General features: G+C 60.0%; 56 protein-coding genes (2 of these 56 cut by a window edge). 24 read left to right on the top strand and 32 right to left on the bottom strand.

Annotated features, from left to right (window positions below; genetic code table 11):
- The 6 genes from MGEO_RS10310 to MGEO_RS10285 form a co-directional block, all read right to left on the bottom strand.
- Positions 1–472 carry the start of a nucleotide-binding protein gene (locus MGEO_RS10310; protein WP_085636789.1) on the bottom strand. 668 nt of this gene lie to the left of the window's left edge, so only the first 472 of its 1,140 coding nucleotides appear in the window; it begins with the start codon at positions 470–472; its stop codon lies beyond the left edge, outside the window.
- A 134-nt stretch (positions 473–606) separates the two neighbouring features.
- Positions 607–2,715: an NAD-dependent epimerase/dehydratase family protein gene (locus tag MGEO_RS10305; protein ID WP_085636786.1), complete on the bottom strand. Its 2,109-nt coding sequence runs from the start codon at positions 2,713–2,715 to the stop codon at positions 607–609.
- A 12-nt stretch (positions 2,716–2,727) separates the two neighbouring features.
- Entirely contained in the window at positions 2,728–3,696 is a 969-nt protein-coding gene (locus tag MGEO_RS10300) for a glycosyltransferase (RefSeq protein WP_085636784.1), read from the bottom strand.
- Entirely contained in the window at positions 3,696–4,949 is a 1,254-nt protein-coding gene (locus MGEO_RS10295) for a glycosyltransferase family 4 protein (RefSeq protein ID WP_085636781.1), read from the bottom strand. The genes MGEO_RS10300 and MGEO_RS10295 overlap by 1 nt, the downstream gene beginning before the upstream one ends.
- A complete protein-coding gene (locus tag MGEO_RS10290; RefSeq protein WP_085636778.1) occupies positions 4,946–5,881 on the bottom strand; it encodes an NAD-dependent epimerase/dehydratase family protein in 936 nt (311 codons plus the stop codon). The genes MGEO_RS10295 and MGEO_RS10290 overlap by 4 nt, the downstream gene beginning before the upstream one ends.
- The gene (locus MGEO_RS10285; RefSeq protein WP_085636826.1) at positions 5,869–7,011 is read right to left on the bottom strand and encodes a Gfo/Idh/MocA family protein; all 1,143 of its coding nucleotides are present in this window, start codon (positions 7,009–7,011) and stop codon (positions 5,869–5,871) included. The genes MGEO_RS10290 and MGEO_RS10285 overlap by 13 nt, the downstream gene beginning before the upstream one ends.
- A 248-nt stretch (positions 7,012–7,259) precedes the next feature.
- Here MGEO_RS10285 and MGEO_RS10280 point away from each other — a divergent pair, with 248 nt between their 5' ends.
- Positions 7,260–8,042 (top strand): WecB/TagA/CpsF family glycosyltransferase, encoded by a 783-nt coding sequence (locus MGEO_RS10280; protein WP_085636774.1) that lies wholly within the window; start codon positions 7,260–7,262, stop codon positions 8,040–8,042.
- A gap of 7 nt (positions 8,043–8,049) precedes the next feature.
- On the opposite strand, the gene MGEO_RS10275 is transcribed toward MGEO_RS10280, so the two are convergent.
- The 3 genes from MGEO_RS10275 to MGEO_RS10265 all read right to left on the bottom strand — a co-directional run bounded on the left by MGEO_RS10275 (position 8,050) and on the right by MGEO_RS10265 (position 11,614).
- The gene (locus tag MGEO_RS10275; protein WP_085636771.1) at positions 8,050–8,688 is read right to left on the bottom strand and encodes an ATP-binding cassette domain-containing protein; all 639 of its coding nucleotides are present in this window, start codon (positions 8,686–8,688) and stop codon (positions 8,050–8,052) included.
- The gene (locus tag MGEO_RS10270) at positions 8,681–10,324 is read right to left on the bottom strand and encodes an ABC transporter permease (protein ID WP_085636823.1); all 1,644 of its coding nucleotides are present in this window, start codon (positions 10,322–10,324) and stop codon (positions 8,681–8,683) included. The genes MGEO_RS10275 and MGEO_RS10270 overlap by 8 nt, the downstream gene beginning before the upstream one ends.
- Before the next feature lie 84 nt (positions 10,325–10,408).
- Positions 10,409–11,614: an ABC transporter substrate-binding protein gene (locus MGEO_RS10265; protein WP_085636769.1), complete on the bottom strand. Its 1,206-nt coding sequence runs from the start codon at positions 11,612–11,614 to the stop codon at positions 10,409–10,411.
- Between the two features lie 164 nt (positions 11,615–11,778).
- Here MGEO_RS10265 and MGEO_RS10260 point away from each other — a divergent pair, with 164 nt between their 5' ends.
- The 7 genes from MGEO_RS10260 to MGEO_RS10230 all read left to right on the top strand — a co-directional run bounded on the left by MGEO_RS10260 (position 11,779) and on the right by MGEO_RS10230 (position 18,423).
- Positions 11,779–12,384 (top strand): CDP-alcohol phosphatidyltransferase family protein, encoded by a 606-nt coding sequence (locus MGEO_RS10260; protein ID WP_085636767.1) that lies wholly within the window; start codon positions 11,779–11,781, stop codon positions 12,382–12,384.
- Positions 12,385–12,544: 160 nt separating this feature from the next.
- Entirely contained in the window at positions 12,545–14,062 is a 1,518-nt protein-coding gene (gene gpmI, locus MGEO_RS10255) for a 2,3-bisphosphoglycerate-independent phosphoglycerate mutase (protein WP_085636765.1), read from the top strand.
- Positions 14,059–15,189: a murein hydrolase activator EnvC family protein gene (locus MGEO_RS10250; RefSeq protein ID WP_085636763.1), complete on the top strand. Its 1,131-nt coding sequence runs from the start codon at positions 14,059–14,061 to the stop codon at positions 15,187–15,189. The genes gpmI and MGEO_RS10250 overlap by 4 nt, the downstream gene beginning before the upstream one ends.
- Positions 15,186–16,526, top strand: a complete 1,341-nt coding sequence (locus MGEO_RS10245) for a S41 family peptidase (protein ID WP_085636761.1) — start codon at positions 15,186–15,188, stop codon at positions 16,524–16,526. Before MGEO_RS10250 ends, MGEO_RS10245 begins: the two co-directional genes overlap by 4 nt.
- A gap of 51 nt (positions 16,527–16,577) precedes the next feature.
- A complete protein-coding gene (locus tag MGEO_RS10240; protein WP_085636759.1) occupies positions 16,578–17,060 on the top strand; it encodes an RNA pyrophosphohydrolase in 483 nt (160 codons plus the stop codon).
- A gap of 65 nt (positions 17,061–17,125) precedes the next feature.
- Entirely contained in the window at positions 17,126–17,539 is a 414-nt protein-coding gene (locus tag MGEO_RS10235; RefSeq protein WP_143746262.1) for a hypothetical protein, read from the top strand.
- Positions 17,540–17,610: 71 nt separating this feature from the next.
- Positions 17,611–18,423 carry an MBL fold metallo-hydrolase gene (locus MGEO_RS10230; protein WP_233139806.1) on the top strand — a complete coding sequence of 271 codons (813 nt, stop codon included), beginning with the start codon at positions 17,611–17,613 and terminating at the stop codon, positions 18,421–18,423.
- A gap of 12 nt (positions 18,424–18,435) precedes the next feature.
- On the opposite strand, the gene MGEO_RS10225 is transcribed toward MGEO_RS10230, so the two are convergent.
- From MGEO_RS10225 to MGEO_RS10175, 11 genes are all read right to left on the bottom strand, one after another.
- On the bottom strand, positions 18,436–19,212 hold the full coding sequence (locus MGEO_RS10225; RefSeq protein WP_085636753.1) for a transglutaminase-like domain-containing protein: 777 nt from the start codon (positions 19,210–19,212) through the stop codon (positions 18,436–18,438).
- Between the two features lie 110 nt (positions 19,213–19,322).
- A complete protein-coding gene (locus MGEO_RS10220) occupies positions 19,323–20,099 on the bottom strand; it encodes an NAD(P)H-dependent oxidoreductase (protein WP_085636751.1) in 777 nt (258 codons plus the stop codon).
- 56 nt (positions 20,100–20,155) lie between these two features.
- Positions 20,156–21,499, bottom strand: coding sequence for a lytic murein transglycosylase (locus tag MGEO_RS10215; protein WP_085636749.1), 1,344 nt, complete (start codon positions 21,497–21,499; stop codon positions 20,156–20,158).
- 318 nt (positions 21,500–21,817) lie between these two features.
- On the bottom strand, positions 21,818–22,828 hold the full coding sequence (locus MGEO_RS10210; protein WP_085636747.1) for a histone deacetylase family protein: 1,011 nt from the start codon (positions 22,826–22,828) through the stop codon (positions 21,818–21,820).
- Positions 22,812–23,306 carry a GNAT family N-acetyltransferase gene (locus MGEO_RS10205; protein WP_085636745.1) on the bottom strand — a complete coding sequence of 165 codons (495 nt, stop codon included), beginning with the start codon at positions 23,304–23,306 and terminating at the stop codon, positions 22,812–22,814. The genes MGEO_RS10210 and MGEO_RS10205 overlap by 17 nt, the downstream gene beginning before the upstream one ends.
- A 3-nt stretch (positions 23,307–23,309) precedes the next feature.
- Positions 23,310–24,236 carry a BKACE family enzyme gene (locus MGEO_RS10200; RefSeq protein WP_085636743.1) on the bottom strand — a complete coding sequence of 309 codons (927 nt, stop codon included), beginning with the start codon at positions 24,234–24,236 and terminating at the stop codon, positions 23,310–23,312.
- Between the two features lie 12 nt (positions 24,237–24,248).
- A complete protein-coding gene (locus tag MGEO_RS10195) occupies positions 24,249–25,601 on the bottom strand; it encodes an aminotransferase family protein (protein WP_085636741.1) in 1,353 nt (450 codons plus the stop codon).
- Positions 25,598–26,368: an amino acid ABC transporter ATP-binding protein gene (locus MGEO_RS10190; RefSeq protein WP_085636739.1), complete on the bottom strand. Its 771-nt coding sequence runs from the start codon at positions 26,366–26,368 to the stop codon at positions 25,598–25,600. Before MGEO_RS10190 ends, MGEO_RS10195 begins: the two co-directional genes overlap by 4 nt.
- A gap of 16 nt (positions 26,369–26,384) precedes the next feature.
- Complete coding sequence (locus tag MGEO_RS10185) at positions 26,385–27,041, bottom strand: amino acid ABC transporter permease (protein ID WP_085636738.1); 657 nt, start codon at positions 27,039–27,041, stop codon at positions 26,385–26,387.
- A 17-nt stretch (positions 27,042–27,058) separates the two neighbouring features.
- Complete coding sequence (locus MGEO_RS10180; RefSeq protein WP_085636736.1) at positions 27,059–27,706, bottom strand: amino acid ABC transporter permease; 648 nt, start codon at positions 27,704–27,706, stop codon at positions 27,059–27,061.
- A gap of 130 nt (positions 27,707–27,836) precedes the next feature.
- On the bottom strand, positions 27,837–28,616 hold the full coding sequence (locus MGEO_RS10175) for a transporter substrate-binding domain-containing protein (RefSeq protein ID WP_106299146.1): 780 nt from the start codon (positions 28,614–28,616) through the stop codon (positions 27,837–27,839).
- A 136-nt stretch (positions 28,617–28,752) separates the two neighbouring features.
- Between MGEO_RS10175 and MGEO_RS10170 the strand changes: the two genes are divergently transcribed.
- Positions 28,753–29,715, top strand: a complete 963-nt coding sequence (locus MGEO_RS10170; RefSeq protein ID WP_085636734.1) for a LysR family transcriptional regulator — start codon at positions 28,753–28,755, stop codon at positions 29,713–29,715.
- A gap of 241 nt (positions 29,716–29,956) precedes the next feature.
- Here MGEO_RS10170 and rnr read toward each other — a convergent pair whose 3' ends face one another.
- The 3 genes from rnr to dapE are packed head-to-tail and all read right to left on the bottom strand — an operon-like array spanning position 29,957 to position 33,867.
- A complete protein-coding gene (rnr, locus tag MGEO_RS10165) occupies positions 29,957–32,245 on the bottom strand; it encodes a ribonuclease R (RefSeq protein WP_085636732.1) in 2,289 nt (762 codons plus the stop codon).
- A 48-nt stretch (positions 32,246–32,293) separates the two neighbouring features.
- Entirely contained in the window at positions 32,294–32,722 is a 429-nt protein-coding gene (locus tag MGEO_RS10160; RefSeq protein WP_085636730.1) for a GNAT family N-acetyltransferase, read from the bottom strand.
- A complete protein-coding gene (dapE, locus tag MGEO_RS10155; RefSeq protein ID WP_085636728.1) occupies positions 32,719–33,867 on the bottom strand; it encodes a succinyl-diaminopimelate desuccinylase in 1,149 nt (382 codons plus the stop codon). The genes MGEO_RS10160 and dapE overlap by 4 nt, the downstream gene beginning before the upstream one ends.
- Positions 33,868–34,075: 208 nt before the next feature.
- Between dapE and MGEO_RS10150 the strand changes: the two genes are divergently transcribed.
- Positions 34,076–35,710, top strand: coding sequence for a Hint domain-containing protein (locus MGEO_RS10150; RefSeq protein WP_408607495.1), 1,635 nt, complete (start codon positions 34,076–34,078; stop codon positions 35,708–35,710).
- Positions 35,707–36,786, top strand: coding sequence for a Hint domain-containing protein (locus MGEO_RS10145; protein WP_085636726.1), 1,080 nt, complete (start codon positions 35,707–35,709; stop codon positions 36,784–36,786). Before MGEO_RS10150 ends, MGEO_RS10145 begins: the two co-directional genes overlap by 4 nt.
- Here the strand turns inward: MGEO_RS10145 and MGEO_RS10140 are convergent.
- On the bottom strand, positions 36,783–37,130 hold the full coding sequence (locus MGEO_RS10140) for a hypothetical protein (protein ID WP_085636724.1): 348 nt from the start codon (positions 37,128–37,130) through the stop codon (positions 36,783–36,785). The genes MGEO_RS10145 and MGEO_RS10140 overlap by 4 nt on opposite strands.
- Positions 37,131–37,244: 114 nt before the next feature.
- Here MGEO_RS10140 and MGEO_RS10135 point away from each other — a divergent pair, with 114 nt between their 5' ends.
- Complete coding sequence (locus MGEO_RS10135; RefSeq protein ID WP_085636722.1) at positions 37,245–37,640, top strand: rhodanese-like domain-containing protein; 396 nt, start codon at positions 37,245–37,247, stop codon at positions 37,638–37,640.
- Between the two features lie 27 nt (positions 37,641–37,667).
- On the opposite strand, the gene dapD is transcribed toward MGEO_RS10135, so the two are convergent.
- On the bottom strand, positions 37,668–38,495 hold the full coding sequence (gene dapD / locus MGEO_RS10130) for a 2,3,4,5-tetrahydropyridine-2,6-dicarboxylate N-succinyltransferase (protein WP_085636720.1): 828 nt from the start codon (positions 38,493–38,495) through the stop codon (positions 37,668–37,670).
- A 363-nt stretch (positions 38,496–38,858) separates the two neighbouring features.
- On the opposite strand from dapD, the gene MGEO_RS10125 reads away from it, so the two are divergent.
- Positions 38,859–39,767: a hypothetical protein gene (locus MGEO_RS10125; RefSeq protein ID WP_211297939.1), complete on the top strand. Its 909-nt coding sequence runs from the start codon at positions 38,859–38,861 to the stop codon at positions 39,765–39,767.
- 13 nt (positions 39,768–39,780) lie between these two features.
- Here the strand turns inward: MGEO_RS10125 and MGEO_RS10120 are convergent, their stop codons facing one another.
- Positions 39,781–40,704, bottom strand: a complete 924-nt coding sequence (locus MGEO_RS10120) for a threonine/serine dehydratase (RefSeq protein ID WP_085636717.1) — start codon at positions 40,702–40,704, stop codon at positions 39,781–39,783.
- Between the two features lie 72 nt (positions 40,705–40,776).
- Between MGEO_RS10120 and MGEO_RS10115 the strand changes: the two genes are divergently transcribed.
- From MGEO_RS10115 to MGEO_RS10100, 4 genes are all read left to right on the top strand, one after another.
- Entirely contained in the window at positions 40,777–41,619 is an 843-nt protein-coding gene (locus tag MGEO_RS10115; protein WP_085636715.1) for an LOG family protein, read from the top strand.
- A 185-nt stretch (positions 41,620–41,804) separates the two neighbouring features.
- Complete coding sequence (locus tag MGEO_RS10110) at positions 41,805–42,827, top strand: aspartate-semialdehyde dehydrogenase (protein WP_085636713.1); 1,023 nt, start codon at positions 41,805–41,807, stop codon at positions 42,825–42,827.
- A gap of 220 nt (positions 42,828–43,047) precedes the next feature.
- Complete coding sequence (locus MGEO_RS10105) at positions 43,048–43,812, top strand: alpha/beta fold hydrolase (protein ID WP_085636711.1); 765 nt, start codon at positions 43,048–43,050, stop codon at positions 43,810–43,812.
- A 211-nt stretch (positions 43,813–44,023) separates the two neighbouring features.
- Positions 44,024–44,350 (top strand): hypothetical protein, encoded by a 327-nt coding sequence (locus MGEO_RS10100; protein ID WP_085636709.1) that lies wholly within the window; start codon positions 44,024–44,026, stop codon positions 44,348–44,350.
- Here MGEO_RS10100 and MGEO_RS10095 read toward each other — a convergent pair whose 3' ends face one another.
- Positions 44,351–45,001, bottom strand: coding sequence for a carbonic anhydrase (locus MGEO_RS10095; protein ID WP_085636708.1), 651 nt, complete (start codon positions 44,999–45,001; stop codon positions 44,351–44,353). It lies immediately after the preceding gene.
- A 146-nt stretch (positions 45,002–45,147) separates the two neighbouring features.
- On the opposite strand from MGEO_RS10095, the gene MGEO_RS10090 reads away from it, so the two are divergent.
- The 4 genes from MGEO_RS10090 to MGEO_RS10075 are packed head-to-tail and all read left to right on the top strand — an operon-like array spanning position 45,148 to position 49,110.
- Complete coding sequence (locus MGEO_RS10090; protein WP_085636706.1) at positions 45,148–45,531, top strand: hypothetical protein; 384 nt, start codon at positions 45,148–45,150, stop codon at positions 45,529–45,531.
- Positions 45,532–45,591: 60 nt separating this feature from the next.
- Positions 45,592–46,977 (top strand): leucyl aminopeptidase family protein, encoded by a 1,386-nt coding sequence (locus tag MGEO_RS10085; RefSeq protein ID WP_085636704.1) that lies wholly within the window; start codon positions 45,592–45,594, stop codon positions 46,975–46,977.
- The gene (locus MGEO_RS10080) at positions 46,974–47,828 is read left to right on the top strand and encodes a C40 family peptidase (protein WP_085636702.1); all 855 of its coding nucleotides are present in this window, start codon (positions 46,974–46,976) and stop codon (positions 47,826–47,828) included. The genes MGEO_RS10085 and MGEO_RS10080 overlap by 4 nt, the downstream gene beginning before the upstream one ends.
- A gap of 37 nt (positions 47,829–47,865) precedes the next feature.
- Positions 47,866–49,110, top strand: a complete 1,245-nt coding sequence (locus MGEO_RS10075) for an MFS transporter (protein ID WP_085636700.1) — start codon at positions 47,866–47,868, stop codon at positions 49,108–49,110.
- Positions 49,111–49,168: 58 nt separating this feature from the next.
- Here MGEO_RS10075 and MGEO_RS10070 read toward each other — a convergent pair whose 3' ends face one another.
- The 4 genes from MGEO_RS10070 to MGEO_RS10055 are packed head-to-tail and all read right to left on the bottom strand — an operon-like array spanning position 49,169 to position 52,335.
- A complete protein-coding gene (locus MGEO_RS10070; protein ID WP_085636814.1) occupies positions 49,169–50,086 on the bottom strand; it encodes an ornithine cyclodeaminase family protein in 918 nt (305 codons plus the stop codon).
- A 21-nt stretch (positions 50,087–50,107) separates the two neighbouring features.
- On the bottom strand, positions 50,108–50,569 hold the full coding sequence (locus MGEO_RS10065; RefSeq protein ID WP_085636698.1) for a YaiI/YqxD family protein: 462 nt from the start codon (positions 50,567–50,569) through the stop codon (positions 50,108–50,110).
- The gene (gene fghA / locus MGEO_RS10060) at positions 50,566–51,396 is read right to left on the bottom strand and encodes an S-formylglutathione hydrolase (protein WP_085636696.1); all 831 of its coding nucleotides are present in this window, start codon (positions 51,394–51,396) and stop codon (positions 50,566–50,568) included. The genes MGEO_RS10065 and fghA overlap by 4 nt, the downstream gene beginning before the upstream one ends.
- A gap of 12 nt (positions 51,397–51,408) precedes the next feature.
- Positions 51,409–52,335 (bottom strand): AEC family transporter, encoded by a 927-nt coding sequence (locus MGEO_RS10055; protein WP_085636694.1) that lies wholly within the window; start codon positions 52,333–52,335, stop codon positions 51,409–51,411.
- Between the two features lie 129 nt (positions 52,336–52,464).
- Here MGEO_RS10055 and MGEO_RS10050 point away from each other — a divergent pair, with 129 nt between their 5' ends.
- The 3 genes from MGEO_RS10050 to MGEO_RS10040 all read left to right on the top strand — a co-directional run bounded on the left by MGEO_RS10050 (position 52,465) and on the right by MGEO_RS10040 (position 55,716).
- Positions 52,465–52,647 (top strand): hypothetical protein, encoded by a 183-nt coding sequence (locus MGEO_RS10050; protein ID WP_085636692.1) that lies wholly within the window; start codon positions 52,465–52,467, stop codon positions 52,645–52,647.
- 61 nt (positions 52,648–52,708) lie between these two features.
- Positions 52,709–54,553 (top strand): DNA mismatch repair endonuclease MutL, encoded by a 1,845-nt coding sequence (gene mutL / locus MGEO_RS10045; protein WP_085636690.1) that lies wholly within the window; start codon positions 52,709–52,711, stop codon positions 54,551–54,553.
- Entirely contained in the window at positions 54,550–55,716 is a 1,167-nt protein-coding gene (locus tag MGEO_RS10040; RefSeq protein WP_085636688.1) for a DNA recombination protein RmuC, read from the top strand. The genes mutL and MGEO_RS10040 overlap by 4 nt, the downstream gene beginning before the upstream one ends.
- 150 nt (positions 55,717–55,866) lie before the next feature.
- On the opposite strand, the gene MGEO_RS10035 is transcribed toward MGEO_RS10040, so the two are convergent.
- Positions 55,867–55,882 carry the final stretch of a class II glutamine amidotransferase gene (locus MGEO_RS10035; RefSeq protein ID WP_085636686.1) on the bottom strand. Its footprint extends 773 nt past the window's final position, so the window shows 16 of its 789 coding nt (coding positions 774–789); its start codon lies beyond the right edge, outside the window; its stop codon occupies positions 55,867–55,869.

The following is a 55,882-nucleotide window of genomic DNA, read 5'->3' as shown; positions in this document are numbered from 1 at the left end:
GTTGGGCGAGCCGTTTTGCATCCAGTTCAAAACGATCCAGTTCGTGCCAGACTGATTCCGGGTCAAAAACTGGCTCCGGCGCGACATGCGGCTTGGGAGCCGTTGCGAGAACAAGCGGAGTTTTGGGTTCAGTTGTCTTGGCAGCCTGACGTTTCGCTTCTTGCCTTACCTCGCGCGCGCGTTCGGCTTCGAGTTCCGCCTCACGCTGCTTTCGGCTTTCCAGTTCGGCGGCCAGCTTGCGTTCGGATTCGAGTCGTTCAGCCCGCTCTGCATCTTTCTTGCGCGCAACTTCCTGCAGCCGTTCGGCTTCCAATTCGGCCTGGCGTTGGAGCAGCGCTTCTTTTTCCGCAAGTAGCGCTTCGAGTTCCGCGACACGCGAATCCGGTGCATTCACCGCAACAGGCTGTGCCTGTTCGGCAGCCGTATTCGCTCCGCGCCGTTTCCGGCGCTGGAATTTTGGCTGCTCGGTCATGTCAGAGCCTCATTGCTCGGCATAAGTGTGTCCGGTTTTGGCCTGCGCGGGCAGGGTCATTCCCCTCGGTTTTGTCAGGTCATTCTGTCAAGAATACGTCCTATTTGAGGGGATTGTTGATCAAATGACGGCGATCAGAAGCCAAACAGATTGGCTTTTCCAATAGCCTCCTCGATGAATTTGGCTTTGTCTGTCTCCGGTTTCCACCCAAGTTCCTGCTTTGGCTTCGTGTTGACGAACGGGGACAGGTGCGCCCGGCTTTTCCAGTCGGCCAGAGAGGGCCGTGTTAACCCACGACGGCGCAGTGCATATACTTTGAGAACATGTTTTACCGCATCCGCCGCCCAGAACAGCGTCAGATTTCCGGTGCTCACCCGAATGCGCGCCGCCAGCGATTTATGGATTGCGTCGAAATAACCTTGGCCAGAGAGCATGGGTTCTCCGATCAGATTGTAGCTCTGACCCACGGCATCGGGATGTTCGCCCATCAGGATCAATCCGTCAGCCACATCGTCGATCAATACGAAGGGCAGGATATTCAGACCGTTGCCCCAAATCCGAACAGCGCCAGCACCGTGCCAGCGTCCAATGCCCCAGTGCTGAAGTGGACCACCGTGGCCTACCACGATCCCCGGTCGCGCAATGACCAGAGGCAGCCCGTCCCTTCGATGCATCTCCATCAGCCGTTTTTCACATTCCGCCTTGGACCGGGCATACATATTTCGGTCGCTCATATCGTCGGGGAAGGGAACGTCTTCGGTGATCTTTTGCAACGGCGATGACATGTCATAGCTGGCGATTGTGCCGGTATAGACCAGCCGTTTGACCCCGGCTTCCTGACACGCCTCGGCAATCCGCACAGCTACACCTACGTCGTGCTCCAGTGCTTCCTCCCATGTGCCTTCCAACGAGCGGGCAAGGTTGTAAACCACGTCGATGCCCTGCATCGCTTCGACCAGCGCAGCCTTGTCGTAGAGTGAAACGCCAACGGTTTCGACCTCGTCAGGCAGGTCCGGAAACGGACCGAACCGACCCCGGCTCAGAACGCGAACGTCTTGTCCTTTTGCGACCAACGCGCGGGTCAGCGCCCGTCCAATGAAACCTGTTCCGCCGATCACCATGGCCGTCGGTTTCGGGTCGCGGGTCTTCTTCTTGGGCTCCGCAGGTTTGAGCAAGGCGGACGGGATATGTTCCAATGCCTGATCCAATGCGGTCATCACCGTCACAGCACTTGCGCCGGAAAACCTGTCGTCCGGCGTTTTCCCACTCCGAAGCGCATCATAGATCGCCGCGTTCATTCCCTGAAAGCTCAGCGCGTAGGGCGATTTGCGGTTCAGCGAAGCGACCTGCGTTAACGTGTTGCCAACGCCTTCGCACAGGTGCTGCCAACTGAGGTCAAGCTGCTTCCGCAACGGATTCAAGACGAGATCCGACGCATTTTCCCGTTCCACCACCAGAGTGTCGGCCGCAAAATCCAGTCGTGCCCGCCCGGATGACCCCCGCAGCGTCAAGGATCGATCGTCGATCGTCTCGACCATTGAAATGGTCAGCGACACATCCACGCCCCCAGCCTGTGCCATGATGCGCCAAGCCTGATGGCGTGTGTCTTCCCCCGGCAGATCAACCGGTTTGGAGAGATGCACGGACTGGATGTCAGGAGCACCGAACAAATCGACGATGAATCCCATCAGGTGAGGTCCAAGTTCCAGCAGAAGGTTCTTCGGCTCCCGCAGCAACCAGATCCCGAATGGACCGGACCGCAGAGGCGCGAGCGGCAGACACCAATGGACCTCGGCCACAGACACCCGGCCCAACTCGCCTTTCGTAAGCATCGCCTTGAGCCGCTCGTAGGAGGGAAGCCCCATGAAGTTGTGCCCGGGATGAAAGCGGACTCCGTTTTCCCGGGCGACCGCTTCGATTTCTGAAGTTTCTTCCGCCGACGTCGCAACCGGCTTTTCGACAAGCACGTGTAACCCGCCTTTCAGGCACTGGATTGCCAGCGTGTGATGCAGGTGTGGCGGCGTCAGAATGTGAACGGCATCGCAAACCCGAGCCTCAATCAGGTCGGATACGTCCGCAAACACTTGCACACCCAACCCGTCTGCCAGCGACCTTGCTGCCGCTGAAGATGGGTCGCATACGGCTGTGATCTCGACACCGTCGGTCGCGCGGAGCGCGTCTGCATGCCAACTTGCGATATACCCGGCCCCGATAAGGCCCACGCGGATCTTGGAAGACGCCATTCGTCTCACCCCTTACTTGTATTCGATAATGCGCATCTGCGCGTGGCTCAGACGCCGCCAGTGAAAGCGGATCATGCCAATGAGATTTGGAAACTTGGACAGCGTCAGGAAGATGGAATGTCGCCGGGCCTCATCCGCGGGCAATCCGATCCCCTGCAAGCCCCGCATCGTTTTGAAGAAAGACAGGGCATATACCCCGAGAACCAGCACTGGCACGGCAGGCGACGAGACCGCTCCGAAAACCGCGATGAACGGCAAGAGTAAGCCGTAGATCCAACCTCTGCGACGTTCCCGTACGAAGTATTCCGGGTGCATGTGACCCACCTGCGCAAATCCATGTCCGGTGCGTTCAGCGCGTTTCCACCATTGTTCAAACCTCAGATGACCGCCGTCATGGAGGCACATGTCCCGTTCGATCCTGATCAGCCTCCACCCTGCCTTGCGCAGCCTTGTACAGAATTCGTCATCCTCGGCAGCGATCACCGTCGGATCAAAGCCATCAACCGCTTGGAACGCTAAAACACGGACCATCATGTTGCCGCCACAGGCGTCGATCTCACCCGCCGGTCGCTTCCATTCGACGTCCGACATCTGATTGAAGACGGTTATGTTCCGATTCAGTTCAGCCTGAAGTCCGGTCAAAAGCCCAAGTTCGGAGTTCTCCCGAAGCCGGGCCTCGCCGGCATCCAGCCAACCGGCAGCCATGATACAGTCACCATCAAGGAACTGTACGAACTCGGGCGGTTCCGGTGCTTCCATCAATGCCGCGAACCCCACGTTTCGTGCGCGTGCGGCGGTGAAAGGAACCGACATGTCAAGTGCGACCACGGTCGCTCCTACGGACTCGGCATGGGCGACGCTGTTATCCGTCGATCCGCTGTCGACATAAACAACCCGTCGCGCCTGAGGCATGACAGAGGCAAGGGATTTGACCAGACGGTCCCCTTCATTCCGGCCTATCAGAACAACATCGACACTCATCAACTTAACCCTTCACTGGGGCGAAGGCCGGGTTTCGGCCCATCATTCGCGTACGAACAGATCAGCTCGGACAGCCAGCGCGCTTCCTGTGCAGCATCGTACTCTGCCACAACCCTGGCCCGCCCGGACGTCCCATAGCGTACTCGCAAGGCGCCGTCGGACAGCAACGCGTCAAGCGCTTCGGCAAAGGCAGTGACGTCACCGGGCGGGACCAGTCTTCCGGAAACGCCGTCTTCAACCAGTTCCGGTATCCCGGCGATCCTTGTTGTCAGGACCGGAACCTGTGCCGCCATGGCCTCCATCAGAACAACGGGCACGCCCTCGGCAAAACTCGGCAGGACGAATACATCTGTCCGGGACAGTTCCGCGGCCACCTCGGTTTGTGATCTGTATCCCAGGAAGTGCACACGGTCCTGCAAACCGCGCCTGACGACTTCCGCTTCGAGTGTGGCCCGGTCCGGGCCATCGCCGACAAGGCGCAGCGTCAAATCGGGATGCTTTCCGGAAAGCTGCGACACGGCCTCAATCAGAACAGGAACACCTTTCACGTCCGCGAGGCGACCTACAAACAAAGCTGTGGAACCGGAGCGATTGGAGTCCGGTGCATAGCGCGAAGGATCGACGCCGCAATGTACGAGATGAAGCTTGCTCCAGTGTTGCTGATCAGCGAAACACATCAATTGTGAACGACAGAAATGGCTGATGCAGGCCACAAAGGATGCCCGTGCGGCCTTCTCATCGATCCGCCAATGATGGGGTTCGAAGAAGATATCAGGTCCGTGAATCGTAAAGCTCCAACGGATATCTGACAGGGCTCCAACCAGCATCGCGACCGTGCATGAAGCTTTAGCGATGTGGTTGTGCAGATGCGTGACCTCTTCATCGGCAAGCTTCGAGGCAAGAACTCCGGCTTCGATGAAATAGATGAGATTATAGAGTCTGCCCTTCACACCTTTCGGCGCAGTCTGCCAAGCCAGCGCCAAAGCAGAGAGATACCGTCCAGGCGACTTCATCCAACGTATGTGCGCCTTAATTGTCGTGACCGGGTTACGCACAGCATCAAGCACCTTGAAAGTCCGTTTGTGCTCTTCACGCTGTTCCGGTCCGACAAGATGCTCCGAGCCGGTTGTGCGGATTGAGCAGGTCAGTACCTCGTGCCCCAGCGCCCGCAGGTTTGCCACCTCACGCTGAATGAATGTATCGCTGGCGCGCGGATACTCTCCCGTCAGATATGCAATTTTTTGCAGGGTCATGCGAACTCTCCCCAGTCGGGTGCGGGGTCGGGGAGTTGATCTTCGCCAAATGGCGCGCGCAGCCGGAACTGCATGGGCAACAACCGCTGACGCAGTACCGCCTCACGAAGGAGTCCCGGGAGGTTGCCGGAAACAGGTCGTAACAAACGGGCCAGACCAAATGGGATTTGCCACGGCACAGGAACGACCGCTTTGGGCCAGCCCGCTTTTTGCAACGCGCCTATAACCTGGCCTCGGGTTGGAAGCGTGGGATCGACAAGCGTGAAGGTGCCATTCACGCGATGGAGTGTTGCCAGAACCAACGCTTTTGCACAGCGTTCTACGTGACAAAGCGGCAGAGGGTCGTTGTTTCCGATGCGCAGAAGAACGGGGCCAAGCCCAATACCAAGATGCCCGTTCCACAGGTGTTCTTCGTCATAGACGATCCCGGGCCTCAGGATGGAAAGGCTCTTGAAGCGTGCGGCCCGGGCCAATGATTCCTGCCTGACTTTTGCTCCGGAATAGGAGTCGCGCGACATTGACGGATGTTCAAGCGGACAGTCATCGGTCAACTCACCACCTATGGGAATCTGGCGGGTGTCGTACACGGCCAAGGAACTTGCCAGAGTCAGATGCCCGACCCCTGCCTGCTGCATCGCTTCAATAACGTGTTCGGTTCCGCCGATGGTCAGACGCTTGTGATCGGTCGGATCGCCAGACATCGCGGCAGCCAGATGAATGACCGCATCGCAGTTCTGCATCGCTTCGCTGAGATCTGAAATGGCGGTCCGTTGGGTCAGGTCCGTAAACACGTAAGATATGCCCGCCTGTTCGGGCCCGGGACGCCTCTGAACCGCGACGACCTCAAGATCCGCGTTCAGAGCGGCCTTTACGGTCGCCTGACCGATGAAACCGGACGCGCCCGTGATCAGGATTCGTCTCACATCGCCCATGGCATCGGTTCCATGGGATTGCAGCGGGTTGTCATCGCCTGAGCACCTGTGGTCTCACCGGCGTTCTGCATGGCCAGTGTTACTTCGGTCATGTGCAGCGCGAAGTCGTTGGACAGGCGTGAGGGTCGACCGGCATTTATCGCATCCAGCATTTCTTCCGGCCCAAGCATGAAGTTCATCGCCGCAGCCCCCCAGCGTTTGACCTTGGGGTGTGTCGGCTGAGAAAGCTTCACAGTCTTTGGGAATGGGGATTCCATCAACCGGCGGCGTATCGTCATCCGCTTGGCAAATGTCACCTTTGCACTGTTGTCCCATGCCGCCTTACAGGAAAGGACTCCGTCATCGCCGATGATCCGAATCTGATGATCGTGGGGGGCTACGATTGAGCAGGTCAGACGTGTCATCGGCCCGTTTTCAAAGAACAGCGTTGCAACTGACAGGTCCGGCGCAAAGGGGCCGGTCCCTTCTTTGTCGGGGATGGTCTCAGCCGACGCGGCGACGACCGTGCGGACCGAGCCGAACCATGAGATCAGCCAACCCAGATAGTAGCCCGCATGTTCCAGTGTGCACCCGACGCGGAACTCATCTTCATAGGGCCACGGCGCACCGGATTCCGAGATCCATTTCTTATACGCCGCTTGTGGTACAAATCCGTCATCCAGCTCTGCATAGATCGCGCGAGCAGGACCGGCGATGCCATTGCGGAGCGCGTGTCCCAGCGTTTGCGCGGCTTCTCCCAGAACACTGCACGGTGCTGAGGCGAGCATAAGCCCGGCCTTTTCCGCCTGCCGATGCAGCTGTTTCGCTTCGTCCACTGTCATCGCCAGCGGCTTTTCCGAATAGGTGTGGCACCCCGCAGCGAGGCAGGCCGAGTTGATCTCAAAATGCGCTGATGGATTGGTCAGGTTCAGAACCACCCCATTGCGGGGGTGCTGATCCAACAACTCTTCCAGTGATCCGACCGCCGTCAGAGACCAGTGATCGCAGAATTTCTTCAACCGCGCAGGATCGCGGTCGTACACGCCCGCAACCGTCAGTCCATCCATTGCCTGCAGTGACCGCATGTACAGGTCGGCCACAAAGCCACATCCGATGATCGACACAACACCTGTCACGCTGCGACCTCCCATGGGGCGCAGTCGCAGGACGGGCTGCGTGCTATTGGGTTCGATCTCTGGCTCACGGGTCTGCTCTTTGGCCTGCACTGGTAACGCGCTCGTTAAAGCACTCAATAATGGTCATAATTCGACAAATCTGGTTTTTCTCGCGGCAATGCAGCGTATTCTTTATATCATGTCTTGATTTTGCAGCGCTTCCGCCCCGATTTGGCCCAATGAGTTCAGTAACCCGTACCACAAAGATCGAACAGGAGGCGTGTATGCGCTTTTGGGGGCAGGCATTCGATGTACCCGTCAACGTGCCCGATTGGGCCACACTGACCCGCGAACTGACCCGCCGGTTCCAAGAAGGCGAAGGTTTTTCGCTCGCCACCATCAATCTTGACCATCTGGTCAAACTGCGTGCCGACGCCCGGTTCCGGGATGCCTACGCGGAACAGGATATCGTTGTGGCTGACGGTAATCCAATTGTCTGGCTTTCGCATATGGCGGGCCGTCCGGTAGAGTTGATCCCGGGTTCGGATGCCATTCTCCCGATCACCAAGATCGCTGCGGCCCAGTCGAAGACATTGGCGCTCGTCGGAAGCACCGATGCGGCTCTGGCAGGTGCCAAATCATATCTCGAGCACGAAATCCCCGGCGCGCGGGTGGTGACGACGATCTCTCCTCCGATGGGTTTCGATCCAACCGGGACGTCCGCGGACAAGGTTCTTGCTGAACTTGAGGATAGCGGTGCCGATGTCGCGTTTCTTGCGCTTGGAGCTCCCAAGCAGGAACTGTTCGCGGCCTACGGGCGGCGGAAACTGCCGGAAGTCGGCTTTGTCTCGATCGGCGCGGGACTCGATTTCTTCACCGGAACGCAAATCCGGGCGCCAAAATGGGTGCGCGCCATCGCTATGGAATGGCTCTGGCGGGCGACATTGCAGCCAGCGCGTATGGTTCCTCGCTATGCCAAATGCGCAATGATCCTGCCTGCCGAGATGGGGCACGCCTTGATCCTGCGAACTGGCGGCGGACCGAAAGCGCAAAAGACGGTCGTCTGATTTCCCATCAATCAAGCCGGTGAACGCGCCCCCCCGCCGCATCTGCGTCAGCGGTGTCATGGGTCACGAGCAGCACAGGCAAGCCCTTCGCACGAGCCTGTTCAAATACAAGCGTGCGGATCTGATCGCGGCGCTCTGTATCCAGTCGCGAAAATGGTTCGTCGAGCAACAACGCCTTTGGTGCCGACAGCAGCATACGCATCAATGCCACCCGCGCTTTCTGGCCGCCGGACAGTGTGTCTGGGTCGCGGTCGGCAAATCCTGCGAGGCCGATATCCTCGAGTGCCGATTCGATCCGGCGCATACGTTCCGGGCGCCCCTTGACTGACGCGTGCAGCCCGAAGGCAAGGTTCTGCCCAACCGACAGATGCGGAAAGAGCAATTCATCCTGAAACAGAATCCCGACATGCCGCGCCTCGGGCGGCAGGTCGGTTATGTCGGCACCGTTCAACACGACACGCCCCTGCGCCGAAAAGGTCGTATCCAGTGTCCCGATGACATATGACAGCAGGGTGCTTTTCCCGGACCCGCTCGGGCCCATCACTGTCAGCACCTCACCCGGTGCAACATTATCCGAGATCTCGACCAGGACATGCCCGTCGCGGCGGATGATGACGTTCTCGAGTGTCAGTCCGGGTTCAGGCATGGCGCAGCCCCCTGCGATTGCGCCAGACAATGGCAGGTAAAAGAAGCGCCAGAGCAAAAGGCAGAAGCGCCAGCGCTGTCTGGCTCAGCGCATACACCGAAATCACGCGACGATCACCCCCGGATGCCAGAGCGACGGCTTCGGTCGTGAGAGTCTGCACCCGTCCGGCCCCTGCAAGGAGCGTCGGTAAGAACTGTCCGATGGACACGGCAAAACCTACGGCAGAGGCAATCAGGATAGGGCGCAGCAGCATGGGCAGACGAACGCGCCAAAGAACTCCGTCACATCCCGCTCCAAGTGCTCGCGCAACGTGACCATAGCGAGCATCCCAGTTGCGGAACGGGTCTGCCAGAGACAGGAACACATAAGGAAGCACAAAGATGACATGCACCACGATCACTGCAATCCGGTTTCCGTCGATACCGGTAAAGATCGCCAGTGTCTGAAGCCCGGTCAGAAATGCGATCTGCGGTACGATCAGGGGCACATAAAGCAGCCAGAGAGCCTTTGTGCTTGGTCTCAATCCGTGCCGCTCTTCCGCTTCAAGGCAGGCAAGGGTCAGGACAAGCGCAACCATGGTTGCCGCGCACGCAATGACAAGTGTCTCCGTCACTATTGGCCACAGGTTCATCATATGGCGCATCCATGTTTTGGTGGAAAACGCAGCGGGGAGAAGGTCGGGGAAGCTCCAGAACCCGGCAAAGGACCAGACAGAAAGTCCGAGCAGACCAAAGAAAATGGCACCAGCGCTCAGTGCGGCCGCGCCAAGCGACACTCCCCGAAAAAGGCCCGTCGCGCCGCCCCGGCCACCGGAAATCACCCAGTTTCGCCCCAGGCCCGCCATCAGCCGTTCCGCGAGACGCCACAGGATCAGTGTTCCAATCACCAGACCCAACTGCCAGACGGCAGCCGCCGACGCCAGGAACCGCATGTTCAGATCCGGGTCGTTCATCCATTTCAGAATCTGAACCGCGAGCGTCGGCGGCGTCGTCGGTCCAAGGATCAGCGACACATCCACCACCGTCATCGAAAACGCGAGAACAGCAAAAACCGGTAGTCGGATCTGCGCGTAGACTCTGGGGAACACGGTCTTGATCCAAGCCGTTACCGGCGCATACCCCAGCGCGAGCGCGGTATCCCGGGCTTGCGCAGTGCGGATTTGATTGAGCGCTGCCAGCGTCATCAAGAGAAGGAAAGGCACTTCTTTGACGACGAGACCGGCAATAAGCGAAAGACCAAAAGGATCCTGCAGGATCAGAATGTCGGGCGGCCTCTCCCAGCCGGTCAGCCAGGGAGAGGTGGCCCGCGATATCCACCCGGACGGTGCGATCAGGAACGCAAGCCCGAAGGCGGCGGCGGCGTGCGGGATCGAAAGAAGTGGAGAGAGCATCCGCTCGATAATCTGAAAAGCCCGCGTGCCACTCCAAGAGGCGCAGATCAACACAACCACCAACAGCGACAGCACGGTTGCAGCGACTCCGGTAGTCACGCTCAGGACAGACGCGCGGAAGACACCGGGCCATTCAAAGAGCATGCGAAATGCAGCGAGACCGAAATTGTCGCCACCCAGCGCAGGCAGGTATCCGAATGCCGGTGCCAGAGTGCCCAAAACGCCGGCAACCACAGGCCCAACCATGACAGCAAGTGTCAGAACCGGCGCCCAGGGAAGCAGTTTGGCACGCCGCGTTGCCGGGTCACAGCTGGTGGACACGCCGTGCGCCTATTGCGCGACGCCGTAACGCTCTGCCCAGTCCTCTTCCAGGCGGACCATCCAGCTTGGATGTGGTTCTGGCAGGGTGGCACCGAGTTCCGAGGGCGGAAGTGTCGCGACGCCCATCTCGAGCGCCTCGAACTTCGCGCGTTCGTCGTCCGATAGTTTGGCAATGTCCAGAACGGTGCCCAGTCCCCAGACCTCCGGATCCTGCATCATGGCCTGCGCCTCTGGCGACATCATGAAGTTCGCCACAACCATAGCGCCTGCCTTTGCACTGGCGTTGTAAGGGATCGCGACAAAACTTGCGTTTCCGATACTGCCGGCATCCATCACGTAGCTGCGAACGCTGTTCTGAAGTTGGCCGTTGGCGATCGCGTTGCTGGCTTCATTGGGATTGAAGCTTATCGCCAGGTCAATCTCACCATCTGCCATGAGCTGGATCTGGCGAGATTCATTCTGTGGATAGGCACGCCCCTGACGCCAAAGCGTTGGGGTCAGATCGTCAAGAAATGTCCAGAACGAAGCTGTCACGGCCTCGTAGTCGGCTTCCTCCTCCGGGGCCTGAAGGACCGACATGTCCGGTACAAACTCGATCAGCGCCTGTTTGAGAAATGTCGATCCAAGGAAGTTGGGGGGCTGGGGATAGGTGAACCGACCCGGATTGGACGCTGCATAGTCTGCTAGGGCGTTCATTGTCGTCGGCGGCGTCTCGAGCCGCGCGGCATCATAATAGAAAACCACCTGCGCCATGCCCCAGGGCGCTTCGAGCCCGTCGGTCGGCACGGTGAAATCGGAAATCACCGCTGGCTTGCCTGCCACATCCACCTTGGCCCAGCTCGGCATCGACTCGACCCAGGGACCAAACAGAAGATCCTGCCGCTTCATCGCAGCAAAATTCTCGCCGTTAATCCAGATCATATCGACCGCGCCACCCTCATCCTTTCCGGCCGTCTTTTCGGCCAGAACGCGGCTGACTGCCTCGGCTGTGTCGGAAAGCTTCACATGCTCGAGTGTGACGCCGTACTCATCCTGTACCCGATCTCCGATCCAACCAATGAAGCTGTTGATCGTGTCCGAGCCACCCCAAGCATTCCAGTAAACCGTTTGCCCGCGCGCCTCTTCTGTTACGGCCTCCCAATCGGTCGGATCTGGTTCGGCCTGTACGGCGACCGCCGTCATGGTGGCAAAAAGGGCGGCAAACAACAGGCGCATAACGGGTCTTTCCTTTGATCGTTGAGGTTCACTTACCGAATGGCGTGGAAAAAACCAGCGTTTCCGGCCTCCGGTCAAATGACAAACAGGTGTGCAAGATTTCAGTGTACCCGCGTCGTTCGGCCCGATAATGCCATGTCCGACCTCTGATAAGGACACCGGTAATGCTCGATGCCGCCCTCTTGCCATTCGTCAAACGTGCCGTCGACCGCCCGGCCCGATGGCTTGTCGCGCATGGGGTCAGCGCCGATCAGATCACCTTGATCGGATTCGGTTTCGGGATCATCGGTGTGCTCGCCGCTGCTGCGGGCCTTTTTGCAACTGCCCTGACCTGCCTCGCTCTCAACCGGCTTGCAGATGGCCTTGATGGCGCAGTCGCACGGTTGACCCGACCAACGGATCGGGGGGCGTTTCTCGACATTGCGCTTGATTTCATGTTCTACGGCCTGTTTCCGCTGGGGTTCGCTCTGCATGATCCGATGACGAACGCGCTTCCTGCCGCCCTGCTGATATGCAGTTTCATTGGCACCGGATCGAGTTTCCTTGCGTTCTCGATCATCGCCGAAAAACGCGGCATCACCTCCGATCAGTATCCGACCAAAGGCATCTTCTATCTTGGCGGTCTGACTGAAGGCACTGAAACCATCGCGCTCTTCGTGGCGATGTGTCTTTTCCCGGCGGCGTTCCCTTGGCTTGCTTATACCTTCGCGGCACTGTGTGCGCTCACCACCCTGACCCGTTGGTTGGCAGGGTGGCGGATGTTCGGCTAGCGCCTTGCCCTGCTTGGTCATTGTCAAATGGGCCGGGAGGCGCCCGAAAACGGTCGGACTGCGTGAGCGGTTCAATGTATACGGATAAGCGGCCTCTCCACATCCGGTGACACCTCTGCTAAACCCCGCTCAAGGCCGGGTCGAGCAGAGGACACCGCATATGACAACCCCGAAACCTGTCGTTTTGACCATCCTGGACGGCTGGGGCTTGCGCGACGACCCCACCGCAAATGCGCCGAAACTGGCGAACACGCCGACGATGGATCATCTGATGGCCACATGTCCCCATGCGACGCTCGTCACACATGGTCCGGACGTGGGCCTGCCAAGCGGGCAGATGGGCAATTCCGAGGTAGGGCATACCAATATCGGAGCGGGCCGCGTTGTGGCGATGGATCTTGGTCAGATCGACCTCGCCATCGAAGATGGCAGCTTTTTCGGGAACGCCGCGATCCTCGATTTCGCGAAAAAGGTCAAAGAGTCAGGAGGCCGTGCGCATGTGATGGGCGTCGTCTCGGACGGAGGTGTGCATGGGCATATCAGCCATATCAAGGCCGCGGTAAAACTTCTGACCGATCAGGGTGTGCCTGTGGTCATCCACGCGATCACTGACGGACGAGACGTTGCACCGACCTCGGCCAGCGGCTTTGTAGATGATCTGGCCAGTTCGCTTCCTGACACCGCATCGATTGGCACCGTCATCGGGCGGTACTTCGCGATGGATCGCGACACCCGCTGGGACCGTGTGAAGCGCGCCTATGATGCGATGATCACAGGACAGGGAATCGGGGCCGACACGGCACAGCAGGCTGTTGCCGACGCGTATGCCGCAGATCAGAGCGACGAGTTCATCGAACCGCGCGTGATTGGGGGCTACACCGGGCTGACGAAGGGTGACGGGTTCTTTTGCCTCAATTTCCGTGCTGACCGCGCGCGCGAAATCCTCGCCGCGATTGGCGCGTCTGATTTCGAGGGTTTTGACCGCGAGCGACCGCAGCTTTCAGCGCTTCTGGGCATGGTGGATTATTCGACGGCTCACAATGCCTACATGACCACTGCCTATCCCAAGCAGGAGATCGTGAATACCTTGGGCGAATGGGTGGCGAAACACGGGCTGAAGCAGTACCGGCTTGCCGAAACTGAAAAGTATCCGCATGTCACTTTCTTCCTCAACGGTGGGCAGGAAACCCCGGAAGCGGGGGAAGACCGGTTCATGCCAAAGAGCCCGAACGTGGCTACATATGACCTGCAACCTGAAATGTCTGCCGCAGAAGTGACCGAGAAATTCGTCGCGGCGGTGGAGGCTGGGTACGATCTGATCGTCACCAACTATGCAAATCCCGACATGGTCGGGCACACGGGTGATCTGGATGCGGCGATCAAGGCGTGTGAAGCGGTGGACGCCGGTCTGGGCAAGGTTCTGGCCGCTGTCGAAAAAGCTGGGGGCGCGATGATCGTCACAGCTGACCATGGCAATTGTGAAACCATGGTCGATCCCGAAACCGGCGGGCCACATACTGCGCATACAACCAACCTCGTTCCCGTAGTGCTTTTCGGTGGGCCAGAGGGAGCCTCGCTTGCCGATGGGCGATTGGCCGATCTGGCACCGACGCTGCTGGCTCTGATGGGGCTGCCTCAGCCACAGGAAATGACCGGGGCAAGCCTGATCCGCACATGAGGCTCCTGGCAGTTCTAATATGCCTGATTGGCACACCGATTGCGGCGCAGACACCCGCCGAAGCGGCGAAGAGCGCGATGCGTCAGCTGGAAGAGGCCACGGCCCGGCTCGATGCGGCTGACACCGCGCGCGACAGGGTCCGCGCTTTGACCGAAGCGGTGCAGGCGTTTGAGACAGGACTCGCCGCGATGCGGGACGGGCTCAGGGCTGCGTCGATCCGGGAAACCGAACTCCGCCGCGACCTTGACGCACGCGATGCGGAAGTGACCCGGCTGCTTGCGGCCTTGTCTGCGCTCGGGAATACCGCCGGTCCCAAGAGCTTTGTGCATCCGGATGGCCCGATCGGCGCCGCGCGGGCAGGTCTGCTGATGGCGTCGGTCACACCGGCGCTTTCGGATGCGGCCGCAGACCTGCGCGCCGATGTCGAGGAAGCGTCCGTGTTGCGACAGCTTCAGCAGGACGCCGCGAATACGCTTCAATCAGGTCTGGCGAATGTCCAGGCCGCGCGCGCACAACTCAGCCAGGCAATGGCCGACCGCACCGATCTGCCGCGTAAATTCACAGAGGATCCTGTCAAGACGGCTCTGCTGATCGCGGCGACGGAGACACTCGATGGTTTTGCGGCTGGTCTGAGCCAGATCTCAGAAAACGAAACTGACCTTGATCTGCCCGCCACGCGCAACCGCAAGGGCACGCTGCCGCTGCCTGTGGCCGGCGAGATTCTGCGCCGCGCTGGTGAAACCGACGCAGCGGGCGTGACCCGCCCCGGTGTTCTGATTGCGACCCGGCCGCGCGCGCTGGTCACGACACCGACGGCCGCAACGATCCGTTACCGGGGTCCGCTGCTGGATTACGGCCTGGTGAGTATTCTTGAACCCGAGCCGGATATCCTCTTCGTCTTTGCCGGTTTGGATACCGTATTCGGAGAGACCGGCGAGGTGCTTCCCGAAGGCAGCCCTGTTGGTTTGATGGGCGGGCCGGAGGGCAGCCCGGACGATATTCAATCACCATCCGGTGAAAGGGCTGGCGAAGCGCTGTCCGAAACGCTCTATATAGAGGTCAGACTCGGCGACACGCCGGAGGACCCCCTCGGGTGGTTCACAGATGATAAGGGAAGGACCGAATGAAAAAAGTAGTCATGGCGGCCATGGGCGGCACACTTGCGGGCATCGTGGCCACGACCCAGTTCGTCGGCCCACTGATCGCGCAGGAAAGCGCCCGTTCCACAAGCGTCTACGAACAGCTTGACCTGTTTGGTGACATTTTTGAACGGATCCGCGCACAATATGTCGAAGAGGTGGATGCAGGCGATCTGATCGAAGCCGCCATTGACGGCATGCTCACCTCTCTCGATCCGCATTCCAGCTACCTCTCGCCGGATGATGCAGCCGATATGCGCGTCCAGACGCGCGGCGAGTTCGGTGGTCTCGGGATCGAAGTCACTCAGGAAGACGGGTTTGTCAAAGTGGTCTCCCCCATCGATGGCACGCCTGCCGATGCGGCCGGAATCGAAGCGGGTGATTTCATCACGCATGTTGACGGCGAATCCGTTCTGGGCCTGACGCTTGACGAAGCGGTCGACATGATGCGGGGACCTGTCGGATCGGAAATCATCATCACTGTTGTCCGTGAAGGTGAAACCGAACCGTTCGACGTGTCGATCATTCGCGACACGATCAAGCTGACGGCCGTGCGCACCCGACTTCAGGGCGATGCCGTCGTGCTCCGTGTGACCACCTTCAACGACCAGACTTATTCCAACCTCGAAGAAGGTCTTGCCGAACAGGTCGAAGCGGCAGGCGGAATGGAGAATGTCGAAGGGATCGTTCTCGATCTTCGCAACAACCCCGGTGGTCTTCTGAACCAGGCGATCCGGGTCAGCGATGCCTTCCTCGACAAGGGCGAAATCGTCAGTACCCGTGGCCGCAATCCTGAAGATGGTGACCGCTATAATGCGACGCCGGGTGACCTTGCCGAGGGCAAGCCCATCGTTGTGCTGATCAACGGCGGTTCAGCTTCCGCGTCGGAGATTGTTGCGGGCGCGCTGCAGGATCACCGTCGGGCCATTGTCGTTGGCACAAAGTCCTTCGGTAAGGGGTCTGTCCAGACCGTTATGCCGCTGCGGGGCGACGGTGCCATGCGCCTGACCACCGCGCGCTACTACACACCGTCGGGGCGTTCGATCCAGGCGCTTGGCGTGTCACCGGATATTGTCGTTGCCCAACCGCGCCGTCCCGAAGCAAGCGAAGAGGACGATGAAGAGACCAACGTCTTCAACCGCTCCGAGGCAGACCTCCGCGGCAGCCTCGACAATGACAGCCTGACCGAGGATGAGATTCAGCAGATTGAGGCTGATCGCGCCAAGGCCGAAGCTGCGGCTGCGCTGCGCGAAGAGGACTACCAGTTGGCCTATGCCATCGACATCCTCAAGGGTCTGACCGCCCTTCAACCCTCGAAAGACTGAGCCAAATGCGGCGCGGGCCGTCCCGCGCCGCATCCTGACGAAAGCCTCAAGATGACCCCCGAAGACATTGCCCGTCTCCCATACCGTCCCTGTGTCGGCGTGATGCTCGTCAACCGGGATGGCCATGTTTTTGTAGGCCAGCGCATCGACAATCCGGGACCTGCCTGGCAGATGCCCCAGGGCGGTGTGGACAAAGGTGAAAGCCCCCGCGACGCCGCGCTGCGCGAGCTTTGGGAGGAAACCGGCGTTACGGCTGACCTCGTAAAGGTCGAGGCTGAGACCAAAGACTGGATCCCTTATGACCTGCCGCACGATCTCGTCGGCCAGCTGTGGAAGGGGAGGTATCGCGGGCAGGAACAGAAATGGTTCCTGATGCGGTTCAACGGGCGGGATGACCAGGTGGATATCGCCACCGAGCATCAGGAATTCAGCCGCTGGCAATGGATGCAGCCGGATCGGCTCATTAACAACATCGTTCCGTTCAAACGGCACGTTTACGAACGTGTCCTTGCGGCGTTCAAGGATCACCTGTGATCCTCCGGTCGGGTCTTTTTGCAGCGTTTGCCGCATTGGCCCAGCCGTCGTGGGCATTGAGTTGCATGGCACCCGACATCGCCCGCGATTACGCGCGGGCGGCACAGTCAGACCAAACCTACATCGTTGTACGCGGTGAACTTCACTTCGAAGAGTCCGCGTTGCCCAACCGGATGGACCAACGCCAATCGTGGATGCGCGACAGCGTCGAAATCCCAGCCTGGTTGGCAGGTCGGTCCCTCACCCGCGATGGTTTTACCAAACCCTTTGAACGCGACGTGATCCTGCGCGTGTCCTGTCTTGGCCCGTGGTGCGGTGCCACGACAAAGGGACTGCATCTGACATTTCTTCGGAAGGACGGCCAAGTGTGGGTGATGGAGATCGGCCCCTGTCCGGGTATGACGTATTCCGAACCGTCCGATGCCCAGGAACGACAGGTTATGTCCTGTTTCAGGGGTGAAACCTGCGTTCCGGAGTAGCTCGCTGATAAGGAAGAGGCACCGCCATGCTGTGTAGGATCGGAGAAGTCGAAGTCTGGAGGCTTCTTGACATGCACGGCCCGTTCATGGCGCCCGAAGAACTGTTTCCGAATGCCGGTGCCGATGTCGCGCGGATCATAGAAAACCACGTTCCCGGCTGTATCTGCAGAGAAACCGGTCGCCTCATCCTTCCGGTTCAGGGGTTTCTTCTGATCACGCCGCATCACCGGATTCTGATCGACAGCTGTGTTGGCAATGACAAAACGGTTCCGACTTTCCCTGACTGGCACAAACGGTCCGATACGCGGTTCCTGTCATCTTTGGCGGCGGCGGGTCTGACAGTGAGTGATATCGACTATGTATTGTGCACCCATCTCCATACCGACCATGTCGGCTGGAACACCCGGCTTGAAGATGGGCGCTGGGTACCGACTTTCCCAAAGGCGAGGTACCTGATGCCAGCAGCGGATGAATCCGTGCAGAAAGTGCGAAACACCGACCTCTACGTTGAGAGCGTCTTGCCCGTGATTGCAGCAGGACAGGCGGAACTCGTCGATGCAGGGCATATTCTGGACGATTGTGTAAGCCTCATTCCGACACCCGGACACACCCCGGGCCATGTCTCGGTTAGGGTCGCCAGCAGAGGCAAAGAGGCGATTGTCACGGGCGACGCGCTGCACACCGCGGCGCAGTGCTGGCATCCTGAATGGCACTTCCGGTTCGACGTCGATGCTGAACAGGCGGTGAAATCCCGGCGGCGCCTCCTGGAAACCGCATCCGAAGCCGATTGCGTTGTTCTGGGCAGTCATTTTTCGCTGCCGTCCGTTGGCCGCATCGCAGCCTTCCAGAACGCATTTCATTGGACAGACCTCACAGAGACCTGAACGCAGGCGTCGCTACTCCGTACGGATTGAAACGGATTGTGACACAAAGCCGGCCTGACCAAAGACGTTCAGAAACGCCACATTCGCAGCATCCGCACCGACGCCGATCCGCGCAATCTCGTTGGCCGCAGCCATCCCGGTGGCATCAACGAGGTGCCAATTCCCCTCAAGGAACACCTCAGCCACCGCATGGAAGTCGGGCGGATTGACGCCGGGCGCATAGACGCTTGCAAAGCGTGCCGGAATAGCGGACGCCCGCGCCAGCGTGACCATGACATGGGCGAAGTCTCGGCAAATGCCCTGCCGCTGGACAAAACTGTCAAGCGCCGTGGTCTGGGCGTTGCTCACTCCGGGGACATAGCTGAATGCGCTGTTGATCCAATCCCGGATCGCCGTGATCCGCGCGCCGCCCTCCAGTCCTCCGAACTCCGCCGCCACGAAGGTTTGGAATTCGTCCGAGGGACAATAGCGCGATGGCATCAGATACCGCACCGCCTCTGCCGGCAAAAGGTGTGGGGCCGTTCCATGCAACGCGCTCAGATCGGTCTCGGAACGGTCAATTGCGACCCGCGCGGCATAGTCACAGCGAAATACACCATCCCCGGAAATCCAGACGCGCTCACCGATCCCATCATCCGCCGCGACGCGCGCGACTTCAGTTACACCGGACATGTTCAACTGTGACTCGAGCGGCGTCTGATCGTCCAGGTCTGCGGCTTCGATCTGCAGCAGCATGTCAGTGCGTTGCGTCACTTGGTAGGCAAGCTGAACGTCGATATTCAGGATCATGATCTCGGTCCCTCTGGGGCGTACGTGGACGAAGAAAGCGTTGGACGGTGTCACGATTCGCCGTCCATGATCGGGGCGTCTACGCTGCGCATGATCCCGGTGCAAACAGTCTAGTCTGAACAGCCCTGTGTGGTCCGGATGAAGGGAGAATAGCTGGGCCTGTCGGCGCGCAGACGCCCGGTTTCATCGAAATCGCTGTCGGCGTTAAAACAAAGACGGGGGTGCCCGTCGAACCCTGCCATCACATCGGCCTGGTTCACCAGCACGTTCCCAAGCCGTTCGGTTAACTCGGTCAACCGTTCCCCACGGTGATAGCCATGTACGCCGTGCACTACGAGCGGTTCCAAAACGTCGAACCCAAGGTATCGCAGCGTATAGGCTGTTGGCCAAAGCAGCAGGCGCACATCGCCTTCCTTCCCGTTGAAAGCGCTTTCTTCAGCGCGCGATCCGGTCGTCACGCACATCAGAACGCTCTTTCCCCGGCAGAGGCCGCTGTCGAAGCGATTGTCGACGTCGTGCAGTCCGCCGTGCTGAAATGCCCTTTCGAACCAGCCCTTGAGGATGGCGGGGGGCGCAAACCACCAAAGCGGAAAATGCAGCACGATCCTGTCGGCCTGTCTGATCTTGTCGACCTCAGTAGCAACATCTGTCGGCGTGGCGCCCTCGGCTGCCGCGCCTTCCTGCGCCTTCAGCGGGTCGAATGGTGTATCCTTCGGCCAATTCCGATAATGATCGGCCCGTTCCACGGCGTCGAATCCCATCTGACACAGGTCAGATCTCAGCACCCGATCCCCTTGGGCCCGTGCCGCAGCTTCGGTCGCATCGGACCAAGCGCCGTTAAAAGACCGGCGCTCGGGATGAGCCAGAACGATCAATGTGGTTGCCATAGGAGTCCTTGCGCCTCGCATGGGTTGGGACCCAACCCATCCCTTTGCGCCAAAGTCTAGCGCAGTTTCTTGAGGATGTTCAAAGAAGCGTAGCCATCGGGGACATCGCCAATCGACGTCTGGAAGGCGCGCACCGCGTTTATGGTCAACGGTCCGATCTTGCCGTCGATCTTCTTTGTGTCGAAGCCCTTGGCTGTGAGCAAACGCTGCATTTCCTTGCGCTCTGCAAAGCTCAGCGCGCGATCTTCGCGCGGCCAGTCGGAGCGGATCGGACCAGCGCCGGTGATCCGGTCGCTGAGATGACCGACCCCGATCACATAGGCGTCGGCGGTGTTGTAGGTTTCGATCACGTCGAAATTCTTGAAGATCAGGAACGCCGCGCCTTTGGCCCCAGCGGGCAGTAGAACAGAAGCCGACCCGTGATCCGGCACCGCGTTACCATCCAGGTCGACAATCCCCATCTTTGCCCAATCTGAGGGCATCCGCAGGATGTCGCGGTTCGCCAACGTGTAGTCAAAGCCCTGCGGTATCCGCACTTCGACGCCCCAGGGCATGCCTTTGACCCAGCCGTTCTTGGCGAGGTAGTTCGCGGTTGAGGCCAGCGCGTCAGCGGGATCGTCCGACCAGATGTCACGTTTTCCGTCGCCGTCGAAATCGACGGCGAGCGATTGGTAGGAGGTCGGGATGAACTGGGTGTGTCCCATGGCTCCGGCCCAGCTTCCCTTGAAATTCGCAAGACGCACATCGCCGCTATGCAGGATTTTCAGCGCTTCAACCAACTGTTCTTCGAAGAAATCGCTGCGCCGCGCGTCATAGGCCAGCGTCGCCAGTGATCCAATCACCGGGTTCGACCCACGGAAGGTGCCATAGGCCGATTCCAGTCCCCAGATCGCGACAATCACATCCTTGTCGACGCCATACTGCGCTTCGATCCGGTCCAGCAACGAACCGTGCTTGCGCAACGCCGCCTTGCCGTTGTTCACCCGTGTATCCGATGCGGCGCTGTCGAGGTAGTCCCAGATCGTCTTGGTGAATTCCGACTGGTTGCGGTCGCGGCGGATCACGTCGGCTTCGTATTGCACATTGGCGAAGGCGCGATCGAAAATGTCCGCCGAAATGCCCTGCCGTAAAGCACGGGTGCGGAAGCCTCTTATCCACTCGTTGAAGCCGGATTGCGTTGCGGCATTGATCAGCGTTTCCGGTTTCGGTGTGACCGCAGGCCTGAGCGCGGGGCGTAAGGAGTTCTGTGGCGCAACCACCGAAACCAGCGACACCGCGCTGCGGCTGACTTGGGAGTCATCTGCGGCGCGACTCAATGGCCGGACGGATTGATCAACGGGTCCAGCCTGTGCGGAGCCGCACATTGAGACCAAAACCGATGCGATCAACCGAATACGCATGTTCTTCCATCCCGCTGCTCGTGTCCGTTTTCCGGACTTTGTCCAAATCTAGCGCGCTCATGGCCTTTTGCGAAGGGATCAAAAGCGAACCAAGCGGTCTCTCGCCGCTGAGCGGAGGTGTCTATTCTAAAAAGGCAGACAGGTGCGATTGACGGCCAAGCGTACGAGGTCTGCAATCGCGCTTTAGAACCGCTTATCGGGTTCAGCAATTGGCGGACACAGACTGCCTGACGACGCGTCGGTGACGCAGTATGCTTCCACGAACACCGCGTCCAGCCCGCGTACCTGGTCTGAAGTCGAAGTACCTTGATGCTTCGATCAACACTTCAGCACAGAGGTAAGATTGGCGCCAAGTGAGCTTGAAAGGTAGCCGCCTTCCTGAACGAGGAGCATCGGAAGTTTTTCGCTTCTCAACCGGTCTCCGATGCGTCGAAAGCCCTCCTGCGTTACGGCCAACCCCTTGAACGGATCGTTGATTGAGGCATCAAGGCCAAGTGCCACGATCAGAACGTCTGCTCCAAAAGCGGCGATACGCGCAAGCGCGGCCTCCAGTGTCTCGAGATAGTCGTCATCGCCCGTGCCGCGCGGGAGAGGGAAATTGAAATTCGCACCCAGTCCATCACCTTCGCCACGCTCGTGGGCGTGACCCCAGAAGAACGGATAGAATCGGGCCGGATCGGCGTGGATCGATACAGTCAGAACGTCGGCACGTCTGTAGAATATCCCTTGGGTTCCATTACCATGATGTACATCCACATCGAGGATTGCAGGACGGAATCCCTTTGTACGAAGCTGTTCAGCCGCAATTGCCGAGTTGTTGAGAAAACAGAACCCACCCGCCAAATCGGTAAAGGCATGATGCCCCGGCGGACGGCAGAGCGCATATACGCCGCTATCGCCATCTGCGACCAGATCAGCCCCTGTTATCGCCGTCTGCGCTGACCAGTAGGCAGACTCCCAGGTATCCGCAGAAATCGGGCAGGCTGTGTCCGCCTGATGATAGCCGGCCTGTCCGATTGCGGATTTTGGATAGCTGTCGGTGCGGTTGCCCGGGTGGATATTCGGGATCACCTCGGGCGCCGCTCCTTCAATGCGCAGCCATCGCGCGTGTATGGTTTGGAGGAATGTAAGATACTCAGCGCTGTGGATGGCTGCGATCGGGCCAAGCCCGACATCTTTCGGTTCTTCGAAAACGTAGCCTGCTGCCTCTGCTCCGGCTTTCAACACATCAACCCGCGCAGGCTGTTCCGGACTGCGTGAAATGACACCATTGGCCATGAAATTCTGCGGGTCGTGCTTGATTTGGCGACCATCAAGAATCGCTTTCATATCGATCTCCCAAAGTTTGAAATCCCAGGCCGGTCAGAGCCAGTGTGGATTGTCCATCGATCGGCGCAAAGCCCAGTCTGGAGTAAAACAAAGCAGCGCGGGCATTGTCGTCATGGACCACGAGCCGCATGAATCGGGCATCCCAAAGCTCTGCGCCGCGTTGCGCGGCGTCGCGAAGCAAGTCACGTCCGATATTCTCGCCCCTCAGGTCAGAGGCCACCCAGACATCCGACACATATACGCCGGCTCCGCCCTGTGCGGTGGAATATACGGGTGAGAAGAGTACGACTCCGACCACTCGATTGCCTCTTTCGGCCAAGCGTGCCCGGGCCGAAGGGCAAGGTCCGAAAAGCGCCTGCCTCAAACTGGTCTCACTTGCGAGGAATGGGTCGCCGAGATCTCGCGCGAGACTTGCAAGCGCATTGCTCAGCAGGGCGACGTCGTCTTTCGACGGTGATCTGAATGCGAGTCGGGCCAAATCTCAGATCGCCGTCCTGTCTGCGCCTTTGAGACCCAACATGGCCCGGACCTCGTCGGGGCTTGCCAGCTCACGGCCAAGGTCTTCCACGATGCGTCTTATCTTGACCACCTGATCCGCGTTGCGTTCTGCAAGCCTGCCTTTTGCGATCATCAGGCTGTCTTCGAGACCGACACGAACATGTCCACCCATTGCAGCGGCCATTGTTGCGAAGGGTATTTGATGGCGGCCCGCCGCCAAGACCGAAAATGTGTAATCCTCTCCGAAGAGCTTGTCCGCTATTCGCTTCATGTGTGTGAGGTTTTCAGGGTCAGCACCAATGCCGCCCAGCACACCGAAAACAAACTGCACGAAGAATGGGGGTTCGACCAGTCCACGGTCAGCAAAATGCCGGAGCATGTAAAGGTGACCCACATCGTAGCACTCGAATTCAAACCGAGCCCCCCTGGCTTGGCCCAGATCGCTCAGCACGGTTTCGATATCACGAGGGGTATTCTTGAAGACCAGATCGTCGGAGTTTTCGAGAAACTGTTTCTCCCAATCGTATGTCCAGTCTGTAATGCGTTCGGCTATCGGATAGAGCGCGAAATTCATTGTACCCATATTGAGCGAACACATTTCCGGCTCTGCGGCCATCGGCGCCGCCAAGCGCTCCTCCAGAGACATGATCGCGCTGCCACCGGTCGTGATGTTGATCACTGAATTGGAAGCCTGTTTGATCCGAGGCAGGAAGCCCATGAAATGCTCGAGGGATGCAGAGGGCCGCCCGGTTTCGGGATCGCGCGCGTGCAGATGCAGAATGGCCGCTCCTGCTTCTGACGCGTCTATGGCTTGTTCACTGATCTCATCCGCCGTGATTGGCAAGTGAGGCGACATGGAGGGCGTGTGGATAGAGCCGGTGATGGCGCACGTAATGATGATCTTGGACATGAGCGCGTCTCCTCACGCGTGTTCTGGAAGCGCGTTTGCGATTTCGTCTGCGAAGCGCGACAGGCTCGCCTCCAGCAGGTTCATGATCTCCTCGATCTGCGCCTTCGTGACGATCAGCGGAGGGCAGATAAGGAAATGATCGCCTTCATATCCGCCCCGCGTCCTCCGCGAATAGATGATGAGGCCCTGCTCATAAGCGATTTCTACGAGGCGTGTGTAGGCGTTCAACTCCCTGGGCAGCGGCTCCATTGTAGAGCGGTCTGCGACAAGTTCGAAGGCGAGCAGAAGGCCTTTGCCGCGGACATCGCCAATGAATTGATACCGCGACATCAGACCCTCGAGCCGGGCCTTGAGCACGTCGCCCATGCGCGCGGCGTTCTCGATCAGGTTCTGTTCTTCGAGTTCCTCCAGTACGGCCAGACCCGCTGAACAGGCCAGAGGGTTTCCCGCATAGGTGAACCCGTGCTGAAAACCACCCGCATCCAGAACAGGCTCCACTATCCGCGAGGATGCAACAATCGCGCCCAAGGGCGCATAGCCCGCTCCGAACCCCTTGGAGAGGGCCACGATATCGGGGGTGATGCCCCAGTGTTCTGCAGCCAGGAATTTTCCGGTGCGACCGGCACCGGTCATGACTTCATCGTATATGAGCAGCACGCCATACTCTTCACAGATCTCGCGGGTGCGCTGGTAGTAGCTGTCGGGCGCCACAAGCGCGCCGGTGGACGCTCCGCCGACCGGCTCCATCAGGAACGCCAACACGGTTTCCGGCCCAGCCTCTTCGATCTGTTCGCGCAAAAGCTCGGCATACCTGAACCCGCGCTCTTCCTCGGTCAGAGTATCGCGGTCGAGATAGGTGGTCGGTGCCGTGATCTTGGGCATGCCTTCCATCATCGGCGCAAAAGGCGCGCGCAGGGGTTCGTAGCCGGTCAGGTCAAGCGCCCCGAACGTGCAGCCATGGTAGGATGGAAAGCGCGAAATGACCCTGTACCGGGTGCCTTGCCCCGTCGCCACAGCGTATTGACGGGCAAGTTTCACCGCGCTTTCGACGGCTTCCGATCCACCGGATACGAAAAAGACACGGTCCAACCCCTGGGGGCACATGGAGACGGTCTTGGCCGCAAGGTCCTCTGACGGGTGCGTGCGGAAATGCAACCTGTAGCCGAAGGTCGCTTTGTCCATCTGCGCCTTCATCTTGGCCAGGACGCGCGGGTTCGAATGGCCAATGTTCGACACCATCGCTCCGGACGATCCGTCGATGTACCTTTTGCCGCTCTCATCATAGAGATAGATGCCCTCGCCCCGGTCGAGATACGGGCGTGGATTGCGCGACTGGTAAAACAGATAGGGGCTGTCTCCGGTCATTCTGTTTCATCCAGTTCTTTGCGCAGGAAGGCCCTCGTGCGGTCCTTCTGCGGGTTGCCAAACACCTGCTCTGGCGGACCTTCTTCGACAACCACGCCCTGATCCATGAACAGGACTCGGTCGCAAACAGAGGCCGCGAAATCCATCTCGTGGGTGACGATGATCATCGTCATGTGCTCTTCGGCGAGCTTTTTCATCACCTGGTTCACCTCGCCGACCAACTCGGGATCCAGCGCGGAAGTGGCTTCGTCGAAGAGCATGAGCTTGGGCTTCATCGCAAGGGCGCGGGCGATCGCCACCCGTTGTTTCTGGCCGCCGGAAAGCTGCGACGGATAATAGTCAATCCGTTCGAGCATCCCGACCTTGTCGAGCTGTTCCTCGGCAAGCGCATCGGCTTCTTCTGCCGTCAGGCCTTTGAGCATCTTGGGGGCCATGGTGACATTCTCGCGCGCGGTCATATGGGGGAAGAGGTTGAAATGCTGAAACACCATGCCGATCTGTTGGCGCATTTCGTTGATGTGTTTTTCGTACTGCCGGTGCGGGAGCTTTTTGTTGACCTGTACCCCGTCAAGCCAGACCTCGCCGCCCGTGAGAGCATCAAGATCGTTTATTGCGCGCAGGAGCGTGGATTTACCGGAGCCGGAGGGGCCGATGATTGCCACGATCTGTCCGCGCGCGACATTCAGGCTGATATCCTTCAACACCTCGAGCGTGCCGAAAGATTTCTGAGCGTGGCGGATTTGAACGAAGTCATTGCTCTCGGTCATCTTTCGTCTCCTCAGGTCAACGCGAAATCGCGATGCGGCGCTCGATGCGGCGCTGCACCCATTCCATGCCAAGGTTGATTACGTAGTAGAAAGCCGCAGCGAGCAGGTAGAACTCGAAAGGCCGGTAGGTTGCGCCAATCGCCCGCTGAGCGGACAAAGTCAGTTCGCTCACACCGATGACCGAAACCAGCGCGCTGTCTTTAAGCAGGGCGATCATATTGTTGCCAATGGGCGGGATCACGGCGCGTACCGCCTGCGGGACGACCACCTTGCGCAGCGCTTGAGTCCGGCTCAGTCCCAGTGTGCGAGCCGCCTCCATCTGGCCGCGGTCCACCGCAAGAATCGCAGTTTGGATCAGCTCCGAATTGTAGACGGCGAAATGCAGGCCAAGTCCGATCACTCCGGCCACGAAGGCGGGCAGATCGATTCCGATCTGGACGAGCCCGAAATAGATCAGGAAAAGCTGCAGAAGCAGCGGCGTGCCCATGAAGACGAACTCGAACGCTCGGAATGGCAAACGGATAACCGCCGGCGCATAGAGCGCGACCACCGCCAAAAGGATCCCGCCGAAAAAACTGACCAGCGCGGCAGCCACAGTGATGGCAATCGTCCAGAGGCAGCCCAGCAGGACAACGTCGAGATATTTGGGAATGACGGTGAAATCGAGTCCCATGTCTCAGTCCTTCCCCGTCATGTGATCCGTACCTTGCGGTCCAGCCAGCTCACACCACGACCGGTCGCATAGATGATGATCATGTAAAGAACGCCCGCCAGCAGGAACATTTCGAAGGGTTTATAGGTCGATCCGATGTAGCGCTGCGCCGTGTAGGTGAGTTCCACGACAGAAATCGCGGCGACGAGCGCCGTGGCTTTGATGAGCATGTTGAGGTTCACCCCGAGCGGGCGCACCATCAGCCGGGCAGCCTGTGGCAGGATTACCTTGTAGAACGCCTGGAACTGGCTCAGCCCGAGCGTGCGGGCCGCCTCTCTTTGTCCCTTGTCGATGGAGATGATCGCGCCACGGATTGTCTCTGTCATGTAAGCACCTGCATTGATCCCCAAACCGATCACACCAGCCTCGAAAGCGTCGAGTTGGATGCCCACCTGTGGGCCACCAAAGTAAAGAATGAAGAGCTGAATGAGCGCAGGCGTTCCGCGGAAGATGCTGACATAGGTGGCTCCCAGCAACCGAAGGCTGGTAAAGCGCGACAGTCGCGCGGCCGCTCCCAGGGCGCCACAGGCAAGGCCCAGCAGAGCCGTCAGCACCGACAGCAGAATTGTCGTCCACGCAGCTTCCAGAAAGAACGGATAGACCCGCATCATCAGGTCGATGTCCATCCAACGCCCCTTATGTCACGGCGGCACAGGCCGCATGTTTTGTTGAAATCAGCACCGACGCCGGCGCAGGGCCGTGGTGACGGTTTTGATAAGCTCCCGCCGCACCCAGTGGCGGCGGGAGCATGACGCGTCAGCGGATATCCGCGCCGATCCATTCCATGGCGATTTCAAGATAGGTGCCGTCTTCCATCATGGAATCAAGCGCTGCCTGCATGGCTGCTGCAAGTTCCGGGTTGCCTTCCCGAATCGCGATCCCGGCCCCGAACGGTTCGGTCGTCGGGTCGCCAAACATTTCAAATTCCTGTCCTTTTTCGCCCATCGCAAGGATCGCAGCGATGGAATCGTTCACGATGGCATCGACGCGTCCGTTCTCAAGCTCAAGAAGCAGTTCGGGTAGACCCTTGTAGGTATTGATGTTGTAGCCTCGGTCGCGAGCCCAGCCCTCGTGGGTTTCGCCCAGTGTGAGTCCGACTTTCACGCCTTCAAGATCCTCTAGGCTTTTGATGTCGGATCCCGGCTGAGTGAAAATCGCACGCTTGTCCGAGTAGTAAGGCCCGACGAAATCCACGACCTCATCCCGCTCTGCCGTGATGGTCATGGAGCCGACGATGGCGTCGTATTTGTTGGCCAGGAGACCGCCGATGATCCCGTCCCAGGCGGTTGTGACGATTTCGGCTTCCATCCCCATGCGCTTTGCGATCTCGGTCCCGATGGCCGGGTCGAAACCGACGACCTCATTCTGATCGTTCACAAAGTTGAACGGTGGGTACGCGCCTGACATGGCAATCCGGATCACACCCTTTTCCTTGAGTGTATCGAGTTCCTCTGCGGCAACGGCACCGGGTCCGAAAGCAGCAAAGCCAGCGGCAGCGAGGATCGCAAGTTTCAAGGTCGCGCGGCGAAAGATCATGTTCATCTCCATGTTGAGTATTGAGGGTTTTTGGCAGTCAAACGTGCTGGTCGGATCGAACCGTTTGAAGGAAAGCTTGCATGCCGATATGTATTGCGCAAATAAATAATAAAGATCATTAATATAGACAAAATCTATGCAGCCTCTGCACACACGCCGCTTTCCCTGGAATCTCGACTGGAACCTGCTGCGCACCTTCATGGTCATCGTGGAACAGCGGGGTATCTCCAAGTCAGCTGTCTTTCTGGGGCTGAAGCAGCCGACCGTTTCGGCGGCCCTCAAGCGCCTCGAAGAAACGGTCGGAAAACAGCTGATCGTGCGAAAACCAAACGAGTTTACGGTCACGCGTGCAGGTCATGCCCTCTACACCGAGTGCGCGACGATTTTCGGCGCGGTTTCTCAGCTGCCTGCCATTCTCGAAGAGGAAGTCGCCGAGCTTCGTGGCCATATCTCGATCGCGATCACCAGCTCGGTCGATTGCCAGCATTTCGACGATGTTCTGAGTCGTTTCTCGCAGGCACATCCAAGTGTAACCTATTCTTTTTCGGTGTTCGAAAGCGAAGACGTGGAAAACATGGTCTCGCTCAATCGGGCCAGCCTCGGCATTTGTCTTCTGTCGTCGCTCCCCAAGCACCTGGACCACGCGATCTTGTACAAGGAATATTTCGGCCTCTACTGCGGTCCAAGGCATCACCTGTTCCACGCAGAGAAGGTTTCCCTCGGCGATCTTGAGGGAGAACCTTTCGTGGCGTTCCAGACCGAAGATGTCGGCGGGCCCTTGGAGGAAATCTCCAAACTGCGAGCGCGGCTGAAACTGTCACGCCAGTGGCGCGGTGTGTCTTCCAGTCTGAACGAGATCCGGCGAATGATCATGACGAATATCGGTCTGGGCGCGTTGCCAGTCCATGTCGCCCGTCAGGATGTAGAGGCGGGCAACCTTCGACAGTTGCCACCGTACACGGATCTGCCGGAGGTCAGCATTTACCTTCTGAGCAACCCTGCGAGACGGCACACCGATGCGGAAAGAGCCCTGTTGACAGCGATCAACAAGGAGCTTGACGCAACAGGAATTGAGGAACGCACCTACAAGACATTGTAAAATCTTCGGACAGAAGGACAGAAATCATCTCAGACCTTCGCGTCGGGCGTGCGTTGCAGAGCCGCGACGTCAAGCCCGTCGGGCATGAACAGGTTTCAATACACCGAAACCGAGTGCGATTTTTGTATTTCGCATCTTGGACAGGAGCGCAGCGGAAGGCTGTTTGGGTTTTTTCAGGGAATTTGGCCCAGCCCTGAAAACGACGGTTCCAATCACTGCCCCGATATCCGAAGTCACAGCTCTAGCCGTTCCTCCGCCTCCGTGTGACTTTGCGCTTGGTCTTGGCGTCTTTCTTTTTCGCCTTGGCCAGTTTACGTTTCGGACCGCCCTTGCCCTTGGGGCGTGACCCACGCCCCATGCGGCCTTTGCCCGTTCCGCCGGGCAGTTTGGCGTCTTCCAAAGTCAGCAACTCGAGGCCAATGCCGCCGGTCACGGGGGCCGCGTCGATCAACCTGACGGTCACGCGCTGGCCGAGGCCGATCATCGTGCCCGTATCCGCGCCCATCAGCGTTCCGGCGTCGGCGTCAAAATGGAAGTATTCATTGCCCAGAGACCGGATCGGAATCAGTCCGTCGGCCCCGGTTTCGTCCAGCTTCACAAACACACCAAACCGCGCGATGCCGCTGATCCGCCCAGTGAACTCCGCGCCGATCCGGTCTGACAGGAATGCGGCAAGATAGCGGTCGGTGGTATCGCGTTCGGCCATCATCGAACGCCGCTCCGTGTCGCTGATATGCTCGGCGGTCGCCTTAAGGCGTTCGATGTCCTCGTGCGACAGCCCGTCATCGCCCCAGCCATGCGCCTTGATCAGCGCGCGGTGTACGATCAGGTCGGAATAGCGCCGGATGGGCGAGGTGAAGTGCGCGTAGTTCTGCAGCGCGAGGCCGAAATGCCCGAAGTTCTCGGGGTTGTAATAGGCCTGCGTCATGGATCGCAGCGTGGCGAGGTTGATCAGCTCGGCCTCATCCGACCCGGCGGCGTCGTGCAGCAGGCGGTTGAGTTGCGATGTCTTGAGCACCTGACCCTTCGCCAGCGTGAGCCCTGCCGCCTCGGCGGTCTCGCGCAGGCTGTCCATCTTCTCGGGCGGCGGTTCCTCATGCACGCGGAACAGCAGCGGCGTCCGCTTCGCGATCAGGGTTTCGGCGGCGCAGACATTGGCCAGCACCATGAATTCCTCAATCAGACGGTGCGCGTCGAGGCGTTCCGCAAAGTTTACCGAAAGAACCTTGCCATCCTCGGTCAGAACGATCTTGCGCTCGGGCAGATCAAGGTCGAGCGGCTGACGCCGGTTCCGGGCTTCGGCCAACGCTTTGTAGGCGGCGTAGAGCGCGCGGATCACATCGTCCATCAACGGCGCGGTCTTGTCGTTCGGCGTGCCATCCATCGCGTCCTGGACCGTGCGATAGTCGAGCGACGCGACCGAACGCATCAACCCGCGCTGAAAACTGTGGCTGAGCTTGTTGCCATGCGCGTCGATCACCATGCGCACCGCCACACAGGCACGCGGCACCCCTTCGTGCAGCGAACACAGGTCACCCGACAGGCGGTCGGGCAGCATCGGCACCACGCGGTCCGGGAAGTAGCTGGAATTGCCGCGATTGCGGGCCTCGCGGTCCAGCGCAGAACCCGGTGTCACGTAATGCGCCACATCCGCGATGGCGACCCAGATCACGTGGCCGCCTTCATTCTTCGGGTCATCGTCAGGATAGGCGAGGCAGGCATCGTCGCGGTCGCGGGCGTCAATCGGATCGATGGTGATCAGCGGCATGTCCCGCATGTCGGTCCGGCCCTTGAGACCCGCCGGTTTCATCGCGTCCGCCTCGGTGATCACGTCGTCAGGGAAGCTGTCAGGGATGCCATGCTGGTGAATGGCGATCAGCGACACGGCGCGCGGCGCAGACGGATCGCCCAGCCGTTCTGTAATGCGCGCACGCGGCAGGCCCAGGCGCCCCGCCGGTCCGGCCTGTTCCGCCTCGACCAGTTCGCCATCCTTGGCCCCGCCTGTGGCGTCTGGTGCGACCATCCACTCTTTGTCAGAGCCTTTGTCGATGGCCTTGATCCGCCCGCCTTCCGAGGTCTTGGCAAAAATCCCCACCACCTTGCGCGGGTTGCTCCCGATGCGGCGGATCAGGCGGGCTTCGTAGTTGTGGTCTTCCTCATGTACGACCTGCATCCGCGCGAGGATGCGGTCGCCCTCGCCCAGGGCGGGATCACTGGCGCGCGGCACGATCAGCACGATGGGTTCGACCCCTTCGCCGTGCCACTCCAAAGGCCGCGCATAGAGGTCGCCATCCGGCGTCGGTGCCTTGACCTGCAACACACTTACGGGCGGCAGACGATCCGGGTCGCGATAGGTCTTCTTGCGCTTCTCAAGATGACCTTCAGCCTCCAGCTCTTTCAGCAGGCGCTTGAGGTCGATCCGCGCGGCGCCTTTGATGCCAAAGGCTTTGGCAATGTCGCGTTTCGCAGTGAGGGTCGGGTTGGCGGCGATCCAGTCGAGGATATCCGCCTTGCTTGGCAGTTTGCTCATGCGACTCAGGTAGCACGCGCGATGTGGCGCGTCATGGCGAAAGTCACGTCAGGTGTCGAAGCGCAGCTCCATCATGCGATGGTCGATCCCTGCATCGTCGAACACGTCACCATAGGCGGTGAAGCCCAGCTTTTCATAAAAACCTAAGGCGTCGATCTGCGCGCCCAGTGCGGCGCGGGAAACGCCGGGCGTGTCGCGCAGGATCGTCAACGCCTCGTGGATCAGTGCCGCGCCAAGCCCGGTGCCTCGGGCGCGTTTCAGAACGCAGACACGCCCGATCTTGCCGGTGTCGCCTTTTATCACGATCCGTGCCGCGCCGACCGGCTGATCGCCATCGCGTGCAAGCAGATGGATCGCCGTCGCGTCCAGTTCGTCGCGTTCCAGATCGAGAGGTACGTTCTGTTCACCGACAAACACCTCGTACCGGATCGCCATGCACTCTGCCGGGTCCGTGACCCGTTCAATCGTCACCGTCATTGCGCGAAATAATCCTGCAAGATGCGGGTGTAGATCGCCTTCAGTTGCACGATCTGACCCACTTCGACCCGCTCATCGACGGCGTGCATCGTTTTGCCGACAAGGCCGAACTCCACCACCGGACAATGGTTCTTGACGAAGCGCGCGTCCGAGGTACCGCCGGATGTGGACAGCTCTGGGGTGACGCCGGTTTCGGCCGCGACCGATTTGGCCACCAGATCGGACAGCGGCCCCGGCGGGGTCAGGAACGCCTCGCCGGAGATTTTGATCTTCACGTCGGTCTTGGTGCCGAACTCGGCATCCACCTTGGCGGCTTCGTCGCGCAGCCAGTAGGACAACCCCTCGCCGGTATGAATGTCGTTGAAGCGGATGTTGATGCAGGCCCGCGTTTCGGCCGGGATCACATTGGTGGCCGCGTTGCCCGTGTCGATCGTCACGACCGCCAATGTCGAGGCGTCGAAATGGTCAGTCCCCTGATCCAGCTCGTGCGAAGCCAGCCGGTCCATCAACCGCGCCATTGCGGGCATCGGGTTCAGCGCGCGGTGCGGATAGGCGGAATGGCCCTGTTTGCCGGTCACCGTGAACCACGCGTTCATCGAACCACGCCGCCCGATCTTCATCATCTCGCCCATATGGTTGGGGCAGGTCGGTTCTCCGACGAGGCAGACGCTCATCCGCTCGTCATGCGTTTCCATCCAGTCGAGCAGCGCCATCGTCCCGTCGATTGCATCCCCTTCCTCGTCACCAGTGATGGTCAGGATCACCCCGCCATCGGGGGGCGTGTTCTGCACGAAATCCACAGCAGCAGCGGCAAAGGCCGCGACGCCCGATTTCATGTCGGTCGAGCCGCGCCCGTACATCATGCCGTCTTTGATCTCGGCTCCGAAGGGAGGCATCGACCAGTCATCGGGGTTGCCAAGCGGCACCACATCCGTGTGACCATTGAACCCAAAGGTCCGCGCATGACCCTTGTCGCCCCAGCGGGCGAAGAGGTTTGCGATACCGTCACGATCCACCCTGGTACAATTGAACCCCGCACTCTCCAGCAAGGTTTGCAGCAGAGTCAACGCCCCGCCTTCTTCGGGAGTGACGGATGGGCAGCGGACCAAGGCGGCGGTCAGTTCAACGGGGTCGGTTGTTGTCATGTTGATGGTCCTGATAGCGTTGTTGTGCACTGGCTACCGCCAACAGCGAAAAGAGGCAAATGTGGCGAAATGGACGCATACCTGTTTGGCCTACACGTCTGACGCAGTTCTGAGTGGATGACACTCACCCTCAAGCTGTGTTAACAATTGGTTAACAAAAAACAAACGGCTTGAGGCAGAGCAGAAATCAGGTGACAGGCACGGCACGGTGAAAACACCGGTCGCGCCACGTGCGTCCCTGAATTACGCCTTGGGCCCGTTCGAGGCAGACATGGCGACAGGCGCGGAGCTTAGTTACACCACCAGTGCCAGCGCAATTGCGATGGCCGAAGCGATCTTCGGGACGGGCGTCGCGGTCGTGAACGCCAGTTACAGCGGTGACAGCCGGTCATCCGCTATCTATGCCAACGGAGATGCCCTCGCACCCGGTGCCACTCCTGGCGATACCGGGGTCATCCTTTCGACTGGTCGAGTGGTCGATTTCACCCGATCAAGCGGCGACCCGAACCGCAGCGCATCGACCATGACCAACACAAGCGGCGAGAACAACAATTCCGATTTCAACGCGGCGGCAGGCACCAGCACCTACGACGCGGCCTACCTCGACATCGACTTCATACCCGATGCCGACACGATGACGATGCGCTTGGTCTTCTCATCCGAAGAATACCCGGAATTCACCAACTCCGTTTACCAGGATTTCGTTGGTGTCTGGGTCAATGGACAACAGGTCAGCATTGTGCCCGGAAATGGTGATGTCGATCCGGCCAACCTGAACGACACGGCAAATGCCAACCTGTTCCTCGATAATACCGGGGATGCACTCAACACCGAGATGGATGGACTCACCGTCACTCTGACAATGACGATGCAGGTCAATCTTGGAGAGGTGAACTCAATCCGTATCGGGATCGCGGATGTCGTCGACTCCAGCTATGACTCCAACCTGTTGATCGCCGGTGACTCGATACAGACCGAACTGGTCGCGATGGCGGACACGGTCAGCCTGTATACCAACTCAACCAAGACGCTTGACGTATTGGCCAACGACCTCAACGCGTCGGGCACGACCCTGACCATCACCCATGTCAACGGTATCGCAGTCAGTGTTGGGGACAGTGTTACGCTCAACACCGGCCAGGTGGTGACGCTGAACGCGGATGGCACGCTGTCGGTTACTTCGGATTCCGATTTCGAGACTGTCAATTTCACCTACGAAGCCGAGAGTGCGAGCGGCGAGGTCGATACCGGTTTCGTCACAATCGCGACGGTGCCCTGCTTTGTGGCCGGAACTCTGATCCGGACCGAGAAAGGGCAGGAGCGGGTCGAGAACCTCCGACCCGGTGACAGGATCTGGACGCTCGATCATGGATTTAAGCCCCTGCGATGGATCGGTCAGCGCACAGTCGCCGCCATGGGTGCCTTTGCTCCGGTCCGTGTCGCTGCGGGCACCTTTGGGGATCACGGCGCACTGATGCTGTCGCCGCAGCACCGTATCCTGATCCGCGACCCGCTGGCGGATCTGGTTTTCGGAACGCCCGAGGTACTGGTTGCGGCCAAGCATCTCGTGGACGGGCACAAGGTACAGTCGGTTGCAGGCGGGAGCGTGACATACGTACATCTGCTGTTTGATCAGCATGAAATCGTCCTTTCGAACGGGCTTGCTACGGAAAGCTTCCTGCCCGGACCTCAAGCGGTAGATGCCTTCGAAGACGACATCATCGCTGAGATCTCCAGCCTGTTTCCGGAACTCGATCTTGAGACAGGAGAAGGATACGGCGATGCGGCCCGTCAGATCCTCAAAAGGCACGAAGCCCAGATGCTTTTGGGGGCTGCTGCATGAGCTGGTTTGGTCTTCTCGACTGCGACACGCAAACCCCTTGGGTATCCGATGCCGTCGAGTCTGTCCTGTGCAAGCGTCCGCGTGCCTGCGTGCCGCGGGGATCGGTTCTGCTTGAGACCGGTTTGTCGCCGGACGGAAAACCGCAAACGCTGATCGCCTTCAAACGCTCCGGAGAAGACTCGGCCGGTTTCTCGCTCATGTCGACCCCGCATGGCAGTCTTGTTCTGGTCATTTCACAGGGCGATGAGGTGGTGCATGAAGTGCTCGAGCGCGGGCGCGAAGCGCGTACGGATACGCTTCAGGTCACGGTCAGCTGGGATGTCAGCAAAGAAGCCGGACGACTGGTTGTCGCACGTCCGGAAACGGAACATGTCCTGATCCGCCACTTTACAATCAAACGCCCGCCGCTTCTGGCCGATCTGACGGCTTTGGCGCGGCCGCAGGGTCTGACCGAGATAGACCCGGATGTGATTTTCGTTGCGCTCTCAACCGAGATTGAACCCGTCGGACCGATGCCCACGCTGTCTCCCTCGGTCCCGATTGAAACGCCGCAGGGTCTGCGTGTTGCCATGACGCTGAAACAGGGTGACGTGGTTCGCGCAGCCAGCGGACAGCTGGTTCCGATTTTACATGCAGTCAAACGCGAGGTTCCGAGCCTTGGTTCTTTCCGCCCGGTCCGATTGCGCGCACCCTATTTCGGACTGACCAGAGATGTCGTCGTTTCGCGCAATCAGCGGTTGCTCGTCAGTGGCCCCGAAGTCGAATACCTGTTCGGACGCGAAGAGGTGCTGATCCCGGCGTCCGCCCTCGTCAACGGCTATGCAGGGCACTACGAACCGGCCCCGCGGTTCGTCACTTATCACCAGTTGCTTCTGCCGCATCACGATGCGGTGCGCATCCCCGATGCGGCTCTGGAATCTCTCTACATCGGTCGGATGCGGCGCGACAAAACCCTGCTGGGGGCTTCCATTTTGAGTGACATGCCCCGCGCCATGCTGCCCGAGCACCATCGTGCCGGATACCAGGTGCTCCGGGCGTTCGAAGCAATTACGCTGGCTGAGGCACGCGCCGCTTAATCCGCGTCATCCCCAAAATAGGGCGTCACCTGAGCGACGATCACCGCGTTTTCCTCAAGCGCCTGCGTCATCAGTGCGATCTCGTCATCTTCGATTTCGTGGCCCTGCTCCCGGCGCTCTTCTAGAGTGCCGTATCCGGTCACATCCAGCGGCGCCATATCCGCCTGCTTCAAGATCGCGACTGTCTCGCGCACAGCTTCGGCCTCGTCGACGCCGGACGCGTAGCACATCAACGCCGCTCCGGTTGCGCCCTTCGGCAAGCCATCGCCGGACTTGCGCCCGACCTCGACGACAAGCGTATACACGGCGTGCGGTTTCTTCGGCTTCTTGGGTGTGTCGCTCATGGTGCGGCCTGTCTTCTGAGATGCGCATCGCATGTGCCATGAAAGCGGCGGCGCGTCGAGGGTTGTTGCCGCCTGCCTGCTGGGCATACTGCGTGCCAAACAGGGAGGAGCTTTATGAAATCCGTCAAGGATATGGTTGCAGCGGCAAACGAGGTGGTCGATCACGCCCCGGCATCCGAGGTCATCGGCCTGCACGGGAAGGAGGGTGTCACCTTTGTCGATCTGCGCGATCCGCGCGAGCTTGAGCGCGACGGCATGATTCCCGGAGCGTTTCACTGTCCGCGCGGGATGCTGGAGTTCTGGATCGACCCGCAAAGCCCCTATGCCAAACCACAGTTTCAAACCGGCAATCGGTTCGTGTTCTACTGCGCCTCTGGCTGGCGATCAGCGCTGTCGGCTCAGGTGGCGCAGGACATGGGGTTGAAGAATGTCAGCCACATCAAGGATGGTTTCGGTGGCTGGAAAAAGGCGGGCGGCCCAGTTGGTGAGAAGCCCGCCAAGAAAGCGTAGGGTGCGTGGTTCCACGCACCCCCTTCATCAATCGCGAAGCAGTTCGTTGATTCCGGTCTTGGAACGTGTCTTTTCGTCCACCCGTTTCACGATCACCGCGCAGTAAAGGTTGATGCCGTTCTTCGACGGCATCGACCCGGCCACGACCACCGAATAGGGCGGCACTTCGCCATACATCACTTCGCCGGTTTCACGGTCGACGATCTTGGTCGACTTGCCGATGAACACGCCCATGCCCAAAACCGATCCTTCGCGCACGATGCAGCCTTCGACCACTTCAGAGCGGGCACCGATGAAACAGTTGTCCTCGATGATGGTCGGCCCAGCCTGCATCGGCTCCAGCACACCGCCGATACCAACACCACCCGAGAGGTGAGCGTTCTTGCCGATCTGCGCGCAGGAGCCGACGGTCGCCCAAGTGTCGACCATCGTGCCTTCATCGACATAGGCGCCAAGGTTCACGAAGGACGGCATCAGCACCACGCCGGGCGCGATATAGGCCGACTTGCGCACCACACAGTTCGGCACGGCACGGAAGCCAGCGGCGCGCCATTGGTTGTCGCCCCAGCCTTTGAACTTGCTGTCGACCTTGTCCCACCAGCCGCCGCCTTGGGGGCCGTTGTCGTGCTGTTCCATGTCCTTGATCCGGAAGCCCAGCAGCACGGCTTTCTTGGCCCACTGGTTCACATGCCAGTCACCGTTCTCCTGCCGCTCTGCAACACGCAGTTGGCCGCTGTCCAAAGCGTTCAGCGTGTCTTCGATGGCCTCGCGGGTTTCACCACCCGTGGACGGAGTGATCGTGTCGCGCGCGTCCCATGCGGCTTCGATGGCTGTTTCCAGGCTTGCAGTATTCATTCTCGGCATCCTCGTTTTTCGGTCGATGCTCCTTACGCAATCCAAAGGCGTTGGGCAACGGCGCGTTTCCCGCCGTTCCTTGGGTCAGGAAGAGCGATGCTTTCCCTGCAGGAATCGCTTGCGCGGTTTCCGGCGCGCGGTAATCTTCCGGAATTGATCCTTAAGACATTTTCAAGAAACACTTTTTGGAGGACACGCCATGAGTATGATGCATCTGACATGTTCTGTCGGGCTGGGCGGAATAAACCTGCCGACAGACCTCGAAGAAGTCCGCTTTCTTCTCATATGCACATCTTCGGAAATTCACGTTTCCGCGAACACTGTGAAGATGCGGGCCTTTTGACGGCAGACGGTTTTTCCCTGATGCCGGATCCTGATCCGGCGTCCGCCGCGATTACGGGAAGTGCGGTCGTGCAGTTCCAGAACAAGATCATGCTCTGGGCATTCGAAAGATGTGACGGGCGGGTTGATCCACGGGGCAAGACATGGACGGCGCTCACGGGCGCCGTTGGCCCCGGGAACATCAATCCGGTTGATTCCGCACCGGTTATGGCCCCGATCCGCGATGCCCTGGGGAATGCGGGCTTCAAGGCCTACAATCAGGGTGCGTACAAATCGGAAAAGCTGGGCTACCAACGCGGCGGCAAGGATGTGACCATCGCGCAGGAGGGGTGCTTTCTGTGCGTTCTCACTATGGCCGCTACTGGTATTGGGCGCCCCACATCGGCGTGGCCGAAGGGGCTTCTGGCGAAAGACCTTACGCCTGTCCACGCCGACAAGATCGCCAAGGACAACAACTGTTATTCTGAAGACGGTCTGAACCCGTTCACCCTTTCCCCTTTGCTTGGAATGAGTATCGAGCGATTTGGTGCCGGCAGATGGGATAAGCCTTTGCCTGCCAACCCGACCGACCATGCCGAAGGCCACATTGCGGCGGGCGGGGTCGTTGCGGCACATGTCGACTACAAGGACAAACACTCCGACAGATCACTTGGGGATCACTGGGTTCTCGTGACGAACAAGGCCTCCGGATCGGGCCTGCACCATTTCGACGCCATCGATCCTTCGGGCGGCGTCTGGATGGGGATGAGCAAGAACAGCGCCGCGTGCATGCGCGACACCGACCTGCTGACCGAGTGGCTGGCAGACCCGTCCAAAGAATACCACCGTGCGTATTTCTTCGGCATTCCATCGCCCAATTCGATCACGCAACGCCAAGCATATCAGAGCAATTACCGCATGGTGCGGTATTGCCTGTTGTCGTCCAGCTGAACGGTGCCGGATGTCAGCGCAACGCGATATCCGGATCCGGCGCGATGTTGCCGCCGCAGACAAGAACGGCAACCCGCTCATCTGCATCGGGCACGTAAGCGCCTGACATAAGCGCGGCCAGAGCCGTTGCGCCGGCGGGTTCGACCAATTGCCGATGGGCCTGCCAAAGGGCCTGCTGAGCTTCGATGATCGCACCGTCCGAGACAAGAACCACGTCCGTTCCGATCCGGCATGCCAGATCGAAACAGATCCGGCCGATGCGACGCGCGCCCAGCGCGTTGGCTGCCACGCCGGAAACCGCGACATCCACAGGCTCACCGGCTTCAAGTGCCGCATGGAGCGCACAGGACGTCATCGGCTCAACCGCAACCACCTTTCGCCGGTCTCCCAGCCACGCCAGCGCACCGGCGATCAGGCCACCGCCGCCCACTGCAATCAGGACCGTGTCGGCCTCGAGGCCCTGAGCTTCCCATTCGCGCATAAGCGTGCCCTGACCCTCGACGGTGGGATCGGCGTCGTAGGCGTGGATCTGCATCGCTCCGCTTTCGGCCGCCTCACGTTCCGCCAACTCCAGCGCATTCGCGTACTCGCCGGGGACGACGGTGAGTTCCGCTCCGGTCCGCTCGATCAGCGCGATCTTCGAAGGACCTGCCATTTCGGGAACAAAGATCCGCGCTCTGTGCCCAAGCTGCTGTGCCGCATGGGCAACGGCCGCACCGTGGTTGCCACCCGAGGCTGCAACGACCCCGGCGCGTGGCACCTCCGAAGCAAGAAGCGTGTTGAACGCGCCGCGGGTCTTGAAGCTGCCGGTGTGTTGGGTCTGTTCGAGTTTCATCTCGATCCCGCGCCCAAAGGCCGAACTGCGCATCACGGGTGTTTCAACGATGTGCGGAGCAATCCGCGCCGCCGCCACTTCGATCCTGTCAACCCAATCCATGCCTCTGCCTCTCTGGTCACTTTCCGGCGAACGCTATAGGTCTGAGGTCACGCGAACAAGGAACCCGTGCCAATGAGAGATCACCGCAACAGCCCGTTCCGGGATGCCAGTCTGGACCGTAATACGGCGAGCCACGTGCCCGACACCGTACAGACCCGGTCCCCGGCCTACAGACTTGCCTTCGCGGACGAAGAGTTCATGTTTCGCGAAGAACTGCGGCCGGTACGGCTGCAGCTTGAACTGCTGAAACCGCAGTTGCTGCTGGATGAACACCAGATCGAAAGCACCATCGTTCTTTTCGGCGGCGCCCGCATCCCGCGTCCGAGCGAGGCTGCCTCGGCACGCACCAAAACGCTCGCAGAGCTGTCGCATTTCTATGATGAGGCCCGCAGCTTTGCCCAACTGATGACGCGCAAGTCCATCGCTTCGAATGGCCGCGAATTCGTCGTCGTCACCGGAGGCGGTCCCGGCGTCATGGAGGCAGGAAACCGCGGCGCGGCGGATGAAGGCGGCAAATCCATCGGTCTCAATATCGTGCTGCCACATGAACAGGCCCCGAACGAATTCGTAACCCCCGAGCTGTGTTTCAACTTCCACTATTTTGCCATCCGCAAGATGCACTTCCTCATGCGCGCCCGCGCGATCTGCATCTTCCCCGGAGGCTTCGGCACCCTTGATGAAATGTTCGAATCGCTGACGCTGATCCAGACCGGCCGCATGGACAGAGTCCCGTTCCTCCTCTTCGGTCGGGCCTTCTGGGAAAAAATCATCAACTGGGATGCACTGGCCGATGCCGGAACGATCAGTCCGGAAGACCTCGATCTTTTCCGTTTTGTCGAAACGGCGGAAGAGGCGGCCGGCATCGTCGAGAACTGGGAACCGGCACCACCGCGCTCCGACATTCCAGGACGGTGACCCGGACCGTCCCGGCGGAACAACGATGACAGGGAAAAACCGCGCGCTGAATGACGTGACAGCCAGGACTGCGCGCCAAATTAGGCCAAAACGCCCCCTTTCGCATATGCAGCACGTCCTGTAAGAGCCACGCTCAGTCCAGCCACCGACACGACACCGGGGCTGGCAAGTGAAAGGAGAGCCACATGGGCTACAGAGTCGTCGTTGCAGGCGCCACCGGTAACGTGGGCCGTGAAATGCTGAACATTCTGGACGAGCGCCAGTTTCCCGTTGACGAGATCGCCGCGCTTGCGTCGCGCCGGTCGCTGGGCACGGAGGTCAGCTTTGGCGACAAGACGCTGAAGACACAGGACATCGACACGTTCGATTTCTCCGGCTGGGATTTCGCGCTGTTCGCCATCGGGTCGGACGCGACGAAGAAATACGCGCCGATCGCAGCCAAGGCCGGCTGCGTGGTGATCGATAACTCGTCGCTTTACCGCTACGATCCGGACGTGCCGCTGATCGTTCCCGAAGTGAACGCTCATGCGATCCATGATTATTCGAAGAAGAACATCATCGCGAACCCCAACTGCTCGACCGCGCAGATGGTGGTTGCTCTCAAGCCGTTGCATGACCGCGCCAAGATAAAGCGCGTTGTCGTATCGACCTACCAGTCGGTATCCGGCTCGGGCAAGGCCGCGATCGACGAGCTTTGGGATCAGACAAAGGCGGTCTACAATCCGACCGACAATTACGAACGCAAGGTTTATCCCAAGGATATCGCGTTCAACGTGATCCCGCACATTGACGTGTTCCTCGAAGATGGTTCCACCAAGGAAGAGTGGAAAATGGTCGCGGAAACGAAAAAGATCGTCGACCCGTCGATCAAGGTCACAGCCACCTGCGTCCGCGTTCCGGTGTTTGTGGGTCACTCCGAAGCGATCAACATCGAATTCGAAGACTTCCTCGATGAAGACGAAGCGCGCGATATCCTGCGCGAGGCCCCCGGCATCATGGTAATCGACAAGCGTGAAGACGGTGGTTACGTCACACCGAAAGAATGTGTCGGTGATTTTGCCACCTTCATCAGCCGTATCCGTCAGGACAGCACGGTCGAAAACGGGCTGAACCTGTGGTGCGTGTCCGACAACCTGCGCAAGGGCGCAGCGCTCAACGCGGTGCAGATCGCCGAGGTGCTGGGCCGCGAGGTTCTGAAAAAAGGCTGACCTGTCCTTTGGTCAGCGAAAGGCGCCGCAGAAATGCGGCGCCTTTTTGTTTGTACCAGGCGACCAGGGCTAGCGCGGTCTTGTTTTGAAGGCTACGCGGCCGCTATCGGCCCGAGGGCCGGTTCTCTCAATAAGAACAAAATTTCCACAATACCGCCCAACTGCCGAACCCTTCGTTGGTTACCAACGTCTTAACCAAGGGTTGAAGGTGACGTTGGTCATGTCAAAGAGTGATATTCCCCTGCTGGTCGAACATGGCCCGCTCAGAATCCGCTATCTCGAAGGTCGCGGACGTACCCTCGTGGTCAGCTTTTCGGGTGTCGGCAAAAAACGCTCTGATGAGCCTTCGATCGAATTTCCGGGCATTGCGTCAGCCGGTCATGAAAACCACGTTCTTTTCGTCACGGATCAGTCGCGCAGCTGGCTCAATGGTGCTGGCATGGCCGACCGGATCCAGCGTGTGGTCGAAGCGACAGCGACCCACATCAAAGCCGAACGCATCGTTGCAATCGGAAATTCCATGGGGGGCACGATGGCGCTCCATATGTCCCGGTTGATGGACTTCGAACGGGTCATCGCGCTGACGCCTCAGTTCTCGGTTGCTCCGGGCGAAATTCCGGAAGAGGACCGCTGGTCGTATTTCCGTAAACGCATCAAGCAGTTCCATTTTCCGCGCGTGGAGAAACTGCGCACGGACACCACGAAGTATTTCATCCTGCACGGCGATGAACCTCTCGAACTCGCCCATGCGCGGCGGTTCCCTCAAGAGCCGGGGATCACCCACATCATCGTACCGGACACAGACCACCGGCTGGCCGAACACCTCAAGCAGAGGAAAATCCTGGTTCCGCTGATGCAGGAGGTCATTGCGGGTCGTTCGCGCCGGTTCCGCCGGCGTCTTGCGAGCATTGGCGGGCTTCCGGCTTCGCGTGTTCTGCTCGATGGGCAGGCCAGCACAGCGCCGGACCTCGCACTCGCGTCCTGAACAGTGCACGGATCGGTCTGCCGCGGCCTCTCCGCAGGCTGCAGCATCGCCCTTCCAATATCGCCAGGAACACTGATTTCAGGAATTCACGGAACCCTTCCATCTGTTGCGTGTTCTTCACACCAATGAGCGGGTCTTTTGGGTGCCTAAATCTTGCCGCAATTGGCCCGCACCCTTTTTGAATGTGTTAGGAAAAGCAAAGGTACGTCCGATGGCAGTACAGTCTGTCCCACTCGAAGCCGACACGTCTTCCGGTATGCCTCTCCCACTCGACAGCGAAACGGCGATGCTTCTGCGCACTGTTCTGCTGCCGCATTTCGAACATGCAACCAGCTGGGGCGATCTGTGCGAGCGCCTTGCGTCAAAGGGCTATGAAATCACGTTCCGGTCCGGCCATCTTGTTCTGGCCGACGAAGAGGGAAAACCCGTCTGCACCGGATCCATGATCGGCTCGCCTCTGTCCCGTCTGGCAAACAGGCTCGGTCGCCCGAAACTGCGCAGTGACTGCAACGGCGCGACGGCGACCCTTCAGGGCTGATCACACAGGCTGAAAGCTCCGGCTCTTTGGCTCAAAGAATTCAAGTCCGCCTTCACCGATATCAGTCCAGAGTCCGTGCAGCGTCAGCTGCTCATCCTTGACCGCGTCAGCAACAAACGGGAAGGTCATCAGGTTCTCAAGCGATACGATCACCGCTTCCCGCTCCAGCGCGCGGATTTGATCCTCAGCCTTGTTCGCGGCCTTCACGCGCTCGTACCCCGGACGCAGAATATCCATCCACCGACCGACAAAACTCGACTGCTCTTCCAGATGCGGCGCATTTCCGGAACACATGTCCAGACAGCCCTGAACGCCGCCGCAGTTCGAATGCCCAAGAACAATCAGATGCGCGACCTTCAACGCCGTCACCGCGTATTCCACCGCAGCTGAGGTGCCATGCTGGTTGCCATCCGGCTCATAGGGCGGCACGAGGTTCGCGATATTGCGGTGGATGAAGAACTCACCCTGATCCGCGCCAAAGATCGATGTTACGTGAACCCGGCTGTCACAGCACGAAATCACCATCGCGCGGGGGCGCTGACCTTCACTGGCCAGACGTTTGTACCACGCCCGGTTGTCCGAATAAGTTGTGGCCTTCCAGCCTTGGTATCGCTGGATGAGATATGCAGGCAGCGGCTTCGCGGCGTCCATGAAATCCTCCGCCTCTGTGGTCGTCGTTTCCAGCGGAATACGTCGAAATTGATCGGAATTCGAGTGAAAAACCGTCGCGGGGGTTACGCGTTGGAAAGACATGGCTGCGATAGACACATCAGGGTTCGGGTGAGAAAGGACTGAATATGGTGGAGCAAATCTCGGTTTTGCATCCGCGCGACACTGCGTATTTCGATGAAGATACCCTCAACGGGCTCAGCCGCGATCTCGGGCCGAGTGTTGCCGAAAACATCCTGTGCCGCGCGCTCGAGGACATGGCGGCACGGTTCCTGCGCATTCGTGAAGATTACACCGAAGGCAATATGCGCACTCTGCGCAAATCGGTTCATGCGGTTATTCCGATTGCCGAACAGATCGGTCTGCCCATCCTCGCCCGGATCGGTGGCGATGTAGTGATCTGTATTGACCGGGATGATCCCGTCGCTATCGCCGCCACCCTCTGCCGTCTGCTGCGCTGCGGGGAGATGGCGATCTCCTGCGCCGAATTGGGAATGGACCTGTCCCTCTGATTCCCCTTGCAGCGCCCGACCATCGGCGTACCTTCCCGTATGTCGGAGAAGGGGAATTCCATGACCGTTGCACTCGCGCCCGCGGGCACTGATGCTGTGCCACTGCATGTTCTGGGGACAGAGGATGTCGCGCTTTGGGCAGGCCAGCAAAGCGACCGTATCCGCACCTGGGTCGAAGCCAGCGGTTTCAAAGGTGGCATTGGTGCGGTTCTGATGATCCCCGATGCAAACGGCCACCCCGAAGCGGCGCTGGTGGGTTATGGCACGCCCGCCACCCGCAGGCGGGACCGGTTCGCACTGGCGGCAGCCTTGCCGAAGCTGGCGAAGGGCACCTATCGCATTGAGGGCGGGATTGACGAAGACCATCTCGAACAGGAAGCGCTGGGCTGGCTTCTGGCCTGCTACAATTTCGACCGCTACCGCGAAAACAGTGTCGAGCGTCCGAGCCTCGTTGTGCCGGACCGTGTCGATGCCGCGCGCGTGTCGGTTCTGGCGGAAGCTGAATTCCTGACGCGCGACCTGATCAACACTCCGGCATCCGACATGGGCCCGGAAGAGCTTGAAACCGCAGCCCGCGCACTTGCGGACAAGCACAAGGCAAAGATCACCGTCATCACCGGGGAGGCCCTCCTCAAGAACAACTTCCCAATGATCCATGCCGTCGGTCGCGCCTCGGACCGCGCACCCCGGCTGATTGACATGTCGTGGGGCAAACGCGGTCCCAAGGTCACTTTGGTGGGGAAGGGCGTCTGCTTCGACACGGGCGGTCTCAATATCAAACCGGGAAGCTCTATGGGTCTGATGAAAAAGGACATGGGCGGCGCGGCGAATGTGCTGGGTCTGGCGCACATGATCATGGCCTCCGGTCTTGAAGTGCGCCTGCGTGTGCTGATCCCGGCGGTGGAGAACTCCGTCAGTGGTAACAGCTTCCGCCCGCAGGACATTCTCACCTCACGCAAGGGGCTTACGGTCGAGATCAACAACACCGATGCAGAAGGGCGTCTGGTTCTCGCCGATGCGCTGACCCTTGGGGCCGAGGATACGCCCGATCTGATCGTGTCCATGGCGACCCTGACAGGAGCGGCGCGCGTGGCTGTCGGTCCTGATCTCGCGCCCTACTACACCGACGACGATGTGGTGGCGACGTCGCTCGACCTGTCGGCGCGGCGAATGGCCGACCCGGTCTGGCGCATGCCTTTCCACGACCCCTACGAGACGATGATTGAACCGGGTATCGCCGATCTCGACAATGCGCCCAAAGGCGGCTTTGCCGGTTCCATCACCGCTGCGCTGTTCCTGCGCCGCTTCGTGACCGAGGACGACCGCTACATCCATTTCGACATTTATGGCTGGCAACCCACGGCGGCACCCGGTCGTCCCAAGGGCGGAGCCCTTCAGGGTGCCCGCGCGTTGTTCGACTCGCTGCCGGTACTGCTCGATCTATGACCGACAGGCGGTCACTCTGGTCGAACGGCACTGTTGCGCATACTGCGCTGCAGGGCATCGTCACCGCTGAGAGGTTTACCGAAGGAGAGGTTCACCGCATAACATGGCCTCCGGTTGCGGCCCTGTGCAGAGTCCCGTTCGGAGAGCGTGACCGCGAACTTCTTTGGGGACAGGAATTCAACGTGCTCGACATCCACAGGGGATGGGCCTTCGGCTACGCGCTCCCTGACGGGTATGCCGGGTATGTTGAGGCACACATGCTGGCGCTTTCTGACACCCCCGCAACGCACCGCGTCTCTGTGCGGCAGACCGTGGCGCTCGCCGAACCGGATTTCAAGGCAACGCGGGTGGAGCAGATCCCGCTGTCTCTCGGCTCAGAGGTCCGTGTCCTGGCGTCAGATGAAAAATGGGCGACGATCGCTTGTGCTCCTCACAAGCTTCATGTCCCCACCCGTCATCTGTCCCCACTCGACACGCCCGAACATGATCCCGTGTCAGTCGCCGAACGTCTGATCGGAACGCCCTATGTCTGGGGCGGCAACTCCGCATTCGGGATAGACTGCTCCGGTCTTGTTCAGATTGCCTGCCGCGCCTGTCGGATTCCTTGCCCCGGGGATAGCGACCAACAGCGCGAAAGCCTTGGTCGGTCGCTCGATCCGGGCACGCCACCGCAGCGTGGCGATATCCTGTTCTGGAAGGGGCATGTGGGTTGGGTGTCCGGCCCGGACGCGCTTCTCCATGCCAATGCGTATCACATGGCGGTCGCCTCCGAACCGCTTGGGGCAGCCCTGCAAAGAATAGCTGATCAGGGTGATCCCGTCCTCCGTCATGCCCGCTTGACCCGGGTCTGAAAAGGCGTTTAATCGCCGGACCTTACGGAGCAGTCCCATGCAATCGCGCGTGTCCATTTTCACGCCCGTCCTCATTGGCGGGTGCATCATCATTCTCGTGTCGTTCGCGGTCCGCGCCAGCTTTGGCGTGTTCCAGATCCCGATCGCCGAGGAATTCGGATGGCTGCGCTCGGAATTTTCCCTTGCCATCGCGATTCAGAACCTCGCCTGGGGTTTCGGCCAACCGATTTTCGGAGCACTGGCGGAAAAGATCGGGGATCGAAAAGCAATCGTCCTCGGCGCTCTCACCTACGCTGCCGGTCTGGTGCTGTCCTCCTTTGCGGTCACTCCGACCGCGCATCACTGGTACGAGGTGCTTGTGGGTTTCGGCATTGCCGGGACAGGCTTCGGTGTCATCCTCGCAGTGGTCGGACGGGCATCGACAGACGCAAACCGGTCCATGTCCCTTGCTCTGGTCACAGTGGCGGGAAGTGTCGGGCAGATCTTCGGAGCACCGATTGCCGAATGGATGCTTGGCTTCATGGCCTGGCAATCCGTTTTCCTGTGGTTCGCTGCAGCAATTCTTGCAATTCTGTGCGTGCTGCCCGTCATGCGCTCTTCCCGGCCCGTCGCATCCCGGAGCGAACTGGAAGAAAGCATGGGCGCAATCGTCATGGGCGCGTTTCGCGACCCGTCTTACGCACTGATCTTCGTCGGGTTCTTCAGCTGTGGCTACCAACTTGGGTTCATCACCGCACATTTTCCGGCCTTCGTGACCGAACTCTGCGGCCCGATCCTTCCCGGAGGTGTGCTGCACGCGCTTGGTATCACCACCACGTCGGCGCTGGGCGCACTCGCAATATCGTTGATTGGACTTGCCAATATCGTCGGCACTCTGCTCGCTGGCTGGGCAGGCAACCGTTGGCCGCGCAAATACCTGCTCGCCGGGATCTACGCAGCCCGCACATTGGTCGGGGCGGTGTTCATCCTGATGCCGATCACGCCGACCTCCGTCCTGATCTTTTCGGCCGCGATGGGATCGCTTTGGCTGGCAACCGTGCCGCTCACCTCCGGTCTCGTTGCACACATCTACGGGCTGCGTTTCATGGGCACGCTCTATGGCATCATCTTCATGAGCCACCAACTTGGCAGTTTCATCGGGATCTGGCTGGGTGGCCGGATGTACGACATCTACGGTGATTACACGCTGGTCTGGTGGATCGGCGTCGGCGTCGGTGCCTTCAGCGCGCTGGTGCATCTGCCGATCCGCGAGAATCGCGCACCCATCCCGCTCGCGGCCTGACAGGGGCGCGTTTCCGGCAACGGAAACGCGCGATGCGTCGACGCATCGTGGCCCGGCCCTACCGGGCGCGCCAGCGGTCCAGAACGTAGCGGCTGACCATCAGGTCCAGATGCGCCCCGCCGCCATTCTTGAACACCGTGATCTCATCCTCCGACTGGCGCACAAACGTCCCCAGGTCATAGTAATCCGCCACGATATCGCCCTCGCCGATTACACCCCGCGCAATCGGGTCCTTGATCTCTCCGATATGCCCTACGGTCGTGTCGAGGGAATCCACGAACAGCCGCCCCCGCGTCAGCACGTCATCATCCGCCTCGCGCATGTCGGGCCGGTATGCCCCGATCAGGTCCACATGCGTTCCGGGCCGCAACCACGCGCCCCTAAGAACCGGCTCGATCGACATAGTGGCGCAACTGACGATATCCGCCTGTCCCACCGCCTCGGCCAGATCCCCGGCTGCCGTCACATGCGCATACCCATCCGCCAGCTCCTGCGCCTTTACAGCTGTCCGGTTCCAGATCAGGAACCGCGCCTCGGGAAAGGCCGCTGAATAGGCTTCGACCAAAGACCGCGCCACTGTACCAGCGCCCACGATCAGGATCACCGCGCTGTCCGCCCGCGCCAACCGCCGTGCGGCCAGCAAACTGTCGCCGGCGGTCTTCCACTTGGTCACCAAGTGGAAATCGACAATCGCCTGCAAGATCCCGGCATCGTCAGAATAAAGCGAGACCCCGCCATTGATCGTCGGCATGTCCCGTGCCGCATTGCCCGGAAAGATCGTCGCCGACTTCACCGCAAGCCCCAGACCGTCGATCCACGCGGCCCGGTTCAAAAGCGTATCATCCCCTCGATAGAGGAAGCTGTCCGCGATCTCGGCTTTCGGCAAACCATGCCCCGCTGCAATCGCGTCGGTCAGGCCGATCCAGTCCAGCTGAGCCTCTCCCTCCGCAAAGGGTATGATCTCGGGTGTCGTCATCGCTGCCTCTCCCATCAAATCCTAGCGCGGCACGTCCTGCGCTGCCGCCCGCATCTCACGCTCCAGCGCATCCAGAAACCGTGACCGATCCGCCTTGGAAAACGGACGCCCACCGCCTTGCCTGAACGGGTCCGCTGCACGCAGATCCGCCATCAGATCCCGCGTCGCCAGCACCTGACCGATATTGCGCGCGTCCAGCCGCTCCCCATTGTGCTTCAGCACCCGCGCCCCGTTCTCGACGCAACGCGCCGCCAGAGGAATGTCCCCGGTGATCACCACATCGCCCGGTCCGGCCCGATCCGCGATCCACATGTCCGCCACGTCCGGCCCATCTGGCACCACGACAACCTCGACATAGGGGTTGTCGGACATCCGCAAGCCGCCATTCGACACCAGAAACATCTGCGCCTTGTGCCGTGTCGCTACGCGCTCTGCCTCGGCTTTCACCGGGCAGGCGTCCGCATCTACGAAAACCCGCGTCACAGCCCCAGCGCGTCGGCGTGGAACGCGATGTGATCGGGGATGAAAGTCGAGACAAAGAAATACGAGTGATCGTAGCCCTTCTGCATCCGGAACACCCCGTCCTGACGCCGCGCGGCCATCGCATGGCTCAGCGCTTCGGGCTTCAGCAACTCTAGGAACTGATCCGACCCGCCCTGATCCACCAGAACCGGCCCGTCGAACCCGACCTCCTGCATCTGAACCGTCGCATCATGTTTGGACCATGTGCTCTCATCGTTACCCAGATAGGCCGACAACTGCTTTCGGCCCCAGTCGCTTTGGCTCGGATTGGCAATCGGCGCAAAGGCAGACACAGAGGCAAACCGCCCCGGATGCGCCATCGCAATTGTCAGCGCGCCATGGCCGCCCATCGAATGCCCGGTGATCGCCTGCCGACCCAGATCGATGGCAAATTCCTTGCCCAACAGCGCGGGCAACTCGTCGGCTACGTAATCCCACATCCTGAAATGCGGTGCCCAAGGCTCTTGCGTCGCGTTCACATAGAACCCGGCACCTTTGCCCAGATCATAGGCGTCGTCATCCGCCACCGCATCGCCACGCGGGGACGTGTCTGGGAACACAACTGCCATACCCGCGTCGGCGGCAAATCCCTGTGCGGCCGCCTTGGTCATCGCGTTCTCATGGGTGCAGGTCAGGCCCGACAGATACCACAGCACCGGCACTGGCCCGTCCTTGGCCTGCGGCGGCAGGAACAACCCGAAGGTCATGTCGCACGCGCAGGCGTCCGAGGCGTGGCGATAGACGCCCTGCACGCCTCCAAAACATCTGTTCTCCGAGACGGTTTCCATGCTGCTCCCCTCCTAAACCAGAACCTGGCTGATCACGAACGACACCGTCACGATACTGATGGTGGTCGAGATCAGAATGGCCGCCGACACCCGCTGCGGGGCCACTTTGTAATGCTGGGCCAAGATGAACACATTGCCCGCCACTGGCAAGGACGCCGCCGCAACCACAACACCCGCCTTGTACGGGTCTGCAGGGAACAGGAAATACACCCCGACCGCCACCAGCGCCGGGTGGATCACCAGCTTGCAGAAGCTCAGCCAACCCGCGATGGTCAACCGCTCTGCCGACTTGCTGGCAAGCGATGCGCCAATGGCGAACAACGCACCGGGCGTTGCGGCAGCGCCAAGGATTGACAGGAACTGATTGACCGGCTCCGGGATCGGAACCCCTGTGGCGGACACCATGAATCCGCCGACGATCGACACGATCATCGGGTTCTTGAGAAGCCCGATGCCGACCGTCTTGAAGATGCCCAGAGACATGCGCCCCTCGCGCGATCCGACCACAAGGATCACGATCAGCGAGGAAAACACCACGAGGTCGATTGTCAGAACAAGGATGATCGGTCCGACCGCGTCCTGTCCCATCAGAAGCGCGAGCATCGGCACACCCAGAAACCCGGTATTCCCAATCGCTGCCACCTGCCCCTCGAACGCGGCGGTTTCGGTGTTCATGCCGCGCAGAAAACCCACGGCCATGCCGATCCCGTAGACAAAGGCAGTGCCCCACAGATACCCCGCCGCGATCCGCCAATCGAAGATTTCGGCCAGTGACAGGTTTGCCGAGAAGCGGAAGATCATCGCCGAGAGCGCGAAATAGAACACGAACTTGGTCAGGTAGGCGGTCGCTTCCTCGGTAAAGAACCCTGTCTTACCCGCGCCATAACCTACGGCGATCAGGGCAAAAAACGGCAGGGTCTGAAGGAAGATGGCCAGCATGACAAACCTGTTACCACGGAGGGCAGCCGCGTCAATTGCACAACGGCCTTTGTTGGTCTGGTTAAGTCGACAGAAAGGAATTCAATCTCTATATTATTCAGGGTGTGGAGGTTTGCACGGAACATGCCAATGACACATACAGAACAGGCCCTGGCGGACGACAAGATGCGTGCCGAGATCGCACGCTTGATTTCAGAAACGGCCAAGATTAGCGCCGAAACCGCCGAGATTCAGCAAAACATGAAATACCGGTTCTGGGTAATGATGGCCGCATATATCAGCGCGATGGGCATCCTGCTGAAATTTGTCTGACCACGTCAAACACACGACCCTCCCATAGAAGAATCGCAAAACCCATGCTACATCTCGTGGCATGAACTCCCACGCACCCAATATACGCGCCGCAATTCAACCCCTTGAGGAAAGCGCGATCAACCGCATTGCTGCGGGAGAGGTGGTGGAGCGCCCGGCCTCAGCCGTCAAGGAGCTGGTCGAGAACGCTGTCGATGCCGGGGCCACGCGCATTGATGTGGCCATCGCCGATGGAGGCAAGACCCTGATCCGCGTCACCGATGATGGTTGCGGGATCCCGCCCGAGGAACTGCCGCTGGCGATTGCGCGCCACGCGACCTCCAAGATTGACGGTTCCGACCTGCTCAACATCCACAGCTTCGGGTTTCGCGGCGAAGCACTGGCGTCGCTGGGCGCGGTCGGTCGCCTGACCCTCACCAGCCGGGCCGAAGGGCATGACGCAGCCGAGCTTTCTGTTACAGGTGGCAAGGTCGATCCTGTAAAGCCTGCGGCACTCTCGCGGGGAACCGTCGTCACCCTGCGCAATCTCTTTTTCGCCACACCTGCGCGCTTGAAATTCCTTCGATCTGATCGGGCCGAGATGCAGTCGATCTCGGACGTGATCAAACGGCTGGCAATGGCCGAACCTTCAGTCAGCTTCACCCTGCGCGATGTGTCGGGTGGTGGTGAAGGGCGCGTGACCTTCCGTGCCGATGCGGTGACGGGCGATCTCTTCGACGCGCTGCGTGGTCGGCTGGGTCAAGTGATGGGACGCGAGTTCACCGACAACGCCGTGCCCATCGACGCAGAGCGCGAAGGCATCCGCCTCACCGGGCTGGCCGGGTTGCCCACCTATTCACGCGGTGCTGCGGTGGCGCAGTTCCTTTTCGTCAACGGCCGCCCTGTGCGCGACAAGCTGCTGATCGGTGCGCTGCGCGGGGCCTATGCCGATTTCCTCAGCCGCGACCGGCACCCGGCGGTGGCGCTCTTTATCGATTGCGATCCGCACAAGGTGGACGTGAACGTACACCCCGCGAAATCCGAAGTGCGGTTCCGCGAGCCGGGCGTGGTACGCGGTCTGATCGTGTCGGCCCTGCGTCACGCTCTGGCAGAGGCGGGGCACCGCGCGTCCACGACGGTCGCGGGGGCCACTTTGGGCGCGATGCGGCCCGAGGCTCCGCAGGGGCAACCGCGCATTTACCAGATGGACCGCCCGAGTTTCGCAGCGAGACAGACCGCCTATCAGGCTCAGGCACCGGGATTTGCCGACATGCAATCGAGCTATTCCGGCAGAGTGGTCGAGGTCGAAGAGCGCGCGCCCGAAGCCGACGAGGCCCCTCGCGAAAACCTGCCGCTTGGGGCGGCGCGGGGACAGGTGCATGAAAATTACATCATCGCCCAGACCGAGGACGGGATCGTCATCGTTGACCAGCACGCCGCACATGAGCGGTTGGTGTACGAAAAACTCAAGACCCAGATGGCGCAGAACGGTGTGTCTGCTCAGGCGCTTCTGATCCCGGATGTGGTCGAGATGAGTGAAGGCGACAGTGCCCGGCTGCTTGAGATCTCTGACGACCTGACCCGCATGGGTCTGACCATCGAACCCTTCGGCAACGGGGCCGTGGTCGTCCGTGAAACCCCGGCCATTCTGGGGGAGGTCAACGCTGACGCGTTGCTGCGTGACATTCTCGATGAACTCGACGATCAGGGCGAAGCGCGCGCGGTGCAGGAGCGGATCGACGCGATCCTCAGCCGGGTCGCCTGTCACGGCTCCATCCGCTCGGGCCGTCAGATGCGGGCGGAAGAGATGAACTCTCTGCTGCGCGAGATGGAAGCGACCCCCTATTCCGGCCAGTGCAACCATGGTCGACCCACCTATGTCGAACTGAAACTCAGTGACATCGAAAGACTGTTTGGCCGCACATGATCCAGATCGGTGATCTCATCCTCGACCTGAGCGATCCGGTCGTTCTGCTGGGCTTGGCACTGGGGGCCTTGGTTCTGCTGCTGCTCATCATGTCACTCCTGTCCGCGCGTCGCGCTGCGAAACTCAGTGAGCCTTTGGTCTACCAACTCGCGCAGGTCGGGCAGCGGGTGCAGTCATTGAGCGACGGGCAGGAACGGCTGTCCGGTGGCCTGACGCATGTGAGCGAGGCACAGGCGCAAAGCCAGACCGCGATGCTGCAACTGATGGAGCGGCGGCTGGCGCAGGTGCAGGAGCAGATGAACGAGAACCTGCACGGCTCGGCCCGCCGCACGGCGCAGTCTTTGGGTGAATTGCAGCAGCGCTTGCAGAGCATCGACAAGGCGCAGGAGAACATCACCAAGCTGTCGGGCGACGTGCTGTCCCTGCAGGACATCCTGTCGAACAAGCAGACGCGCGGGGCGTTCGGGGAGATTCAGCTGACCGACATCGTCGGCAAGGCGCTGCCCAAGGACAGCTATACGCTGCAGGCGACCCTGTCGAACGGCAAGCGGGCGGATTGCCTGATCCACTTGCCAAACCCGCCGGGGCCGATTGCGATCGACAGCAAGTTTCCGTTGGAAGCCTATGAGAACCTGCGCCGTGCGGATACGCAGGATCAGCTGAACCGCGCGGCGCAGCAATTGCGGCTTTCGCTGCGAAAGCACATCAAGGACATCTCAGAGAAATACATCATCGAAGGTGAGACCGCCGACGGCGCGCTGATGTTTCTGCCGTCCGAGGCGGTCTATGCGGAACTGCACGCGAACTTTCCCGAAGTTGTGCGCGAGGGGTTCAATGCGCGGGTCTGGATCGTGTCTCCGACGACCTGCATGGCGACACTGAACACGATGCGTGCGATCCTCAAGGACGCGCGGATGCGGGAACAGGCGGGTGCGATCCGTAAAGAGCTGCACCTGCTGTATGCGGATGTGGAGCGGCTTGGCAGCCGGGTGGACAATCTGGATCGTCATTTCGGGCAGGCGGCGAAAGATATCGCGGACATCAAGATCAGCGCCGACAAAGCCGGGCGTCGGGCGCGCAGGCTGGACAATTTCGATTTCGAGGAGTTGGCCAAGGAAGAACCGAGCCCGGTTGTGCGGCTGGCCAAGCCGCCGGGAGAATAGGTCAGAAAGCGTACCAGGGGCTTTGCCCGTTCTCGCCTCGAACCATCCTCCGGATGGTCTGTTCGCCAAAGGCGAAACCCGCTCAAATTGTTTCGCGCGCGAAACATTAGGTCCACTTCGGACCTTTTAACTATTTGTTAAGGCTTGGTTTTACGCCACCTCGGCA

The organism is Marivita geojedonensis (assembly GCF_002115805.1).
GTDB classification, from domain to species: Bacteria; Pseudomonadota; Alphaproteobacteria; order Rhodobacterales; family Rhodobacteraceae; genus Marivita; species Marivita geojedonensis.
The sequence above is the reverse complement of the archived record's forward strand: the minus strand, read 5'-3'. Positions and strand labels throughout refer to the sequence as shown.

What these genes read in the sequence shown, in the direction of transcription:
- MGEO_RS10305 (WP_085636786.1), bottom strand. Translation starts at nt 2,715, where the DNA reads ATGGCGTCTTCCAAGATCCGCGTGGGCCTTATCGGGGCCGGGTATATC.
- MGEO_RS10300 (WP_085636784.1), bottom strand. Translation starts at nt 3,696, where the DNA reads ATGAGTGTCGATGTTGTTCTGATAGGCCGGAATGAAGGGGACCGTCTG.
- MGEO_RS10295 (WP_085636781.1), bottom strand. Translation starts at nt 4,949, where the DNA reads ATGACCCTGCAAAAAATTGCATATCTGACGGGAGAGTATCCGCGCGCC.
- MGEO_RS10290 (WP_085636778.1), bottom strand. Translation starts at nt 5,881, where the DNA reads ATGGGCGATGTGAGACGAATCCTGATCACGGGCGCGTCCGGTTTCATC.
- MGEO_RS10285 (WP_085636826.1), bottom strand. Translation starts at nt 7,011, where the DNA reads ATGGGAGGTCGCAGCGTGACAGGTGTTGTGTCGATCATCGGATGTGGC.
- MGEO_RS10280 (WP_085636774.1), top strand. Translation starts at nt 7,260, where the DNA reads ATGCGCTTTTGGGGGCAGGCATTCGATGTACCCGTCAACGTGCCCGAT.
- MGEO_RS10275 (WP_085636771.1), bottom strand. Translation starts at nt 8,688, where the DNA reads ATGCCTGAACCCGGACTGACACTCGAGAACGTCATCATCCGCCGCGAC.
- MGEO_RS10270 (WP_085636823.1), bottom strand. Translation starts at nt 10,324, where the DNA reads ATGGTTGGGCCTGTGGTTGCCGGCGTTTTGGGCACTCTGGCACCGGCA.
- MGEO_RS10265 (WP_085636769.1), bottom strand. Translation starts at nt 11,614, where the DNA reads ATGCGCCTGTTGTTTGCCGCCCTTTTTGCCACCATGACGGCGGTCGCC.
- MGEO_RS10260 (WP_085636767.1), top strand. Translation starts at nt 11,779, where the DNA reads ATGCTCGATGCCGCCCTCTTGCCATTCGTCAAACGTGCCGTCGACCGC.
- gpmI (WP_085636765.1), top strand. Translation starts at nt 12,545, where the DNA reads ATGACAACCCCGAAACCTGTCGTTTTGACCATCCTGGACGGCTGGGGC.
- MGEO_RS10250 (WP_085636763.1), top strand. Translation starts at nt 14,059, where the DNA reads ATGAGGCTCCTGGCAGTTCTAATATGCCTGATTGGCACACCGATTGCG.
- MGEO_RS10245 (WP_085636761.1), top strand. Translation starts at nt 15,186, where the DNA reads ATGAAAAAAGTAGTCATGGCGGCCATGGGCGGCACACTTGCGGGCATC.
- MGEO_RS10240 (WP_085636759.1), top strand. Translation starts at nt 16,578, where the DNA reads ATGACCCCCGAAGACATTGCCCGTCTCCCATACCGTCCCTGTGTCGGC.
- MGEO_RS10235 (WP_143746262.1), top strand. Translation starts at nt 17,126, where the DNA reads ATGGCACCCGACATCGCCCGCGATTACGCGCGGGCGGCACAGTCAGAC.
- MGEO_RS10230 (WP_233139806.1), top strand. Translation starts at nt 17,611, where the DNA reads ATGCACGGCCCGTTCATGGCGCCCGAAGAACTGTTTCCGAATGCCGGT.
- MGEO_RS10225 (WP_085636753.1), bottom strand. Translation starts at nt 19,212, where the DNA reads ATGATCCTGAATATCGACGTTCAGCTTGCCTACCAAGTGACGCAACGC.
- MGEO_RS10220 (WP_085636751.1), bottom strand. Translation starts at nt 20,099, where the DNA reads ATGGCAACCACATTGATCGTTCTGGCTCATCCCGAGCGCCGGTCTTTT.
- MGEO_RS10215 (WP_085636749.1), bottom strand. Translation starts at nt 21,499, where the DNA reads ATGCGTATTCGGTTGATCGCATCGGTTTTGGTCTCAATGTGCGGCTCC.
- MGEO_RS10210 (WP_085636747.1), bottom strand. Translation starts at nt 22,828, where the DNA reads ATGAAAGCGATTCTTGATGGTCGCCAAATCAAGCACGACCCGCAGAAT.
- MGEO_RS10200 (WP_085636743.1), bottom strand. Translation starts at nt 24,236, where the DNA reads ATGTCCAAGATCATCATTACGTGCGCCATCACCGGCTCTATCCACACG.
- MGEO_RS10195 (WP_085636741.1), bottom strand. Translation starts at nt 25,601, where the DNA reads ATGACCGGAGACAGCCCCTATCTGTTTTACCAGTCGCGCAATCCACGC.
- MGEO_RS10190 (WP_085636739.1), bottom strand. Translation starts at nt 26,368, where the DNA reads ATGACCGAGAGCAATGACTTCGTTCAAATCCGCCACGCTCAGAAATCT.
- MGEO_RS10185 (WP_085636738.1), bottom strand. Translation starts at nt 27,041, where the DNA reads ATGGGACTCGATTTCACCGTCATTCCCAAATATCTCGACGTTGTCCTG.
- MGEO_RS10180 (WP_085636736.1), bottom strand. Translation starts at nt 27,706, where the DNA reads ATGGACATCGACCTGATGATGCGGGTCTATCCGTTCTTTCTGGAAGCT.
- MGEO_RS10175 (WP_106299146.1), bottom strand. Translation starts at nt 28,616, where the DNA reads ATGATCTTTCGCCGCGCGACCTTGAAACTTGCGATCCTCGCTGCCGCT.
- MGEO_RS10170 (WP_085636734.1), top strand. Translation starts at nt 28,753, where the DNA reads ATGCAGCCTCTGCACACACGCCGCTTTCCCTGGAATCTCGACTGGAAC.
- rnr (WP_085636732.1), bottom strand. Translation starts at nt 32,245, where the DNA reads ATGAGCAAACTGCCAAGCAAGGCGGATATCCTCGACTGGATCGCCGCC.
- MGEO_RS10160 (WP_085636730.1), bottom strand. Translation starts at nt 32,722, where the DNA reads ATGACGGTGACGATTGAACGGGTCACGGACCCGGCAGAGTGCATGGCG.
- dapE (WP_085636728.1), bottom strand. Translation starts at nt 33,867, where the DNA reads ATGACAACAACCGACCCCGTTGAACTGACCGCCGCCTTGGTCCGCTGC.
- MGEO_RS10145 (WP_085636726.1), top strand. Translation starts at nt 35,707, where the DNA reads ATGAGCTGGTTTGGTCTTCTCGACTGCGACACGCAAACCCCTTGGGTA.
- MGEO_RS10140 (WP_085636724.1), bottom strand. Translation starts at nt 37,130, where the DNA reads ATGAGCGACACACCCAAGAAGCCGAAGAAACCGCACGCCGTGTATACG.
- MGEO_RS10135 (WP_085636722.1), top strand. Translation starts at nt 37,245, where the DNA reads ATGAAATCCGTCAAGGATATGGTTGCAGCGGCAAACGAGGTGGTCGAT.
- dapD (WP_085636720.1), bottom strand. Translation starts at nt 38,495, where the DNA reads ATGAATACTGCAAGCCTGGAAACAGCCATCGAAGCCGCATGGGACGCG.
- MGEO_RS10125 (WP_211297939.1), top strand. Translation starts at nt 38,859, where the DNA reads ATGCCGGATCCTGATCCGGCGTCCGCCGCGATTACGGGAAGTGCGGTC.
- MGEO_RS10120 (WP_085636717.1), bottom strand. Translation starts at nt 40,704, where the DNA reads ATGGATTGGGTTGACAGGATCGAAGTGGCGGCGGCGCGGATTGCTCCG.
- MGEO_RS10115 (WP_085636715.1), top strand. Translation starts at nt 40,777, where the DNA reads ATGAGAGATCACCGCAACAGCCCGTTCCGGGATGCCAGTCTGGACCGT.
- MGEO_RS10110 (WP_085636713.1), top strand. Translation starts at nt 41,805, where the DNA reads ATGGGCTACAGAGTCGTCGTTGCAGGCGCCACCGGTAACGTGGGCCGT.
- MGEO_RS10105 (WP_085636711.1), top strand. Translation starts at nt 43,048, where the DNA reads ATGTCAAAGAGTGATATTCCCCTGCTGGTCGAACATGGCCCGCTCAGA.
- MGEO_RS10100 (WP_085636709.1), top strand. Translation starts at nt 44,024, where the DNA reads ATGGCAGTACAGTCTGTCCCACTCGAAGCCGACACGTCTTCCGGTATG.
- MGEO_RS10095 (WP_085636708.1), bottom strand. Translation starts at nt 45,001, where the DNA reads ATGGACGCCGCGAAGCCGCTGCCTGCATATCTCATCCAGCGATACCAA.
- MGEO_RS10090 (WP_085636706.1), top strand. Translation starts at nt 45,148, where the DNA reads ATGGTGGAGCAAATCTCGGTTTTGCATCCGCGCGACACTGCGTATTTC.
- MGEO_RS10085 (WP_085636704.1), top strand. Translation starts at nt 45,592, where the DNA reads ATGACCGTTGCACTCGCGCCCGCGGGCACTGATGCTGTGCCACTGCAT.
- MGEO_RS10080 (WP_085636702.1), top strand. Translation starts at nt 46,974, where the DNA reads ATGACCGACAGGCGGTCACTCTGGTCGAACGGCACTGTTGCGCATACT.
- MGEO_RS10075 (WP_085636700.1), top strand. Translation starts at nt 47,866, where the DNA reads ATGCAATCGCGCGTGTCCATTTTCACGCCCGTCCTCATTGGCGGGTGC.
- MGEO_RS10070 (WP_085636814.1), bottom strand. Translation starts at nt 50,086, where the DNA reads ATGACGACACCCGAGATCATACCCTTTGCGGAGGGAGAGGCTCAGCTG.
- fghA (WP_085636696.1), bottom strand. Translation starts at nt 51,396, where the DNA reads ATGGAAACCGTCTCGGAGAACAGATGTTTTGGAGGCGTGCAGGGCGTC.
- MGEO_RS10055 (WP_085636694.1), bottom strand. Translation starts at nt 52,335, where the DNA reads ATGCTGGCCATCTTCCTTCAGACCCTGCCGTTTTTTGCCCTGATCGCC.
- MGEO_RS10050 (WP_085636692.1), top strand. Translation starts at nt 52,465, where the DNA reads ATGACACATACAGAACAGGCCCTGGCGGACGACAAGATGCGTGCCGAG.
- mutL (WP_085636690.1), top strand. Translation starts at nt 52,709, where the DNA reads ATGAACTCCCACGCACCCAATATACGCGCCGCAATTCAACCCCTTGAG.
- MGEO_RS10040 (WP_085636688.1), top strand. Translation starts at nt 54,550, where the DNA reads ATGATCCAGATCGGTGATCTCATCCTCGACCTGAGCGATCCGGTCGTT.